Source organism: Arthrobacter zhangbolii (assembly GCF_022869865.1).
Classification (GTDB): Bacteria; Actinomycetota; Actinomycetes; order Actinomycetales; family Micrococcaceae; genus Arthrobacter_B; species Arthrobacter_B zhangbolii.
Map to the genome: position 1 here is coordinate 1,776,580 of NZ_CP094984.1, position 57,671 is coordinate 1,834,250.

Below are 57,671 nucleotides of genomic sequence, written 5' to 3' on the forward strand. Positions count from 1 at the left end.
GGACGCAGGGCCGTGCCCGCGTCATCATCAACGGCCAGCAGGCACGCGGCATGGAACCGGGGATTTCAGCACTGGGGCTGGATGTGAAGGACCCGCAGGCGGCGGCATCGCGGGCGCTGCAGCTGCGTGCACGTCCGGTGAACCGGCGCAGCCAGGCTGACGAGCAGGTCCTGCAGGCAGTGTTCGCCCCGGATTCCACCGAAGTCTTCCTCTGCGAAGCGACGGCCGACGGCACCGCCGCGTGGGCCGGAGAGTTCAGCCGGCCGGCGGGTACCGGCGGGCCGGAAGGGGCGCCGGACGCACCGGACGGCGACGGTTTGGCCGAGCCCCTGATCTCTGCCATCGACCACATCAACCTGTCCCAGCCGTGGCAGCACTTCGACGAAGCGGTACTGTTTTACGAATCCACGCTGTCCCTGGCCCCCATTGCCTCACAGGAGGTTCCCAGCCCCATGGGCCTGGTCCGCAGCCAGGTCATGCGCAGTGTGGACGGCGGGGTGCGGCTGGCGCTGAACATTGCCCCGCTCATTGTGGAATCCGGCCCGGAAAGCGGGGAGTACCCCCAGCACGTCGCCTTTGCCTCCACCGACCTGATCGCCACAGCCCGGCGGGCGGCCGAGCGCGGCCTGCGGTTCCTGCCGGTACCGGCAAACTACTATGAGGATCTTGCCGCCAGGTTCCGCCTCGACCCGGCGTTCCTGTCCGAGCTGCAGGAACTGAACCTGCTATATGACCGGGATGCGGACGGGGAGTTCCTGCACTTCTACACCGCAACCGTGGGCAACGTGTTCTTCGAAGTGGTGGAACGGCGTGGCAGCTATGACGGCTACGGCGCCCCCAACGCCCCGGTTCGGCTGGCGTCCCAGTACCTGGCATCGAGGAATGATTCCCGGCGCGGAGAGGGATGACCGTGGACGAGGGCTACTACGTTAAATCCGTGGAGAAGGCCTTCGCAATCCTCGGCGCGTTCACGCCGGACGTTCCGGAACACACGGTCAGTACGGCCGCGGCCGCGGCGGGGACCAGCCGCGCCGCCGCCCGCCGGTTCCTGCTCACCCTGCGGGACCTGGGCTATCTGGGCTTTGACGGCACCGCCTTCCGACTGGCACCGCGGACCCTGGACGTCGCCGCCGCGTACCTGGCACACCTCTCCCTGCCGCAGGTGGCCGAACAGCACCTGAAGCAGCTCTCTGCCGAGCTGGGGGAGACGACGTCGCTGTGCATCCTGGACGGAACCGACGTCGTCTACGTTTCCCGGATCACGTCGCTGCGGCTCCTGCGGGTGGCAGTGAACGTGGGGACCCGTTTCCCGGCCTGGGCCACCTCCATGGGGCGGGTCCTGCTGGCTCAGCTGCCGGCCGAAGAGCTGGAAACCTACTTCGCGGACGTCCGGCTGCAGCAGTACACGCGCAGCACCGTATCCTCAGTGGCGGAGTTGCGGGAGGAAGTCCTGCTTGCCGGCATCCGCGGCTGGTCAAAGGTGACGGATGAGCTGGAAGACGGACTGCGCGGTGTTGCCGTGCCGGTCCGGGGTGCGGACGGCACAGTGGTTGCAGCCGCCAACGTGTCCCTGCAGCTGCACAGTTCGGACGGCGTGGAGACAACGGTTCTTCCGCTGCTGCGGGCCGCCGCGGACCGGATCTCCAGGGATCTCGGCAGCCGCGGCGGCCCGGCCTAATCAGCAGTTACTCGCTGTATTCGCTGGCCTTGTAAATGCTCAGCCCCAATGACCTGGCCACCTGCGCCACGGCATGCTGGGCCTTGACGCTGTTGCCGGCGGGGTCCAGGGGAGGCGCGAAGCCGGCGATGGCCAGCTTGCCGGGCATCACGGCCAAGATTCCGCCGCCCACCCCGCTTTTGCCCGGCAGTCCAACCTGGTAGGCCCAGTCACCGGACGCGGTGTATAACCCCTCCATGGTCATCTCCGCCAACATGGCCGGCACATGCGCAGCCTGAACCACGCGGTCGCCGGTCAGCGGATTTACCCCGCGGTTTGCAATGGTGGCACCCATAGCGGCCAGGTCCCGGGCCGTAACCAGGGTCGAGCACTGCCGGGTATACACATCGCAGGCTTCCATCGGATCGGAATACATGGTGCCGCCCGAGTACAGCAGCCAGGCAATGGCCCGGTTGTGGAAGTTGGTGGACTGCTCCGATTCGTTCACCTCATCGCTAAGCCTGATTTTCCGCCCGGCGAAGGCGCTCTGGACCTGCAGGATGGCTTCCCACCGGTCCTCTGCTGTGTCGCCCGGGATCAGCGAGACGGTGGACATGGCCCCGGCGTTGACCAGGGGTGACACGGGTGCGTCGCCGTGCAGGGCGACGGAGATGACCGAGTTGAACGGTTCACCCGTTGGATCGGCGCCCACTTTCTGCTGGAAGGTTTCCAGCCCCACCTTTTCCATGGCCCAGGCCATGGAAAAGACCTTGGAAATGGATTCCAGCGCAAATTCGAAGCCGGTGTCACCCATTTCGAACAACTGGCCGTCGGCAGTCATGACGCAGACGCCAAACAACGCCGGGTCCACCGATGCCAGGTACGGGATGTAGCTGGCGTTCTCGCCGCCGGTGTCATCCTTATGGTCCGCGTAGGCGGTTTTCACGGCATTCTCAATGGATGCCTGGTCGAGTTTCATACTGCTGTGCTCCCGCCTGTGCCTGTGCTGCCGCCACTACCGCGCGGCCGGGTAGAACCGGGCGCCGGAGCGGCGCCCGTAGTAGCCGCGTGCTCGCCCTCATGCCCGGACGGCTGCACGTGGGCGGGCGGATGCGCAGCCTTGGCGTGCTCTCCGTGTCCGCTGTCCTGCGAATAGGTCAGCGGTGACCCCGAAGCCTCTGCCTCCCGGGTCAGCTGCTGCGTCGAAACACTGGACTCCGTCACCGTGCCCGGATTCGAGTGCTCAATCTGCCAGGTAAACGGCACGAACGGGCTGGAGGGGTCACGCCAGTGCGGCTTGCGGAAGGCGTAAATGATGAACGGCAGGATCACCATAATGGCTGCACCGGCTACCAGAATGCCCACATAGACGGCGGGGGAACCGACGGCGATCTGGGCGGGCGGGATGAAGCTGAAGGAGAAGGCCATCAGCGCGCCCAGGAAGCCGACTCCGGCGACAATCCACATGCCCACGTCTCCGCCGGGCACCCGGTAGGGCCGGGGGCGGTTCGGCTGGCTGTAGCGCAGGTAGATGGCCGACGCGAACATCAGCATGTACATGATCAGGTACAGGATCACGGTCAGCTGGCTCAGGATCTGGTAGGCAGCCTGCACGGACGGCAGGACCACATAGATGAATCCCAGGCCGGTCACCACAAATGCCTGGAAGAAGAGGATGTGCGTGCCCATGCCGTGCTTGTTGGTGTGTTGCCAGAAGCGCGGCAGGTAGCCGGCCTTGGCAACGGCCAGCATGCCGCTGGAGGGACCGGCCACCCAGGTCACCACGCCGGCCAGGACCCCCAGCAGGAGCATGGCCGCAACAATCGGTCCGGCCCAGCCGATACCGGCCCACTCGAACATGTCGTTATAGGAGGTCAGCAGGGACTGGGTCAGGTTGATATCCGCCTGCGGCACCACAAAGGCAATGGCCAGGGTGCCGAGGACGAAGATGACCACTGTGCCGGCTGCGGCAATCAGCACCGCAATCGGATAGTCGCGCGTCGGGTTCTTCACTTCCTTCACGTGGATGGCGTTCATTTCCATGCCGGCATAAAAAAGGAAAATCGACGCGGCGAGCACCACGTTGGAGAAATTGCCGAAGTCCGGCAGAAGTTCACCCCAGCCCATCTGGATCTGCGGGGTGTTTCCGGCAAAGAAATAGGAAAATCCAAGCACGATCAGGATGATGGCCGGAATGATGGTGCCGATGATCCCGCCCCACTGGCTCACTCGTGAGAAGGCCTTCGCTCCGCGGAACGCGATGAAGGTAGCCAGCCAGTAGACCACCAGGACCACTGCCAGGACGAACAGTTTGTTGCCTGCCAGCTGTGAGTCCAGGTTTTGATCTGTTCCCGTATAGGCCAGCGACACCGCACCGAAGGTCAGTACCGTGGGAAACCAGATAGTGACTTCGATGAAAAGCATAAACATGGCCAGGAAGGCCCAGCGGGGCCCGAAGGCCTCACCGACCCAACGGAAAACGCCGCCCGTTTCCGGCCAGCCCGTGGCCAGTTCCGCTGCGACGATGGATACCGGGATCAGGAAGACAATCGCGGCAAATACGTAATAGAAAACGGAACTCAAACCATATTCCGCCTCCGAGGGAAGTCCGCGGAGGCTGACCACCGCCACAATGTTCATCACGGCCAGGGCACCGATGGTGATTTGCGCTTTCTGCTTCGCCGAAAGCCCCTGCTGATCGTTCGTGGATGCAGTTGAAGCGCTTGCCTTCGAATCGCTCATTCAACTCACCTCCTGGGATTAGTGGTGGAACCCGGGGTGCTCCGACTCGCGGGGCATGGGCGCACTCAGTTGTTCCAGGTACGCGGTTTCCCGGCGGATGTCCGTGAGCAGATTGTCCGCCAGGTCCATGCTCAAACCGTTGCGGACCACAATCCGTTCAACTGTCAGGTTCGCCAGGTCATCCGGCATGGGATAGGCGGGAACCAGCCACCCCTTGGTGCGCAGTCGCTCCGCCAGATCGTAGAGATTCCACTTATCGGTATGCCCCTCCTTCAGCCGCCACGCGAAGACCGGGATGTCGGAGCCGTCATTCCACAGCTCGAAGGGACCGATCTCCGCAATGTTGCTGGACAGGTAAAGCGCCACGTCCTGGGAGGCCTGCTGCACTTTGGCATAACCGTCCCTGCCCAGCCGGAGGAACAGATAGAACTGCAGCACTACCTGCGCCCCGGGCCGGGAGAAGTTCAGCGCGAAGGTGGGCATGTCCCCGCCGAGGTAGCTGACGTAGAAAATGAGGTCTTCCGGCAGCCACTGGCGTTCACGCCAGACCACCCAGCCGAGGCCGGGATAAACCAGCCCGTACTTATGTCCGGACGTGCTGATCGAGTGGACCCGTTCCAAGCGGAAGTCCCATTCCAGGTCCTGCTGGATAAACGGGGCAATCATCCCGCCGGACGCGGCGTCCACGTGGATGGCGATGTCCAGGCCGGTGGAGGACTGGATCTCGTCCAGCTTGGCGGCAATCTGCTTCACGGGTTCGTACATGCCGGTATAGGTCACACCCATAATGGCGACCACGCCGATGGTGTTCTCATCAACGTACTTTTCCAGTTCAAAACCGTCCAGGCACTTATGCTCCTCGCTGATGGGAACAAGCCGGGCTTCAATGTCGAAGTAGTTGCAGAACTTTTCCCAGCACACCTGCACAGCCGAGCTCATCACCAGGTTCGGTTTATCCACGGACTTTCCCTCGCTGCGGCGCTTGTGCTGCCACAGCCGCTTTAACGCCAGCCCGCCCAGCATGCAGGCCTCGGAGGAGCCCACCGTGGACGTGCCGATAGTGCCCTCCGGATTGGGGGAGTGCCACAGATCCGCGAGGATGCGCCAGCAGTTCTGTTCAATCTGCGCTGTCTGCGGGTATTCGTCCTTATCGATCATGTTCTTGTCGAACGTCTCGCTGTAGAGCCGGTTGGCGTAGTCGTCCATCCAGGTGCTCACGAAGGTCGCCAGGTTCAGGCGGGCGTTGCCGTCGAGCATGGTCTCGTCATGCACAATCTGGTACGCGGTCTCGGGCAGCATCTGCCCGTCATTCAGTTTGAACTTCGGGGCTGACGTTTCCTCGCCCGGACGGGCGAATATGGGATTGACGGTCACTGAATCAGGTTTTTTCTGCGCCATTTTGGAACCCTCTCGTCGACGGAATGCCTACCGGCAAGGCCGCAGTGAACGGCGGTCATATCCCCACAGGGCAGCGCGCACGAAAAACTATACGCGGGGCGAAAATCCATTACTAGGCTCCCGCTCCGCACTGCCGGCACGGCCGCCAAAGCCCTGCCAAAGCAGGTGCTGCCCGCCTGGTTTCGCCTGCCCCGCATTGAGCCCGCCGGTAGCCGGGCATAACCTTGCTGGAACCGAGATTCACCACCGTCCCCGCCGTCCGGGCTCCGCGCAGCACCGGAGTCCGCCCTGCCGGGACCATAGCAACAGGAGAATCGCATGGCCTCACTTGCACGCCGGGAACGTTTCGAGCTGCCGGAACCGGTACGGAAATTCTTCGAAGGTGACTGGGATGTACCGGCCTTCCCCGTGGAGGAATACCGGGACGGCTCCACCATGGTGGTCCGCGCCGAACTTCCCGACATTGACCCCGATACCGGACTGGACGTCACCGTAAGCGACGGTGTCCTGCAGATAAAAGGCGAGCGGCGCCAGGAGACGGAGCACAAGGACCGGCACGGATACCGCTCGGAGTTCCGCTACGGCTCCTTTTCGCGGGAGATTCCACTGCCCACAGGCAGCGACCAGGACGGGGTGAGTGCCACCTACAACGACGGCGTTCTGGAGGTCCGCATACCGGTGCCGGAGCCCGGAGCCTCGTCAACGAAGATTCCGATCTCGCGGGGCTGAACCGAAGGCAGGTATGAGCACGCCACCGGTGGCACGGCGTAAACGGGTCTACCCGGACTGGCTGGTCATTGCGACGCTGGCATGCGGCGGCATTGTCGTCTCGCTGGAAAAGACGGCAGTGGTTCCGCTTCTGCCGGAGTACCCCCGCATTTTCGGGGTAACCAGCGATGACGTGTCCTGGATGGTCACCGTAACGCTCCTCTGCGCCGCGGTGGCAACGCCCATCGTCTCGCGCCTGGCGGACATGTTCGGCAAGCGTCGAATGCTGCTGCTCGCCATGGCCATGATGGTCGCCGGCGCCTTTGCCGCATCTCTCGGCGGTACGTTCACCTGGGCCCTGATCGGCCGGGGCCTCCAGGGCTTTGCCGGAGCCGTAATCCCGGTGGGCATCAGCATCCTGCGCGACGCGCTTCCACAAAAGAAAATCGCCGGCGCGGTCTCCATGATGAGCGCGAGCTTCGGCATTGGCAGCGCTTTGGGTCTGCCGCTGTCCGGGCTGATCTATGAGCGGCTGGGCTGGGAAGCCACTTTCTGGGTGGTCGGCGTGATTGCCGCCGTCCTTATGCTGGGCGTTTTTGTTTTCGTCCCCGAGTCCGACGTGCGGGCCCCCGGCCGCTTCGACTACACCGGGGCCCTGCTGCTTTCAGCCGGAATGACCGCCCTGCTGCTGGCCATCAGCAAGGGCGGCGTGTGGGGCTGGACAAGCTACCCGATCATCGGCCTCTTTACCGCAACCGCCGTCTTTTTTGCCCTCTGGTTTCCGGCCGAGCTGCGCAGCGGAGCGCCTCTGGTGGACCTGCGTACCTCTGCCAGGCGGCCGGTGCTGCTCACCAACGCCGCAGCCGTACTGGTCGGGTTCTCGATGTACGCCAACATGCTGGTCACCACCCAGCAGCTGCAGCTCTCACCGGTCACAGGTTTCGGGTTCGGCCTGAGCGTGCTGGGGGCCGGACTGACCATGATTCCATCAGGGCTCGCGATGGTGGCGGCGGCCCCTGTCTCCGCCCGGCTGACCAACGCCTTTGGAGCCAGGACCACCCTGGTCTCCGGCTGCGCCGTGATGGCCGCAGGCTACGCCTCCAGAGTGCTCCTTGTTCATTCCGTCACCCAGATCATCATCGGGGCAGTGATCGTATCGGTGGGTACGGCCATGGCCATGGCCGCCATGCCGACCATCATTATGAGCAACGTGCCGCTGACGGACACCGCCGCCGCCAACGGCGTCAACACGCTGCTGCGCTCGGTTGGAACATCCACGTGCAGTGCCGCCGTAGCCACCATACTCACGTCACTGACCCTGCGCGTGGACGGTACGGTCTACCCCGGTCTGGATGCCTTCCGCACCATCTTCGTCTTCGCCGGACTGGCGGCGCTCCTGGCCACGGGGGTCTCCTGCCTGGTGCCCCGTTCACAGCGGCGCGAGGCAACCCATCCGCAGCTGCATCCCGCCCCGGGGCAGGAACAGCCGAAACCGGCGGATGAAAAGCAGGAGATCATGCTCCGCGGCAGGATGCTCTCCGACAGCGGTCCGGTGCCCGGCGGAACGGTGACCGCCCTGGATGCCGCGGGAAACCGGGTGGATTGGGCCCGTGCAGACGATGCCGGCCGGTACAGCGTGGTGCTTCCGGGCGATGGCCACTACGCAGTGGTGGCCACACAGTCTGCCTGGCAGCCGGTCACCGAGGTGCTGGCCTTCCCCGGCGTCCAGCAGGAACACGACGTCCGCTTCCGGAACCGCCGGACCCTCTCCGGCACCGTGCGGCAGGAAGGACGTGCCGTCCCGGCGGCCCTGCTGATCCTGCTGCGGCCGGGAGGAGAGGCCTCCATTTCCACCCGGTCGGATGACGGCGGGAACTATGAGCTGCCGCTGCCGGGATCCGGTGTGTACATCCTCAGTGTCATTGAGCCGGACGGGTCCACCACCCACAGCAGGCGGCTGTCCTTCCCCCTGGCCAACAGCGTCGTCGACATCGAGCTGGACGGCAGCCGCGGGAACCGGACCGGAATACAGGTATGAGGGCAATGCTTCCTCCGGCCCGGAAGCCCCTCCCTGCACCACCCGGTCTCCGCCTGATCCGCGGTGCACGGTCCCGGAGGAGACCAAGCGCACATCCCCGGCTTTGGTACCCGCCCACCCAAGCGCATACGATCATTCAGGCGCGAAGCGGGCCCCGGCGGAAACAACGTGCCGAGGCAGTACCCGCAGCGCGGATTCCTTCAAACTGTCTTTAGTTAGGTATGTGGTGGACCTCACCCTTATGGTCGCGCTGGTGATCGCGCTAGCACTGTTCTTCGATTTCACCAATGGTTTCCATGACACCGCCAATGCGATGGCCACCCCCATCGCCACCGGTGCTATCAAGCCGAAAACCGCCGTGGCCCTGGCCGCAGTGCTGAACCTGGTCGGCGCCTTCCTCTCCACCGAAGTAGCCAAAACCATTTCCGGCGGCCTGATCCGCGAAGGCGACGGGGGCATACAGATTACCCCCGTCATGATTTTCGCGGGCCTGATGGGAGCGGTGATCTGGAACCTGATCACGTGGCTGAAAGGACTGCCCAGCAGCTCCTCCCACGCCCTGTTCGGCGGCCTCATCGGCGCCGCCGTGGTGGGTGCCGGCTTCGGCGCCGTGGATTTCTCGGTTCTGATGTCCAAGGTGATCCTGCCAGCGCTGATCGCACCCCTGATCGCCGGTTTCGTCGCCTACCTGGCCACCAAGCTCGCCTACCGCATCACCCGGCGCCATGATCCGGATTCCGGGAGCAAACTCCCGCGCCGGCGCGGCGGCTTCCGGTACGCCCAGATTTTCTCGTCCTCCCTGGTGGCCCTGGCTCACGGCACCAACGACGCGCAGAAGACCATGGGCGTGATCACCCTCGTCCTGATTGCCGGCGGACTCCAGACGGCCGGCACCGGCCCGGAGTTCTGGGTGGTAACCGCCTGCGCCGTCGCCATTGCCGCCGGTACCTACGCAGGTGGCTGGCGCATCATCCGCACCATGGGAACCGGACTCACCGAAGTGAAGCCGGCACAGGGATTCGCCGCTGAAACAAGCACCGCGGCCGCCATCCTGGCCTCCTCCCACCTGGGCTTCGCACTGTCCACCACGCAGGTAGCCTCCGGCTCGGTCATCGGGTCCGGCCTGGGCCGCAAGGGTGCCGAGGTGCGCTGGCGTACCGCCGGCCGGGTCGGCAGCGGCTGGCTGCTCACCCTCCCGGCTGCCGCCGCCATGGGCGCCGTTACCGCAATGATCGCCCAGCTGGGCATGGTCGGCGTGGTGGTGGACGCCGTCGTCGGCACTGCCGTCATCCTCGGTATTTTCCTCTGGTCCCGCCGCAACCGGGTTGGTCACGACAACGCCGTCACCAACATTGAGAGTGCCGGTGAGGTGGTCCGGATCAAGAAGAGCAGGGGCAAGTCCCGCGGGAAGAACCAGGGCGCCAGGAGCGGCCAGGGCAATACCGGAAGCAAGGGCGGCGGCAAGGCTGCCGGCAAGCTCAAGGAAGGTTCCAAATGAACATCCACTGGCTGGATTACCTCACGGTTTTCGGGGTTACCCTCCTCGCCGCGCTGACGGTTGTGGGTATCTACTCCTTCGGGGTCCGTCTCTACGCGGTCTCCCTCGATGAGGACACCGGCACCCCCGCAAGAACCCGTCCTGCCCTGGCCAAAGCCGGCGCTTTTGCCTGCTTTGCCCTCAGCGGCGCAGCAGTTCTGTACGGCATCTACCTGATCGTTCCGGCGCTGCACGGCTAACTGCGCGGCTTACGCTGCACAGAACAGGCAAAAAGGCCTGCAGGATCGTGATGATCCTGCAGGCCTTTTCCGTTGTCCGGGGGAGGAGCGCCGTCAGTTCCGAACGGCGGTGTCCGCGGCATGGTCCGGAACGTAGAACGGATAATCCGTATAGCCCTCGGCGCCGAAGGAGTAGAACGTGGTGGCGTCCGGAGTGTTCAGCGGCAGGTCTTCCTCCCAGCGCCGGGCGAGGTCCGGGTTGGCGATGGCAGGGCGTCCCACAACGACGGCGTCCGCCAGGCCGTCGGCCAGCATCGCCACGGCCTCGTCCCGGGTAGTGATGACGCCGAAGCCGGAGTTCAGGAATACCGGCCCGCCGAAACGGCTGCGCAGGGTCTGCACCAGCTCACCGGCGGGGTCCCGGTGCAGGAGGCTGAGGTAGGCAAGGCCCAGCGGGGCAATGGCATCCACCAGTGCGCCGTGGGTGGCCAGCACATCGGCCGGGTCCGTCTCGAGCGCGCCCTGGACGTTGTGTTCGGGGGACAGCCGCAGGCCAACCCTGTCGGCACCGATCTCCGCAGCGACGGCGCGCACGGTTTCGATGACAAAGCGCGCGCGGTTTTCCGGGCTGCCACCGTAGCCGTCCGTCCGCAGGTTGGCTGTGGGGGAGAGGAACTCGTGCAGCAGGTAGCCGTTGGCACCGTGCAGCTCCACGCCGTCGAACCCGGCATCCACCGCGTCCCGTGAGGCACGGACGAAGTCATCGATGACCCTGGCCAGTTCTTCGGTTTCCAATGCGCGCGGCACGGGATACTGCTGCTTGCCGTCATAGGTGTGGGAAAGCCCGTCCACTGCGATGGCGCTCGGCGCCACCAGTTCCAGTCCGCCCGTGGTGTTGGTGTGGGTCACCCGGCCTGCATGCATCACCTGTGCCACAATGCTGCCGCCGGCTTCGTGTACGGCGTCGGTAACCTTCCGCCATCCGTCCAGCTGCTCAGCATCAACCAGGCCGGGCTGGCCCGGGAACCCCTGCCCTTCGCGGGAGGGGTAGGTCCCTTCACTGACAATCAGCCCCAGGGACGCACGCTGACGGTAGTGCTCCACCATCAGGGGGCCTGGGATACCTTCCCGTCCGGCACGCTGACGCGTCAGCGGTGCCATTACCAGGCGGTTGGACAGCTTCAGGCTGCCCGCGGTCATGGGGGAAAACAAATTCACTAAGTAACTCTTCCTGTAGATCGCCGCCGTCCGCGCCCCCGTGGGACGCCGGCAGCGGCAGGTTCACTCCATAGGCGGACAACCCCGAGCCCCGCGGGTCTATTCCTCTCGGGCTCCGCCCGCCGCCCGCCGCCCGCCGCCCGGGACCCGGGGGCATCCGGCCGCGCACCTGCTTCCGGGCAGCTGTCCATCGCCGCCGTTTCTCGGGAACACGGTTTCGCGGCAACACCGTTTCCAGGGAACACCGTTTCCCGCGGAACCCGCGCTGGCTAGCATGGGCCCATGAGCCGGGCCGTGTATTACGCGTCAGCTTCGCTGGACGGATTTGATGCCGCCGGACTGGAGCCCTTAGGCAGCGAGGTGCCCGCTCCGGCAGGCGCCGTCGTTATGGGGGCAGGCACCTACGCGCGGCTCCGCAGGCAGGTGGAAGAGGAGGGAACGGGAGCCTGGGACTGTCCGCCGGCCCCTGTCTGGGTCTACACGCACCATGAGTTTCCCGGCGTTGAAGGGGCGGACATCATGTTTGTCCGGGGACCGGTGGCGGAGTTTGCAGCCGACATCGCGGCATCAGCCGACGGCGGGGACATCTGGCTGCGCGGAGCGGATCTGGCGGGGCAGTACCTCCGGCACGGACTGCTGGATGAGCTGCGCCTGACACTTCATCCGGTAGTGCTGGGCGCGGGACAACCGGTCCTGCCGTCGGCAGCCGGCCGGTCCGCACGGCTGCTGGCTGCGCGGCCGTCCGCCGACGGCAGTGTCCTGCTTAGCTACGGGTTCGGCTAGCGGGTTTCGCGGATCATGTTGGTGATCCGTGCGGTGGAGAGCCGGCGGCCCTGTTCATCGGTCATGACCACTTCGTGGGTGGTAAGGGTATTGCCAAGGTGCACGGCGGTGGCGGTTCCGGTCACCAGACCTGAGGAAACCGACCGGTGATGCGTGGCACCAATCTCAATGCCCACGGCGTGCCTGCCCGGTCCGGCGTGCATGCCGGCGCCGAAGGAACCGAGGGTTTCCGCCAGGACCAGGTGGGCGCCCCCGTGCAGGATTCCGGCCACCTGCTCGTTGCCCTCCACCGGCATGGTGGCCACAAGCCGGTCCGGTGACATCTCCAGGAAGCGGATGCCCAGTTTCACCACCAGGCGGCCGGGGCCGTGCGAGGAGAGCCACTCATGCATTTCCTCCGGAATGCCGGCCTCGATCAGGTCGCGCTTGTACGGGTTCGTGTCCGCCTCGGAACCGGCCTGGCCCGGCGTGAAAATCTCGCTCATGGCAACTAGGCTTGCATTTGTGAGTGAATCTACCAAACTGGCCGCAAAACCCCTTGAAGACAGCAACAGCGCAAGCCTCGAAACTCCCGGCGGGAGCGGCACCGGAACCGGCACGGTGAGCGCCGACGGAACTGCCGCCGCTGCTCCGGCTTCCCTGGGCAGCGTCAACGCCGGCGGCCATAACCGGCTCCTGGTTATTGACGGCCATTCCATGGCCTTCCGGGCTTTCTACGCCCTGCCGGCAGAGAATTTCTCTACGGACACCGGCCAGCACACCAACGCCGTCTATGGATTCACCTCCATGCTGATCAACCTGATCAAGGAAGAGAAGCCCACGCACGTGGCGGTGGCGTTCGACCTGGATACCCCCACGTTCCGTTCCGAGGAGTACACCGAGTACAAAGGCGGACGGAACAAGACGCCCGAGGAGTTCCACGGGCAGGTGGACCTGATCATCAAGGTCATGGAAGCCATGCGCATCCCCACCCTGTCCATGGACGGCTATGAAGCCGATGACATTCTTGCCACCCTGGCCGCCAAGGCCTCGGACCGCAACTGGGATGTCATGGTGGTCTCCGGTGACCGCGATGCGTTCCAGCTGGTGGATGACCACGTTACGGTTTTCTACCCCAAGAAGGGCGTCTCGGACCTGCCCCGGATGGACGCCGCCGCAGTCGAGGCGAAATACCTGGTTCCGCCGGACAAATACTCCGACTTGGCCGCGCTCGTAGGCGAGAGCGCCGACAACCTTCCCGGAGTTCCGGGCGTAGGGCCCAAGACGGCTGCTAAGTGGATCAAGCTCTACGGCGGGCTCGAAGGCATCCTGGAGAACCTGGACGCCATCAAGGGCAAAGTGGGGGATTCGCTGCGCGCCAATATTGAGGACGTCAAGCGTAACCGCAGGCTCAACCGGCTCCTGCGGGACCTTGACCTCCCGGTGGACCTGGACGCCATGGCCGCCCAGCGCCCGGACCGCGAAGCCATCGAGGAACTCTTCGATGCCCTGCAGTTCAACGCGCTGCGCAAGCGGCTCTTTGACGTCTACGGCGAGGAAGAAGGAGCCGCCGGCCCCGAACACGCCGAAGTGGCTGCCCCGGCCCACAGCATCATTACCGATGCCGCCGCGCTGGAGGCCTGGCTGCGTGCCACCAACCAGGCCCGGACCGCCGTCCAGCTGGTGACTGAAGGAACCGCCGCGTCCCGCGACGTCGTTGGCATCGCCCTGGTAACGGACGCCTCCGCCGCCTATGTGCCGCTGACCGAGCTCGACGCCGACGCGGAGCAGGTGCTCGCTGCCTGGCTCGCTGATCTGGACGCTCCGAAGGTGGTGCACGATTTCAAGGAAGCCTACAAGGCGCTGTCCGCCCGCGGCCTGCACCTCGCCGGCGAGGTGGATGACACTGCCATCTCCGGGTACCTGATCCAGCCGGACCGCCGCAGTTATGACCTCGCGGACCTGGCCCAGTACCACCTGCGCATGAACATTGTGCCGGCGGCGGCAGGCAGCAACCAGCTCGAGTTGTCCCTGGGTGACGAGGACGCCGCCACCCCCGCTGTGTCCAAGGCCTTTGCCGCCCTGCGCCTGAGCGAGCATTTTGCCGGTCAGCTGGTGGAGCGCGGCGCGAACCAGCTGCTGGGCGGGCTGGAGCTGCCGCTCTCGGAAGTCCTGGCCGAAATGGAACTTGCGGGCATCGCGGTCTCCGGAGAGAAGCTGGACCGGCTGCTCGATGACTTCAGCGCCACCATCACCCACGCCAGCGAGGAAGCCTTCCGGATCATCGGCAAGGAGATCAACCTCGGCTCCCCGAAGCAGCTGCAGGCTGTCCTCTTCGACGAACTCGGCCTGCCGAAGACAAAGAAAATCAAGACCGGCTACTCCACGGACGCCGATGCGCTGACAGACCTCATTGTGAAGACCGGGCATCCGTTCCTGGAGCAGCTGCTGGCCTTCCGCGACGCCTCCAAGCTGCGCTCCACCGTCGAAGGGCTGCGGAAGTCCGTAGCCGACGACGGCCGCATCCACACCACATACGCACAGACAGTGGCAGCCACCGGCCGGCTGTCCTCGGTCAACCCGAACCTGCAGAACATCCCCATCCGCTCCGAGGAAGGCCGCCGCATCCGTGAGGTGTTCGTGGTGGGCGAAGGGTACGAGGAACTCCTGACGGCCGACTACTCGCAGATTGAAATGCGCATCATGGCGCACCTCTCCGGCGACGAAGGGCTGATCTCGGCCTTCCGTGCCGGTGAGGACCTGCACCGCTTCGTCGGTTCGCATGTGTTCAACGTGGCGCCCGAAGAAGTCACCAGTGCCATGCGCTCCAAGGTCAAGGCCATGTCCTACGGCCTGGTCTACGGCCTGAGCTCCTTCGGCCTCTCGAAGCAGCTGGCCATCCCGGTGGACGAGGCCCGCACCCTGATCCGTGACTACTTCGAACGTTTCGGTGCCGTGCGTGACTACCTGCGCGGCGTCGTCGAGCAGGCCCGGAAGGACGGCTTCACCTCCACTATCGAGGGCCGCCGCCGGTACCTGCCGGATCTTTCCAGCGACAACCGCCAGCTGCGCGAAATGGCCGAGCGGGCCGCGCTGAATGCCCCCATCCAGGGCTCGGCAGCGGACATCATCAAGAAGGCCATGCTCGGCGTGGACACCGAAATCAAGGCGCAGGGCCTGAAGTCCCGGATGCTGCTGCAGGTCCATGACGAACTGGTGCTCGAAGTCGCTCCCGGCGAGCGGGATGCGGTTGAGAAGCTGGTCCGGGCGCAGATGGGCGCCGCGGCTGACCTCTCGGTGCCGCTGGACGTCTCCGTGGGCCAGGGCATCAGCTGGCACGAAGCAGGGCACTGACCCGCCTTCCCCGGTACGCTCCGGCATCCGGCCGCCTGCAACGGGCGGCCGGATGTTCTAGGCTGCAGGAAACAATGCGAGCTACGGGGGCAGGAATGACCGAGTCAGATAGCCGGAGTGCCGATGGACTGCGGTTCGTCTCCTTTCCCGCCGGGTACGACGCCGCAAATCCCGAGTCCGCCGACACACGGACGCTGAACTGGGTTGACGCTGTGAACCTGGGGTTCCATGAGGAGCGCCAGACGCCGTCGGACGTAGCGGCCATGGTGGATGCCTACCAGTGGGACCGCCGGATCCTGACCGGCGTCTATGACGACGCCGCGCCTGAATATGCCTGGGACCCGGCGGTGCCGGTGGCTACCTACGCCACTATGGTGAACCGACTGAATGTGGGTGGAGCCGACCTGCTCGCGGCCCATCTGATCACCATGGTGACCGTCCGGCCCACCCACCGGCGGCGGGGCATCCTGCGCCGGCTCATCACCGGCGACCTTGCCCGTGCGAAGAAGTCCGGCCTGGCGCTGGCCGCGCTGACCGCCTCCGAGGCCACCATTTACGGACGGTTCGGTTTCGGCGCCGCCAGCTCCGCCGCCACCGTCCAGCTGGATACCCGCGGGGGACTGGAGGTCAGCGCGCCGCCGGAAGGCAGCATTGCAGTGGCTGACGGCGGAAAGCTGCAGGCCCTCGCCCCGGAAATCTTCCGGGCGCACCTGGAACGGACCTTCGGTGCCCTGGGCAGGCAGCACAGCTACGCCTTGCGTGCCTCCGGAGCATGGAGTGACGGGACCACACAACCGGACAAGGCGCTGCGGGGCGTGATCAGGTACACCGCGGACGGCGTCCCGGACGGTTATGCCGCCTTTAAGTCGCTGGGATGGCGGAACGAACCCCACACCATGAAGGTCACTGACCTGGTGGCCGCCAGCGATGAGGCCTACCGCGAGCTCTGGCGATATCTCGGGTCCATTGACCTGGTGGACCGGCTGACCTTTGGTGCTGCCCCTGTCGCGGATCCGCTGCCGTGGATGCTCGCGGACCGGCGGCGTTACAAGGTCACCGAGGTGGAGGACGTGCTCTGGCTGCGGATCCTGGATACCAGGGCCGCGCTGGAAGCCCGCGGGTACTTCGGGGACGGTACGGTGTCCCTGGAGGTCAGCGACCCCCTGGGCTTCGCCGCCGGCACCTGGCTTCTTGAGGTCAGGGGCGGTGCCGGGACGGTCCGGGCGATCGCTCCCGGAACGGCAGCGCAGGCACCGCAGGCCACCGTGGACATCTCCGCGCTCGGCTCCCTGTATCTTGGTGATGTCACCGCCCGCACCCTTGCCGCAGCAGGCGGGGTGCGCGGTACACCGGAGGCCCTGGCCGTATTGGACGGGATGTTCAGCGCCGGCCCGGCACCGTACTGCAGTACCCATTTCTGACCACCTGAGTGCCCGCGTGATTTTTTCGGGCTCCGGATGACCGTCTCCCTTTGACCTGCGTTGGCGCGTCCGGCTAGACTGATCGGGCGCGTAATAGCGCGAGTTATTACCCATCCTGTCCATCTCCGGGCAAACAAGCTGTGTGTCAGAGGCGTTTTCGTGCCTAGGGCCTGCACTTGGGCAAGTATCTTGCTTGCGGCGGCCGCTAGGCCTGCTGCCGGTTAAGTGGAAACCAGCCCGGAATACAAAACAACTTCCACATCGGAGTCCCAACTACATGACCATCACCACCAACGAGAAGTCCGGTACCCCGCAGGTCGCCATCAACGACATCGGTACTGCCGAGGACTTCCTCGCCGCGATTGACGCAACGATCAAGTACTTCAACGACGGCGATCTCGTCGAAGGCACCGTTGTCAAGGTCGACCGCGACGAGGTCCTGCTCGACATCGGTTACAAGACCGAGGGTGTCATTCCTTCCCGCGAGCTTTCCATCAAGCACGACGTTGATCCCGGAGACGTTGTCTCCGTTGGCGATCAGGTCGAAGCCCTGGTGCTCACCAAGGAAGACAAAGAAGGCCGTCTGATCCTCTCCAAGAAGCGCGCACAGTACGAGCGTGCCTGGGGCGACATCGAGAAGGTCAAGGAAGAAGACGGCGTCGTTACCGGTACCGTCATCGAGGTTGTCAAGGGTGGTCTTATCCTCGACATCGGGCTGCGCGGCTTCCTGCCGGCATCCCTCGTGGAGATGCGTCGTGTCCGCGACCTGGCTCCGTACATCGGCCAGCAGATCGAAGCCAAGATCATCGAGCTGGACAAGAACCGCAACAACGTTGTTCTGTCCCGCCGTGCATGGCTCGAGCAGACCCAGTCCGAGGTTCGTTCCACGTTCCTCAACAAGCTGGAAAAGGGCCAGGTTCGTCCCGGCGTTGTGTCCTCCATCGTCAACTTCGGTGCATTCGTGGACCTTGGCGGCGTAGATGGCCTGGTTCACGTCTCCGAGCTGTCCTGGAAGCACATCGACCACCCCTCCGAGGTTGTCGAAGTTGGCCAGGAAGTCACCGTTGAGGTTCTGGAAGTTGACCTCGACCGCGAGCGTGTCTCCCTGTCGCTGAAGGCTACGCAGGAAGATCCGTGGCAGACCTTCGCCCGCACCCACGCCCTCGGCCAGGTTGTTCCGGGTAAGGTCACCAAGCTGGTTCCGTTCGGTGCGTTCGTTCGCGTCGAAGACGGCATCGAAGGCCTGGTCCACATCTCCGAGCTGGCTGTCCGCCACGTGGAGCTCGCCGAGCAGGTTGTCTCCGTTGGCGACGAACTGTTCGTCAAGGTCATCGACATCGATCTCGAGCGTCGCCGCATCTCGCTGTCCCTCAAGCAGGCCAACGAGGGTGTCGATCCCGAGGGCACCGAGTTCGATCCGGCTCTGTACGGCATGGCCGCAGAGTACGACGAAGCCGGCAACTACAAGTACCCGGAGGGCTTCGACCCCGAGTCCAACGAATGGCTCGAAGGTTACGAGACCCAGCGTGCCGCTTGGGAGCAGCAGTACGCTGACGCCCAGGCCCGTTGGGAAGCCCACAAGAAGCAGGTTGCTCAGCACAACTCCGAGGATGTTGCAGCTGCATCGGAATCCAACGATTCCGGCACCACCAGCTACTCCTCCGAGCCGGCTGTTGCTGAGACGGGTGCCGGCACGCTGGCTTCCGACGAAGCACTGGCGGCACTGCGCGAGAAGCTCACGGGCAACTAATTCCGGTTTAGTCGCCTCGGCGACCCGGTTGCAGTAACCACATAAAAGCGGACCCCCACGAAAGTGGGGGTCCGCTTTTTGGTTTAGCCACAGGTAGTCCGAGTGGTTGGTTCGCGCTGTGACGCTTGCGGAAGTACGGCGGTGGATCTAGGTTGAGTCGCCACGGGGGATTGGCGGCTTGCCGATCCCCACGCCGATCATGAGGACGAGGGAGTCCGCGGATGTTCGCTCAACCCACAAAGAGGGCCCTGTCCGCCGGAGCGCTGGCACTCGCCGGCGCCCTTGCCTTCGGCGTTGCCGGATGCTCGGGATCGTCGGATTCGGGCGGCTCCGATGAACAGATAAAAGTCGGCCTGGTCACCAAAACGGATTCCAATCCCTTCTTCGTGAAACTCCGCGAGGCCGCACAGGCCCAGGCCGACGCATCGGGTGCTGAACTCATTTCCCTGGCCGGAGCTTTCGACGGTGACAACGAAGGACAGGTCGCCGCCATTGAAAACCTCGTCAGCCAAGGTGTCCAAGGCATCCTGATTACTCCGAATTCCTCGTCCGGGATACTCAATGCGATCAAGTCCGCACGCGACGCCGGCGTCATCGTCATCGCTTTGGATACAGCCACCGAACCTGAAGATGCCGTGGACGCAACCTTCGCGACCGACAACTTGGCGGCAGGGGTGTCGCAGGGCGAGTGGGTGAAGGCGACCCTTGGGGATACAGCTCCGCAGATCGTCATGCTGGACGGGACGCCGGGAGGAACTGTGGACACGTTCCGGCACGACGGTTTCCTCCAGGGTTTCGGTGTGGAAGAGGGCGCCGCCGAAATTGTGGGGCAGGAGAACACCAACGGTGACCAGACCAAGGCCCAGACAGCCATGGAGAACCTGCTGCAGAGGGCTCCCGGGGTCAACGCCCTCTACACCATCAACGAGCCCGCGGCTGCGGGAGCCTACGAGGCCATCAAAGGTGCAGGCCTTACCGATCAGGTGGTAATTGGCTCCGTTGACGGCAGCTGCACCGGAGTCGAAAACGTAAAGAACGGCGTCATTGGTGCCACCGTGATGCAGTTTCCGGCCAAAATGGCGGAGCAGGGCGTAGACGCCGTGGTGAAGTACGTTCAGGACGGCACAAAGCCGAGCGGCTTTACCGATACCGGCTCACAGCTTATTACTGATACACCGGTGGACGGCCTCGACTCGAAGGACACCTCATGGGGTGCCGAAAACTGCTGGGGCTGATCCCGGACGCCCCGCAGCTGCCGGTCCCGCCAGCTGTCTGCGGGGCACCGTTCGGTGAACGCCGGCAGGCGGGCCTCCCATGAGTTCCGAAGCTGTCCTCCAGGGGCGGTCATCCCGCGGAATTATCCGGCAGATCCTTCGCGAGCCGCTGCTTGGCCCGCTGCTGGCCCTGGTGCTGGCCGTCATCATTTTCAGCCTGGTCTCCGAAACTTTCCTGGCCCCGTACAACCTTTCGCTGATCCTGCAACAGTCCGTAGTCGTAGGAATCCTCGCTGTTGGCCAGACCCTCATCATCCTGACTGCAGGCATTGATCTCTCCATTGGCGCGGTAGCAGTCCTGGGAACGATTGTGATGGCTCAGGCGGCAGGCGCCGGTGGTCCCCTGGTGGCGCTGGCCGCCACCTTTCTCGTCTGTGTGGCGCTTGGCGCCGTCAACGGGGGATTGGTGACCGTGTTGCGGCTTCCCCCGTTCATTGTCACGTTGGGGACATTTACGGCCATTCAGGCGGCGACTCGGCTGCTGGCTGGCTCGCAGACCTATCAGGTGCCGCAGGGTCCGCTAACGTTCCTCGGCACCAGCTTTTCCATCGGGAGGTTCAACACCACCTACGGAGTGGTGGCCATGCTGCTGGTGTATCTGTTCGTCTGGTACGCACTCTCCCAGACAGCCTGGGGCAGGCACGTCTATGCAGTGGGCGGGAACATCAACGCGGCCAGGATGTCCGGTATCAAGTCCGGACGGAACCTGTTCTCCGTTTACCTGGCGACAGGCGTGATAGCAGCCATTGCTGCCTGGGCCGCCCTGGGCAGGATCCCCAACGCCGACCCCAATGCGTACCAGAACGCCAACCTCGAATCCATCACTGCCGTGGTCATTGGCGGCACCAGCCTTTTCGGCGGCCGCGGCGGCGTTGTAGGGACACTGATTGGAACCCTGATCGTGGGCGTGCTGCGCAATGGACTCACGCTCGCCGGCGTTGACAGCCTGTACCAGAACATTGCCACGGGGATTCTGGTCATTGTGGCGGTTGCCGTGGACCAGTTCGCCAGAAGGAGGTCCCTGTGACAAGGGCAGAGGAGGTCCCTCCGGTGCTGCAGGCCCGGGGACTGGTCAAGAAGTACGGCAACGTGACAGCAATCAACAGCGCGGACTTCGACCTGCGGGCCGGTGAAGTGCTCGCCGTGGTCGGCGACAACGGCGCCGGGAAGTCCAGCCTCATCAAAGCCCTTGCCGGCGCCCTGGTTCCGGACGCTGGCGAGATCCTCATGGGCGGCACAAAGGTGCATTTCCGCAACACCCGCGATGCCAGGGCCATGGGGATTGAAACGGTGTACCAGGACCTGGCCGTGGTGCCTGCCCTCGACATCGCCACCAACGTTTTCCTGGGCCGGGAAGTCCGGCGCAGGGGACTGATGGGTACACTCTTCCGGCGGCTGGACATGCCCAGAATGCGCACGGAATCCTCGGGGCACCTGTCCGACCTGAAGATTGGAATCAAGTCGGTCAGCCAGTCAGTGGAAACACTGTCCGGCGGCCAACGCCAGGGTGTTGCCGTGGTCCGCGCCGGGGCCTTCGGCAAAGGGGTCATCATCATGGACGAACCGACGGCCGCGCTGGGGGTAAGGGAATCGGGGCAGGTCATCGACCTGATCCATTCCATCCGCGAGCGGGGAATACCGGTGGTGCTGATCAGCCACGACATACCGCACGTTTTCGAAGTGTCTGATCGCATTCATGTTCACCGGCTCGGGATGCGGGCCGCCGTCGTCAGCCCCAAAATCCGGTCCATGTCCGAGGTAGTGGCCTTGATGACCGGCGCGGAACAACCGACCGACGGCGAGCGGGCAGGCGGTGGCTGACCAGCCGCTGGGCGTCTTCGCCGGACTGGCCACGCTGGACGTTATCCATCATGTTTCGGCTGTTCCCCGGGCCAACGAAAAGGTCACCGGAACGGCCCAGTTCGTGGCAGCGGGCGGCCCCGCAGCCAATGCCGCAGTGACGTTCGCGGGACTCGGCGGGCGTGCGGTTTTGCTCACCGTTTTGGGCCGGGGACCGGTGGCAGGGCTGATCCGTGCGGACCTGGGCGCATGGGGCGTCGAAGTGGTGGACATTGACCCGGAACGCACCAGCGGGGCACCGGTGTCCAGCATCGCCGTAACCGCGGCGTCCGGGGAACGGTCAGTGGTGTCTGCCGATGCCGTAAGCGACGGCGCCGAGGCACCTGCGGATTTGGCGGACCTGCTCATTGGTGCCGGCACCCTGTTGGTGGACGGGCACTATCCGCTCCTGGCGGTGGCCGCCGCCCGTGCCGCACGGGACCGCGGCATACCCGTGGTGGTCGATGCCGGGCGCTGGAAGTCCGTGATGGCTGACCTGCTGCCGCTCGCCGATGCCATGGTGTGTTCGGATGATTTCCGCTACCCGGGGACGGCCACCTCAGCGCACACCGCGGGTATCCTGGTGGCGCGCGGCGTACCCGGGGTAGTGACCACCCATGGCAGTGAACCGGTCCTGTGGTGGCGGCAGGGCGAGCACGGCGCCGTAGACGTGCCGGCGGTGGAGGTCCGCGACACTTTGGGAGCCGGGGACGTCTTTCACGGCGCCTACTGCTATTTCAGCTCCAGTTCCGGCCGCGGGATTGCCGGGGACCTGGAATCCGCCGCCGGGATCGCCGCACTGCGGTGCACGGTTCCAGGGCCCCGGGCCTGGCTCGGCCTTCTTGATTCGCCCCCGTCCATGCCGTAAGGCGAAAAAGCGGCCCTTAGGCCGATTCCCGCTCCACAAGCGAGGTCGGCAGGCGAGTGATCCGCTCAGCCGGCCGGCCCTCAATGAGGTCCACCAGTACCTCGGCCATCTTCTCGCCCAGCAGGGAGATCGGATGGTGGATAGTAGTCAGCGCTGGTGTGAGACTGGTGGCGTAATAGTCGTCGTCGAAACCGACGACGGCGATGTCCTCGGGGATGCGCAGGCCGCGCTCCCTGATGACCGAGTACGCGCCGGCGGCCATCTGGTCGTTGGCGGCGAACACGCCGTCCAGGGGTGCCCCGCGGTCCAGCAGCCGCCGCATGGCTGCTGCACCGGAGGCGACCGTGAAGTCGCCGATTTCCACCAGCGCGTCTGTCAGCCCGGCGCGGAGAACCTCGCCCCGCCAGCCCGCGAGACGGTCCACGCCCGGGTGCATGTCCTGCGGACCGGCAATGGTGGCGATGTTTGTCCGTCCCGATCCGGTCAGCCGGGCGGTGCCAGTGGCGGCGCCCTTTTCATTGTCGACCTCCACGAAGTACGCATCCGCGGAGTTCAGGAGCGGCCGCCCGGCGAAGACCAGGGGCAGGGAACCGTCCAGATGGGCCCAGGAGTGGTCGCCGGTATGGTGGGAGACCACCAGGACGCCGTCCACGTTGCCGCCCAACAGGTAGCGCCGGGTTTTCTCCGGATTCGATTCCGAGGACGTCACCATGTTGAGCATGTACTCAGTGGTGTTCAGGTACCGCGCAACGCCCTCAACGACGGCGGCGAAGAACGGATCCGCAAAGACCTTCGAGGTGGATTCCGGGACCAGGAGGGTGACCGTGAAAGTACGCCGGCTCGCCAGTGTCCGCGCCGCCCGGTTAGGTACATAGTTCAGGGCCTGCACGGCCTTCTGCACCGAGGCGGTGAGTCCCGGATCAACGGACGATGCGCCGTTGACTACCCGGGACACCGTTGCCCGGGACACCCCGGCCAGGGCCGCGACCATTTCCAGGGTCGGGGCAGGACGGACCTGGCCGGGCTCAGCGTTCACCATGTTCTCCCTCGGGACCGGGGCCGGGACATTCGGCCGATGCCCAGCTTACGGGACCTCACACCGCTGGGGCCGCCGCGGCCGTGCTCCTGCCCGCGGCGATGAGCTGCCGGTAGGCATGGCCGCTGTCCTTCACCGTCCGTTCCTGCGTTTCGTAATCCACCCGCACAATGCCGAAACGCTTGCTGTATCCCCAGGACCATTCGAAATTATCCAGCAGGGACCACACAAAGTAGCCCCTGACATCGGCTCCCGCAGAGATGGCCTCCGAGACCGCCCGGATGTGGTCGAGGATGAACCGGGTGCGTTCGGTGTCCGGGACGCTCCCGTCTTCGAGCACCTCGTCGTCGTAGGCAGCCCCGTTCTCGGTGATGTAGAGCGGCGGCAGCTGCGGATACTCCTCGCCCAGCCGCAGCAGCAGCGTGCGCAAGCCGCCGGGGTTCACCTCCCAGTCCATCCCCGTGCGGGGCAGGCCGCGGCTGGGGAAGGTGATGTGCTCCGCCCCGATCCATGGTGAGGCCGTGGGCCGCCCGGCACCGCCGCCGTGCCCATCCGAGCCGGAGGTGTCCGGATGCCCGCTGATCTGGTCATCGTGATAGTGGTTGACGCCCAGGAAATCGATAGGCGCCCCAATGGTTTCCATGTCACCGGGCAGGATCAGTTCGTGCAGGCCGTACGGTTCGAGGTCGCGAAGCGAGTCCTCCGGATAGGCGCCGCGGAGGATCGGGTCCAGGAAAATCCGGTTCTGCAGGGAATCGAACAACCGGGCGGCCTCCACATCCACCGGGTCCGCCGCGTCGCGGGGGATCGAGTTGCTCAGGTTGAGGGTGATGCCCAGTTCCCTGGCTCCAAGTCCGCGCAGCTCGGTGACTGCCATGCCATGGGCGAGATGCTGGTGATGGACGGCGGCAATTGCTGCGCGGGGGTCCTGCCGGCCGGGCGCGTGTGCACCCGAACCATAGCCGAGCAGCGAGGAGCAGAAGGGCTCGTTGAAGGTCGTCCAGTGGGCCACCCTGTCGCCCAGGGCCGAATAGACGTCCTGGGCGTACTCCACGAACCGGAACGCGGTGTCCCGGTTTGTCCAGCCGCCTGCCTCCTCCAGTGCCTGCGGAAGGTCCCAGTGGTACAGGGTTAGCCAGGGGAGGATGCCGGCTTCAAGGAGTTCATCAACGAGGCGGGAGTAGAAGTCCAGGCCCTTCCGGTTGAGGTCCCGGCCGCCTGGCCGCACCCGTGCCCAGCTGGTTGAGAACCGGTAGGAGTCCAGTCCCAGGTCCTTCATCAGCGCCACATCCTGGGGCATCCGGTGATAATGGTCCACGGCCACCGCGGGGGTGTCGCCGTTCCGGACGTTGCCGGGGACGGCCGCGAAGGCATCCCACACGGACTCTTCCTTCCCGTCCTCGGCGGCGGCGCCCTCAACCTGGGCAGCCGCCGTCGCGGAGCCCCAGATAAAGCCGGCCGGGAAGTTGTTCCATTCCGGGGTGTTGTTTGTCATTAGCCCTTCACTGCTCCCTGCATAATTCCGGATATAAGTTGTTTGCCTGCCAGCACAAAGAGCACAAGCAGGGGGATGGTGGCCAGTACTGCGCCGGTCAGGACCACCGAGTAGTCCACGTACCGGGAGGACTGAAGCTGGCTGAGTGCCGTCTGGAGGGTCGGGTTTCCGGCGTCGAGCACCAGCAGCGGCCAAAGGAAGTCAGTCCAGGCCGACATAAAGGTGAACAGGCTGAGAATGGCCATAGCCGGCCTGGCGGCGGGCAGGGCCACATGCCAGAACGTCCGGATCATGTTGGCCCCGTCCATGCGGGCGGACTCAATCAGCTCGTCCGGGATCACGTCCACCAGGTACTGGCGCATAAAGAAGACACCAAATGCCGTCACGAGCGTCGGTACGATCACCGCGCCGATTTCGCCCGTCCACCCGAGGGTCCGCATCACCATGAACAGCGGAATGATGCCCAGCTGGGTGGGTATGGCCATGGTGGCCACCACCGCAACCATCAGCACCCCGTTGCCGCGGAACCGCAGTTTGGCGAAGGCATACCCCGCCAGCGTGGAGAAGATGACGACTGACACCGTGATGATGCTGGAGATCAGGACGCTGTTCCACAGTGCGGTCCAGAACGGGATGGTGTCCATCACCTCGCCGACGTTGGTCCAGAAGTTGCCGCCCGGCAGCAGCGGGGGATAGGTCAGGCCCAGTGCCTCGTTGGACCGGCTGCCCACTATCGCCGACCACCACAGCGGGTAGGCGGAACCGATAAAGAAGGCCAGCAGCAGACCGTACGTCAGGAATCCGGGGCGAAGCCCGTTTCCGAAGGCCCGGTTTCGCAGACTCGGCCCTCTGCGGGGCGGTACCGGTTCCCGTCCGGGCGCGGCCTTGCGCTCTATGACACTCACTTTTTCTTCCCTTTCACGGCGGTGCGGCCGCGGGACGGGCCGCCGGAGGCAATCCGCCTGGACAGGGCCAGGTTGATGATCCCGACAACGATGATCAGGAGGAACAGCAGCCACGCGATGGCAGAGGCCTCGCCGAAGTCCTTGCGCTGGAACCCCATTTCCCAGAGGTACAGAACCGTTGTCTGGAACTGCCGCTGGGAGCCGCCGGCTTCCGTCGGGTCCAGGAGGCGCGGTTCGGTGAAGATCTGCAGTCCGCCGATGGTGGAGGTGATCACCACGAAAATCATGGTGGGCCGGATGCTCGGCAGGGTGATGCTGAAGAAGCGCCGGAAGGCACCGGCACCGTCCAGGGCTGCGGATTCGTAGATTTCCCGCGGCACTGACTGCATGGCGGCGAGCAGGATCAGGGCGTTGTACCCGGTCCAGCGCCAGTTGACCATGCTGGCCACGGCCACATGGCTGGGGAAGGTCTCGGTCCGCCACATGATGGGATCAATTCCGAAGTTCCCCAGGATGCTGTTGATGAGTCCGTAGTCTTCGCCGAACATATTCGTGAAGATCAGTGCCACGGCCACGGGGGTGACCACGTAGGGGACCAGGACACTCATGCGCCAGAAGGTTTTGGCCCGGATGTTCTGGTCCAGCACGGCGGCAATCAGCAGGGCGCCGGCCAGCTGCGGAATGGCTGAAAGCAGGAAGATGCTCATGGTGTTGAAGAGCGAGTTCCAGAAGAAGCGGTCCGCGAGCACATTGGCAAAATTGCCCAGTCCGACAAATTCGCCCTGGCCCTTGAGCAGGTGCCAGTCGTAGAGGGACACGTAGAACGTGTAGATGAGCGGGAAAAGGCCCACCAGTGCGAAAAGGAGAAAGAACGGGGAGATGTAGAGGTACGGCGACGCCTTGAAATCCCAGACGTTAAGGCGCTGCCGGAAAGAGGGTTTGGGCTTGTGCGCCGGCGCCGGGGGCGCGGACGGCTTGAGGGTTACGGTCATTTCGATTCTCACAGTCCATGAGGGGCCCCCGGTTTCCCGGAGGCCCCGACGGGGAGCTAGTCCTGTTCGACCTGCTCGTTCAGCAGTTTGATCGCCTCGTTCCAGGCACCTTCGCCGTCCAGGCTGCCCGCATCAAGCTGCGTCAGGGCGGCTCCGAAGACCTTCTCCTGGATCACCGAGTCATCCGGGCCCTTGAACTGCGCCTTCACGCCCTCCGCGCGGGAGGCGAGGATCGCCCCGGTAGGAGCGTCGTTGAAGACCTTATTGGGCGTTGCATCCTCGGCGAGCTGTTGCTGTGCTTCCAGGGTGCTGGGGAAGTTGTTGGCCGCTGCGGACTGCTTGACCTGCTGTTCCGGGGCGGTGAGCCAGGCGGCCAGCTTTGCTGCTTCCTCCTTGTGCTCGGACTCTTCCGATACGGAGAGGAAGGCGCCGCCCCAGTTGGATGCCCCACCGGGGAACACATCGGCGAAGTCCCAGCCGGAGTCTTCGGCACCGCCGGCAGATTCCAGCTGTTCCTGAATGGTGCCGAGCATCCAGCCCGGGCACACGAAGGTGGCGAAGGAACCGTCGGTGAAGGCGCGGCCCTTGCCCCAGTCCCACTTCTTCTCGTTGCCGGACAGGCCGGCCTCGGTTCCGGCAGCGAGCTGCATGAACTGTTCCTTCATGGCGGCGTTGTCCTCAATGTTCAGGTCGCCGTCGGCAGTGTAGTAGCCCTCTTCCATCTGGTTCACCATGGAGTTCCAGACAAATCCTGACTGGTCATACCAGCCCAGCCCGGTCTTCTCGTGGTATTCGTTGCCCAGTTCGAAGTAGCGGTCCCAGGTGGCGTCATCCCCGCCGAAGAGTTCCGCCACTGCCTCGCGGTCGCTGGGCAGGCCGGCGGCTTCGAAGAGCTTTCCGTTGTAGCACAGGCCCTGCGGCCCGATGTCCGTGCCGTAACCGATAACGCGGCCCTCCGCGTCGGTGCCCTGCTGGTATTTCCAGTCGACCCAGTTGTCCTTGATGTCCTCAGCGCCGTAGTCATTCAGGTCCACGAATTCGTCGGAGACCTCCATGACGGCGCCGAGCCAGCCTTCTTCGATGGCGACGACGTCGCTGACGCCGGAGCCGGCGGCCAGTTTCGTGAAGAGGTCAGTCTGCGCGTTGGCTCCGCGGTCGATGTTGTTGTGCCGGATCTTGATGCCCGGGTTCGCTTCTTCGTACTCGGCGTAGAGATCGTCGTAGCCGAAGGTGCCGAAGGTGGTGATGGAGATTTCCAGGGGATCCTCCGCGGTGCCGGCCTGGCTGTCTCCGCCGCCGCAGCCGGCGGCGAGCAATGCGAGGGCTGCGGCGCCTGCCACTGCCCCTGCCCGGTGCTTAAAGTTCTTCACGGTCACTCCTTTGTGTGTGGGTCTAGCCGGTGGTGATAACTGTTTGGACCGTGCCGGGACAGCAACCGGGCCTGATCCGCCGGGGGCGGGACTGAAGCTGGATACAAAAGAGAGCCGGTCCGCAAACTTCCGCCGGACTGAGAGAGCGCTCTCTGATCTTCGTGTGAGCCTAAGTGTGACAACGGTCACTGTCAAGAGAGCGCTCTCTCAGATTGGTTGTGGCATGCGGGTGCGGGATTATGCGCTGGGGGGAAGAGGGGTGTCCCGCCCGGCGTGCCGGGGCTACTGTCCGCTTAGGCGCGTGTGCTGACCGTGATCGTGAATTTGGGGTTGCGGGCTACTTCACGGGTGGGGCCGACCAACCGGGTCAGGGCCGGCTTGTAGGCCAGATGGCTGTTCCAGACGGTCCAGAGTTCCCCGCCGGGCACCAGGACACGGCCGGCGTCGGCAAACAGCTTCAGCGCAATACCGGCGTGCACGCTGGCACCGATATGGAACGGCGGGTTCAGCACCACCAGTTCGGCTGAACGCTCCGGAAGACCGGCCAGTGCGTCATCCCGCCGGACCCGCACCTGCTCCGCCACGCCGTTGGCTGCCATGGTTGCGGAGGCGGAGGCCACGGCGGCAGCTGACTGGTCTGTGGCCAGCACCTGCAGATCCGGGCGGGTCAGTGCCAGATATGCGGCAATGGCCCCGGTACCGCAGCCCAGATCGATGGCGGACGCCGCCTGCCGTGCTTGCGCCAGGTACGGCAGCAGGAACCGGGTGCCGATGTCCAGGGATGCCCCGGCAAATGCGGCACCGTAGCCCCGCAGTTCCAGCGGTGCGGTGAGTCCGACATCGTGCTTCTGGGCGAGCGGAAACCGGTCCTCAGGCAGCCGCTCAGCGGGCAGCGGACCGGCCGCGGTCAGGATCCGGGATTTCTGCCGGGCCAGGCCGGCGGAGACGGAGCCGAACCACCGCCCCAGGACGGCGTTCATGGCGGTGGTCATGTGCTTGACCCTGCCGCCGGCATAAACCACCACACCGGGATCGGCATGCCGTGCGATCAGGGCGGCTATTTCCTCGAGCGCGTCAAGGGACCGCGGCAGCCGCAGCAGCACCGTGCGGGCTCCGTGCACCAGTGCCGGATCCAGCGGCAGCGAGCTGTACACCCCGGCCAGCCCGGCGGCGTCGGCGTTGCGTGCCAGTGCCAGCTCACCGGAATACGGATCCTGATGGACCCGCAGGTCCCGCACACCGTGCAGCGCGGCCGCTCCGAGAGTCAGCGCACCATAGGCGTCCCCAATGACGACGACGCCGCCTGCGTCCGCGCGCAGGCGGTCTGCGGCGGTATCCAGCAGCAGCCGGTCCGCAGCATCGTGGGCCTGCAGGTTCTCTGCCTCGACATCGGGGCGGCGGCTGAGGTTCTCAAAGGAAAACCCGGGTGTCACGGCGGGGTCTTGCGTCACAGGTCGATCCATTCTGTTCCAAGCGGTTCCGGGGTGCTGACCCCGGCGGTGAAGGCTGCCAGCCGGTCATGAAAATGCTCAGCACTGCCCGGGATGTCCGGCAGTGCCACGGTGATACTGGCCCCGGCCGCTCCGTAGTCGGTGCCGGTGACGCTGAGGCCGGCATTGCGCAGGTCGTTTTCCAGCCGTCCAGCCTCGGCGTGGCCGGCCGGCACCGCGTAAAGCAGCATCCGACGCCGTTGCAGCAGGGGAGCGGTGGACAGGGCAGTGGAGACGGATTCCGAGTAGGCCCGCACCAGTCCGCCGGCACCCAGCAGAATGCCGCCGAAGTAGCGTACGGTGACCGCCGTGATGTCGCTCAGGTCCGTAGCGCCGCCGGCGGTTTCACGTTTGGTCAGTGCCTCCAGCATGGGGATGCCGGCGGTTCCTGAGGGTTCGCCGTCGTCGTTTGAGCGCTGGACCTCGCGTCCCGGGCCCAGGACGAAGGCGCTGCAGTGGTGCCGGGCGTCGTGGAATTCGCGGCGCAGTTCTGCGACCAGCGCCCGTGCCTGGTCTTCGGTTTCGGTGCGGCGCAGCACCGTGATGAAGCGTGAGCGTTTGATCTCCAGTTCGGAGCGGTGCTCCCCGGCAACGGTGGTGTAGCGCCCCGCCGCCGCGTCGATGTCACTCACCCCTTTAGTCTAGTGGTCCGGCGTCGCGACTGCCCGGGGGCCCGGGGCTTCGGCGGTAGGCTGGGCTGCATGCTCAAGGTTGGACTCACCGGCGGGATCGCCGCCGGAAAATCCCTGGTTGCCCGGACCCTCGTGGAATGCGGCGCCGTTTTGATTGATGCCGATGCCCTGGCCCGCGAGGTGGTGGAACCGGGAACTGACGGTCTCGCCGCCGTCGTGGAGGCGTTCGGTCCTTCCGTTCTCGCGCAGGACGGCAGTTTGGACCGTGCCGCGCTGGCGGCAGTGGTGTTCGGCGACGATGAGCGCCGGGCGGTCCTTAACGGCATCATTCATCCGCTGGTCCGTGCCCGCGCCGCAGCGCTGGCGGCTGAAGCTCCGCAGGATGGAATCCTGGTGCAGGATATTCCGCTGCTGGTGGAGACCGGACAGGCCGGAAACTTTGACTTTGTGCTCGTGGTGGAGGCTCCCGAAGAGGAACGCCTGGTCCGGATGGTCCGGGACCGCGGGATGGATCCCGACGCCGCACGGGCGCGGATCGCGGCGCAGGCCACCGCCGCTGAGCGCGCGGAGGCCGCCGACGTCGTCCTGCACAACACCGGTACTCCCGAAGACCTGGCGGCCGCTGTGCGGGCGCTGTGGGAACAGAGACTGGTGCCGATGAACCGGCGCAGGCCGGACGCCGAAGGGACCGGATAATTTCCGTTCAGCCCCTAGCAAAGCGGACCACGGCTGACCGCATGGCGGAGTAGTTTTGTAGACATGAGTCTTGCGCAGGACATCAAGAGAGTAGTGGCGCCCTTCGAGGTCGTCAGCGATTACCGGCCGGCCGGCGACCAGCCCACCGCCATCAAGGAACTGGCCGAACGGATCAATGCCGGCGAGAAGGACATAGTCCTCCTCGGAGCCACCGGTACCGGCAAAAGTGCCACCGCGGCATGGCTGGTGGAACAGGTTCAACGGCCCACCCTGGTCATGGTGCAAAACAAGACCCTCGCCGCCCAGCTGGCCAACGAATTCCGTGAGCTGCTGCCGAACAACGCCGTGGAATATTTCGTTTCCTACTACGACTACTACCAGCCGGAAGCCTACGTCCCGCAGACGGACACCTTCATCGAGAAGGACTCCTCCATCAACGAGGAAGTTGAACGGCTGCGGCACTCCGCCACCAACGCCCTGCTGACCCGCCGCGATGTCATTGTCGTGGCCACCGTTTCCTGCATCTACGGTCTGGGCACCCCGGAAGAGTACATCGAGCAGATGGTGACCCTGCGCCGCGGGCAGCAGATGAACCGAGATGACCTGCTGCGCAAGTTCGTGGCCATGCAGTACGTGCGCAATGACATGGACTTCCACCGCGGCACTTTCCGGGTGCGGGGCGACACGGTGGAGATCATCCCGATGTACGAGGAAAACGCCATCCGCGTCGAGTTCTTCGGCGACGAGATCGAGAACATCTATACCCTGCATCCGCTGACGGGCGACGTCATCCATGAAGAAACCGAGATGTACGTTTTCCCGGCGTCGCACTACGTCGCCGGTGAGGACCGGATGCAGCGGGCCATCCGCAACATCGAGGATGAACTGCAGGTGCGGCTGGCGGAACTTGAATCCCAGAACAAGCTGGTCGAAGCCCAGCGGCTGCGGATGCGCACCACCTATGACCTGGAAATGATGCAGCAGATGGGGTTCTGCAACGGCATCGAGAACTACTCCCGGCATATTGACGGCCGCGGCCCGGGGACCGCCCCGCACTGCCTGCTGGACTACTTCCCGGACGATTTCCTGCTCGTGGTGGACGAGTCACACGTGACCATTCCGCAGATCGGCGCCATGTATGAAGGCGACATGTCCCGTAAGCGGACCCTGGTGGACCACGGCTTCCGGCTGCCCTCGGCCATGGACAACCGGCCGCTGAAGTGGGACGAATTCCTCGAGCGGATCGGCCAGACCGTGTACATGTCCGCCACCCCGGGCAAATACGAACTGTCCAAGTCGGACGGCTACGTGGAGCAGATCATCCGGCCCACCGGGCTGGTGGACCCGCAGGTGGTGGTCAAGCCCAGCAAGGGCCAGATCGATGACCTGCTCGGCGAGATCCGCACCCGCACGGAACGGGACGAGCGCGTGCTGGTGACCACCCTGACCAAGCGCATGGCCGAGGACCTGACCGGGTACCTCCTCGAGCACGGGGTGAAGGTGGAGTACCTGCACTCCGACGTCGACACCCTGCGGCGCGTGGAGCTGCTGCGCGAGCTGCGGATGGGCACGTTCGACGTGCTGGTGGGCATTAACCTGCTCCGTGAGGGCCTGGACCTGCCCGAGGTGTCGCTGGTGAGCATCCTCGATGCCGACAAGGAAGGCTTCCTGCGTTCCTCCACGTCGCTGATCCAGACCATTGGCCGCGCCGCGCGTAACGTCTCCGGCGAGGTCCACATGTACGCGGACCGGATCACCGACTCCATGGCGCATGCCATCGACGAAACCAACCGTCGCCGGGACATCCAGATCGCCTATAACAAAAAGCACGGCGTGGACCCGCAGCCGCTGCGCAAGAAGATCGCCGACATCACCGATCAGCTGGCCCGCGAGGACGCCGACACCAAGGCACTCCTGGAGGAAGCGGCCAGGAACAAGAAGGCCAAGGGCAAGGGCAAGGCTGTCCGTAAGGACGGACTTGCCGCCGCCCCGGCGGAGGACCTGACCGAGCTGATTGCCTCCATGACCGAGCAGATGCATGCGGCCGCGGCCGAGCTGCAGTTCGAACTGGCAGCCCGCCTGCGCGACGAGGTGGGAGACCTGAAAAAGGAACTGCGGCAGATGCAGTCTGCCGGGCACGCCTAGGGTTGCGGAGCAGGTCTCGAGCTACCCGAAAACGACGGCTGGAGACCTGCTGGCTGCTACCTGGTCAGGGCGGAAAAAGCCTTGCGCCGCAGGGAATGCAGCGCGGGACGCCTTTCAGCTGGCCTGCCTGCCGGATATAGCTGCCCAGCCTCCGCGCGCTTCTGTTCCACGCGGTTGGCCAAGGTGAGCTGGAGGGATCCCGCGGCCTCCGGCATCGCCAGCCGGCCGCCCGCACGGCCGCTGTCTACCGCCCAGCCGCTGCCTATCGCAGCCAGGGAACCATGCTTGATGTCGTAGTAGCCCGCCTTAACGCTGAGGGCGACACCGCGCGCCCCGGCGGCGGCAGCAAGCAGATGGAAGTGGAAGCGTGTGGTGATCCACTGCTGGCGCGGGCCGATGGGAAGCCCCTCCTGCCACACCTGTGCAAACGGCAGGAAATTTTCTTGGGGAATCAAGTCCGCCAGAAGGGCGTATGCCGGGTGATCGGCACCCGGGATGGCCTCCACGTAATAAACGGGCGTTTCGTCATCCGCGAGCTCTTCAATCAGGCTTCGGGCTGAAGCCACTACTTCCTGGAAGCGCCCCTCGTCATTCATGTCCGCCTGGATGCAGACGAAAATACCTTCCCGGCCCGCTGACCGGGCAACTTCAGCCCCAACTCCCAGGAAGGCGTCGTCCAGGCCGAGCTTTGCCGAAAGAGCCACGGCGCTCTCCTCGTCGCGCACACTGACATAGTCAAAACCTTCAAACAGCCGGGAAGCACGTTCCGCAGGGACAGCGAACGGCATCAGGCCCTGCCCGGTGGCGTACAAGCGTGCCCCGGTGAGGGACTGGACCGCCCGCATCCCGGCGATCAGCCCGGTATGGTGCGGCCAGACAGCGTTCACGTAGCCGCCGCCGAGCAGGTGAAGCGAGCGGGCCTCCCGTAGTTTGACGAGGCCGAGGTCATAAGCCGGCGATCCGAGATTCGTGACAAGGTCAGCAACCCGCTGCCCGACATCCTCCGCGGGAAGCTCCGCAGCTGCCTCGCTGACCGCGCGCCACAGGGTATTGGTGATGCGTAGCTTGGGATGGAGACCTTCAAACAGCAGGGCGGCAGTGCCCGGCTGCGGGCAATCCACCCACACCGCGGTCTCCGGGAATCTCTCAGCCAAATACCTCAGCCAGCAAGCAGTAATGAATTCATCGCCGTAATTGGGGTTCCCCGCTGTGGCGACCAAGTAATAAGGCCGATTATCCATGTACACACCCTAACGCAGCCAACCACGCTGAAACGTATGTATCGGAGCCGTACCACGCCAACCATCCGGCGCCGGGATAGGCTTCCTTCATGGTTTCGCGTTTCATTCTCCCGACGCCGGCGCCTGCCGTCTCGGAGCCCGCAGCCGCCGTCGGCACGCCCTGGTGGGAGGTGCTGGGAGCCCTGGGGCCGTTAGCGGTGCTCGCCGCGGCCACCCTGACGTTTATCATCGGGTGGAAGACCCTCGAACAGCGCCGGAAGGCGGATCAACGCTCTGAATGGTGGGCACGTGCCGAGTGGGCCATCGAGGCCTCGCTGTCGGACGATCCCAGGCGGCAGGAAACCGGATTGGGGGTGCTGGATCTGCTGGCCCAGAGTGATCTTGCCGGGGCCGAAGAAGCGGCCATTATCAGCATTGCCTGGGCGCGCCCACTGACGGCGATAGTGGACTCGAACGGCGGGATGGGCCAGAATGAAGACACCACGAGCGTACCCGGAGCGGAGGAGGTCGACGATGACAACAGCAGCACTGCCGCTGGCACACGGAGATAGAACCCCGCGTCCCGCCGACCAGCCCGTACCTGACCGGGACCGTGAGCGGGTGCAGATCCGGGCAGCACGCCTCCGCCTCACCACTGATCGCAAGCTCGGCAAGCCCACCCCGGACTGGGTCCGGGAGCTTGCAAAGAAGCCCCTCTAACCGTCGAAGCTCCGCAGCGGAGTCTCCACAAACGCTTCAGGTCCCCGGCTATCCGCCGGGGACCTGCTTTTTATGCGTCGCCGCCGCGCACCATGCCCAGCAGGCGGTTGAAGATTGCCTCGCCGTCGTCGGCAATGCCGTCGTGGTGGAAGTCGCCGCTTTCCCAGACCTGCAGTCCCTTCACGGCAGCAGCGGTTTCCAGCGAGAGGTCCCGGTCCACATAGATGTCATCGGTGTACACCGCGGCCGCCACCGGCACGGTGTTCCGTGCCAGCCGGGCAGTGTCATAGAGCGGACCCCAGTCTGTCTTCTTCGCCAGCAGTTCCGCGGTCTCCTTCAAGGGCACCAACGCCGGGTCCTCGTCGAAGTACCACGGATAGACCATCTCGCCGGTGAACAGCGGCTCAGCGGCCGCGGGCTCGAATTCGGGATGGGACTGCAGCACCCGCCAGGCCGCCCAGTTCGTGGCTTCGCCCTGCCCGTAGATGGACTCGTGCATCAGGGCGTAGAGCGGGTTTGATGCCCGGCTGACCAGTCCGTGCGTGGTCTCCAGGAAGGTATCCGAAAGCCGGTCGCCGTCGGGGGTGGGAACAAAGGCTTCCTGCAGGAAGTAGTGCAGGCCGTCCACCCGGGTGTTTCCACCCAGGTACGAGCCGGCCATCTGGAAGCGCCGGACGGAGAGCCGTTCGCCGGACGGCAGGTATTCGGGAACGCTGTCCAGATGCCGGGCTATGCGGGTGACGATGTCCCGGTCTTCGGGGTAGCGGGCAAAGTATTCGGCGTTGCGTGCGGCCACCCGCCCGAAGGTGGCCTCATACACCCGGTCAGCGGGACCGGTCAGCGGCGCCAGGCCGCCGGTAATCAGGCTCCCGCGCAGACCTTCCGGCGCGTAGGAGAGGTATGTGAGGGTACAGAAACCGCCGTAGCTCTGCCCGTAAGTGGTCCACGGCCCGGAGCCCAGGGCCCGGCGGATCAGCTCGGCGTCCGCAACAATGGAGTCCGCCCGGAAATGGGTCAGGTAGTCCGCCTGGGCGGCGGAGTCACCGCGCAGGGCCAGGGTCTGCCGGTCCGCAGGGGTGGACAGCCCGGTGCCGCGCTGGTCCAGCATCAGGATGCGGAAGTGCTTCGAGGCGGCCTTGGTCCAGCCGCCGAACTGCAGCAGCCGGCTGCCCTTGCCTCCGGGTCCGCCCTGCAGGTACAGCAGCCACGGCAGTTCCCGCACCCGGGCAGCAGGGAGGGCAGCATCGGAGTACTCACGGGCGAAGACGGTGATGCTTTCCCCGTCCGGTGCCGCGTGGTCGAGGGGAACAGTGAACCGGTGGTCGGTGACGTTCATGCCGCGCACCGTGTAGGGGGCCGACGCAGTGTGGGGAACGGGGATACGCGGGACCGGGGCGCTCATGCTGCCCCTCCTGAAACCACGGGGCTGCCGAAGGAGGACAGCGCGTCGCCGGTCAGCCGGAACGTGGTCCACTCATCCTGCGGAACCGCACCCAGGGACTTGTAGAACCGGATGGAGGGTTCGTTCCAGTTCAGCACGCACCATTCCACCCGGGCGTAGCCGCGCTCGACGGCGATCCCGGCCAGGGTGCGCAGCAGCGCCTTGCCCATGCCCTTGCCCCGCGCTTCGGGCCGGACGTACAGGTCCTCGAGGTAGATGCCGTGCACACCTTCCCAGGTGGAGTAGTTCAGGAACCACAGGGCGAAGCCCTGGACCTGTCCCTGCTCCACTGCCACATGCGCGAAAATGGCCGGATGCGGGCCGAAGAGGTTCTCCTCGAGGGCCTCCACCGTGTTCTTCACGGCGTGCGGCTCCTTTTCGTAGATCGCCAGATCATGGATGAGTTCCAGGATGACGGGGACATCTTCTTTGCGCGCGGGACGGATCTGCATGGGATCCAGCCTAATCCAGCCGTCCGGCGGTGATCACCTTGATGACGGGGCTGCCGGCTTCGTCTGAGGCGGCCAGGTCCACTTCCGCGGTGATGCCCCAGTCCAGGTGGTTGGCAGGATCCTTAAAGATCTGCCGGACCTCCCACTTGCCGGGCACTTCCTTGATGATCAGCAGGTTCGGGCCGCGGCCGTCGGGGCCGTCATCGATGTCCTCGTGTTCCTCGAAGTAGGCGTCCAGCACGTCCGCCCAGCGGTCGGCGTCCCAGCCGGCGTCGCCGTCGAGCTCGCCCAGCGCGCGGTCATCCTCGTCCGCGAAAAGCTTGACGCGGGAGAACATCTCGTTGCGCACCATCACCCGGAAGGCCCGGACGTTGGCGGTCAGCCGGTCCGGCACGGGCGGAAGCACGGGTTCGCTGCTGGCGTCGGGGTTGACTCCGGAGGTGAGTTCCTCCCATTCGTCCAGCAGCGACGAGTCGGTCTGGCGGACCAGCTCGCCGAGCCACTCGATGATGTCTTCCAGGTCCTCGCGGAGCCGCTCCGGGGGCACCGTGTGCAGCAGCGCCTTGTAGGTGTCGGAGAGGTAGCGCAGCAGCACGCCCTCCGAGCGCGCGAGCGAGTAGAACTGCACGTACTCGCCGAAGCTCATGGCCCGCTCATACATGTCCCGGACAATCGACTTGGGGCTGAGCTCGAACTCGCCCAGCCAGGGAGCACCGGAGCGGTATACCTCGAAGGACTGCTCCAGGAGTTCCGCCAGCGGCTGGGGATAGGTGACCTCTTCGAGCAGCGCCATCCGCTCGTCATACTCGATGCCCTGGGACTTCATGGCCGCGATCGCTTCGCCGCGGGCCTTTTTCTCCTGGGCGGAGAGCACCTGGCGCGGCTTTTCCATAATCGCCTCGATCACCGAGACCACATCCAGGGCGTAGGACGGGCTCTCCGGATCCAGGATTTCCAGTGATGCCATGGCAAACGGGGACAGCGGCTGGTTCAGGGCAAAGTTGGGCTGCAGGTGCACCTTCAGCCGGACGGTGCGGCCGTCGGCGTCAGGTTCGGGCAGCACCTCCACAATGCCCGCGGTTTTCAGTTCGCGGTAGATGCTCAGGGCCTTCTTCATCAGCGCCAGCTGGGAGGACCGCGTCTCGTGGTTGTTGGTGAGCAGTTTCTTGGCTGCGGTGAACGGGTCACCCGGGCGCTCCAGCAGGTTCAGCAGCATGGAGTGGGTGATGTTAAAGCTGGAGGTGAGCGGCTCCGGGGTGCCGTCCACGAGCTTCTCGAAGCTGGGTTTGCCCCAGGACACAAAACCGGCCTGCGGTTTCTTCTTCACCACCTGGCGCAGCTTCTTCTGGTCGTCACCGAACTTCGCCTGCGCCTTGGCCATGGCCTTGGCGTTTTCGATCACGTGTTCCGGTGCCTGCACCACCACGGTGCCGGCGGTGTCATAACCCGCCCGGCCGGCGCGTCCGGCAATCTGGTGGAATTCGCGGACCTTCAGCGGCCGGGTGCGGGTGCCGTCGTACTTGGACAGGGCAGTGATCAGCACCGTGCGGATGGGCACGTTAATCCCCACGCCCAGGGTGTCGGTGCCGCAGATGACCTTCAGCAGTCCGGCCTGGGCCAGCTGCTCCACCAGGCGGCGGTACTTGGGCAGCATGCCGGCGTGGTGTACGCCGATGCCGTGGCGGACCAGCCGGTTGAGGGTCTTGCCGAAGCCGGGGGCGAACCGGAACCCGGCGATCAGCTCGGCTATGCGGTCTTTCTCCTCGCGGGTGCAGACGTTGATGCTCATCAGCGCCTGGGCCCGGTCAATGGCTTCGATCTGGGAGAAGTGCACCACGTAGACGGGGACCTGTTTGGTGGCCAGCAGTTCCTCCAGGGATTCCTGGATGGGGGTTTCCACGTAGTAGTAGTGCAGCGGGATGGGCCGCTGCACGGAGGAGACCGTGACGGTGTCCCGGTTGGTGAGCTCGCTGAGTTCGTTGGCGATCCGGGTCATGTCGCCCAGAGTGGCGGACATCAGCAGGAACTGCGCCTGCGGCAGCTCCAGCAGCGGCACCTGCCAGGCCCAGCCGCGCTGCGGATCGGAGTAGAAATGGAACTCGTCCATGATGACCGTGCCCAGATCCGCGTCCGGCCCTTCACGCAGGGCAATGTTGGCCAGGATCTCCGCGGTGCAGCAGATGATCGGTGCGTCCTTGTTCACCGAGGAGTCCCCGGTGACCATGCCCACGTTCTCAGCACCGAAAATCTCGCACAGGGCGAAGAACTTCTCGGACACCAGTGCCTTGATGGGAGCGGTGTAGTAGCTGCGCTCGTCGTGGGCCATGGCGTGGAAGTGCGCGGCAATGGCCACCATGGACTTACCGGATCCGGTGGGCGTGGCCAGGATGACGTTGTTACCCGTCACCAGTTCCATCACTGCCTCGTCCTGCGCCGGGTACAGCGACATACCGCGGCTCTCAACCCATTCCAGGAAGGAGGTGTAGGTCTCGTCGGGGTCAATGGTTGCGGTGGCGGAGGGACCGGAGGGCAGCTGCTCAAGAAGTTTCATGTCTCTACCAGACTAACGGGGCCGCGCCTGTCGCGTTTTTCCTCCCTTTCCGGCGGTAGGCTCGGCCGCATGAAATGGGATCCGGAAAAGTACACACAGTTCTCCTCGCACCGCGACAGGCCCTTCTTCGACCTCACCGCCCGGATAGCGGCGTCCTCGCCCGGGCGGGTGGTGGACCTGGGCTGCGGCACCGGGGCACTGACCGCTGCGCTCGCCGCCCGCTGGCCCGGTGCGCAGGTGACCGGGGTGGATTCCTCCGCCGACATGATTGAGCAGGCCGGGGCGTTGGAGTGTGCACCTCCGAATCTGGAGTTCATCCGGTCCCGGATCGAGGACTGGGAACCGGACGCCGGTACGGACGTGGTGGTCTCCAACGCTGCCCTGCAGTGGGTTCCCGGCCACCGGGACCTGTTGCGGAAGTGGGCCAAACGGCTCGACGCCGGCGCGTGGCTGGCAGTGCAGGTGCCGGGCAACTTCACTGCCCCGTCGCATGTGCTCATGCGTGACCTGGCGGCGAGCGCCCGCTGGGCACCGAAGCTGGAGGGGGTGCTGCGCCATGCGGACGCCGTCGCCGCGCCCGACGAGTATCTGGCTCTCCTGGTTGAAGCGGGGATGGACGCCGATGTCTGGGAGACCAGTTACCAGCAGGTTCTCCCCGGGGAGGACCCGGTACTTGAATGGGTTCGCGGCACGGCGCTGCGCCCGGTGATTGCTGCCCTGACGGCAGAGGAGCTCTCCCGGTTTGAGGCCGAATACGCGGCTCTGCTGCGCAGTGCCTACCCGCAGCACGGCTGGGGAACCGTCTTTCCGTTCCGCCGCATTTTTATGGTGGCAAGGAAAACGGCGTAGGTCAGGCTTCGGGCGGCAGGCGCCGGCGCGGCCCGGAGGGATCCGCGCTGTTTGCGATGGTCCCGGTGCGTGCGGCTTTCATCAGCGGGGTGTTCAGCGTATCGATCTGGGCGCTCGCATGCGCCCGGGTTCCTGCGCCGCCGCGTTCGTACAGCCGGGCGAAGTACAGGGCGGCACCGAAACCGGTCAGGAAGAAGCCGGCCACAATTGCTTCCGGGTTCAGTGACGGCAGCTGGCCGGCCGCGGCCAGCACGGCCAGGATGGGAATCACCGGCCCAAGCGGCAACCGTGCGCCCTCGCCCGGCCATTTGCGGAATCCCAGCACGGCCGCCGCAACGCTCACCACAATCATGGCGATAATCGCCGCCACGTTGGCAACGGAGACTACAAACGCGGTGTCCCGCAGCACCACCAGGAGAACGGTAATGATTCCCAGCAGCAGCACGCTTATGTAGGGGTGGCCGTTGCGTGTGTGCCGGCCCAGTGCCGGGGGAACATCCCGCGGGCCACCATGCGCAGCATGATCTCCGAGGCGCCCAGCACATTGGCGTTGGCTCCCGAGAACGTGGACAGGCAGGCCGCAAACGCCACCAGGACGCCACCCCAGGCCCCCATGACCGTCTCGGCAGCCTGGGATACGCCGGTGGCGGTGAACCTGGTGATCCCGCTGGCTGTCATGGCCAGGACGGTGCCGAGGTAGACGAGACCGGAGACCAGGATGGTCAGCATGATGGCGCGCGGAACTGTTTTGCGCGGATTCTTCACCGATCCGGCCATGTTGGTGATGACGTTGAAGCCGGTGTAGGCAGTGAACAGCAGTGCGGCGGCGGAGAAGATCCCCCCGGTGCCGGAAGGCAGCGGCCGGTCAAGGTCATCGGGCCGGAGTTCGGTGAGGCCCCAGACGGAGAACAGCACCAGCAGGCCCAGTTTGATGCCAACGATCCAGGTCTCCGCCCGGGCGACGAGCGACGTCGGGCCGAGGTTCAGTGCGGTGACCAGTACGGTGGTGGCGAGCGCCACCGCCAGGGTGCCGGCCGCGGGCAGGAAGTATTCGCTGAAGTAGTCGCCGAAGGAGGCCACCAGGTAGGCGATGATGGTGGCCCCGTTGAGGTAAAAGGCCCACATCACAATGAACCGCCAGAAGGGGCCGAGGATGGTGCCCACGGGGGCGTAGCCGGATTCGCCGTCGCCGGCCCTGGTGGAAACCACGATGAAGGACAGTGCACACAGGAACATCACGATGCCCGCGAGGATGTAGCTGACGGCGGCGGCGGGTCCGGCCAGGTTGACCGCCGTGCCGGAAAGGGTGAATACCCCTCCGCCCACCGTGGTGCCAACCCCGAACGCTACGCAGGCTACGAGGCCGATCTGCCCCGGGGCCCGGGGCGTCCGGGACTTTGGCGACGCTGGTTCGGCCACGGCTGCGCTCCCTCACTCGGTCCGGCAGGCCTCTTTGGAGCGTACGGCCGGCCGCGAAGCAGGGTCAACGGGGAGCGTGGGTTGTGCGCCTTTACCAGCCGCGTTCCTTCCATTCGGCCAGGTGCGGCCGTTCGGCCCCCAGAGTGGTGCCGGCGCCGTGGCCGGGGTGCACCACGGTGTCATCCGGAAGGTATTCGAATATACGTTCGAATACGTCGCGGTACAGGGACGCGAAGCGTTCCGGGTCCTTCTGCGTGTTGCCCAGGCCGCCGGGGAACAGGGAGTCACCGGTAAAGAGGTGGGCCGGCGCGTCCGGCTCCCGGTAGAGCAGGGCCACGGATCCGGGGGTATGCCCGCGCAGCTTGAGTGCTTCAAGTTCGGCGCCGCCAAAGGGCACCCTGTCGCCGTGTTCAAGTGCCAGGACGGTGGGTACTTCGATGTCCCCGATGTCCTCCGTCCCGGCGGCGGTACGCGCTCCGGTGGCAGCCGCCGTTTCGGCGAGCGCACGGACATGGTCCCAGTGGCTGTGCGTAGTGATCACCAGTTCAAGCTTCGCCGGCACCCGGGCATCGGCGGCCCCTTCGGCCAGCAGGCGCTGGATGGCGGCGAAATCATCAGCGGCATCAATAAGGACCTGGGCGCCGGTGTCCTTGTCGGTGAGCACATAAACGTTGTTGTCCATGGTGCCCACGGACGCGCTCCGGATGGTGATGTTCTGCAGATTCTCCATCGGCCCAGTCTAGCGAGGCCGTTCCCGCACGTGCTTGCGCAGGGCTATTGTCTGCACCCGCAGACGGGCGTAGGTTGCAAGGATGCTCCTGAGGCTGGTCCGGCAGTACCTCGCTCCCTACAAAGGCACCGTAGCCGCCGTCGTTGCGCTGCAGCTGCTGCAGACTGTGGCAACGCTGTACCTGCCTACCCTGAACGCCGACATCATTGACCGCGGCGTCGTCACCGGGGATACCGGCGTCATCATGGAGGTGGGCGGCTGGATGCTCGCCGTCACGGCGGGCCAGATTCTCTGTTCCATCGCTGCCACGTTCCTCGCCGCGCGGGTGGCGATGAGCACGGGCCGCAATATCCGTTCCGAGCTGTTCACCAACGTGGAAACCTTTTCCTCCCGCGAAGTGGGCCTGTTCGGGCCGCCGTCACTGATTACCCGGACCACCAATGACGTGCAGCAGGTCCAGATGACGCTGCTGATGACGTTCACCATGATGGTCTCGGCGCCCATCATGGGCATTGGCGGGGTGCTGCTGGCCCTGAACCAGGACATACCGCTCTCCGGGATCCTGCTGCTGATCCTGCCGGTGCTGTTCGTTGTGATCGGTTTGGTCCTGCGGCGCCTGATCCCGCTTTTCCGGCGGGCGCAGCGGCAGATCGACCGGGTGAACTCCGTATTGCGGGAGCAGATCATGGGGATCGCCGTTATCCGGGCCTTCATCCGCGAGCGCTCAGAGGAACAGCGGTTCGATTCGGCCAACGCCGACCTGACCGGCACCCAGTTGCGGATCAGCCAGCTGCTGGCGCTGCTGTTCCCGGCAGCCATGTTGGTGGCCAACCTCGCCACCGTTGCCGTGATCTGGTTCGGCGCGTTCCGGATTGAGGCCGGGCAAATGCAGATCGGCGCCCTGACGGCCTTTATCGCCTACATCATCCAAATCCTCATGGCCGTGATGATGTCCATGTTCCTGATCATGATGCTGCCCCGCGCTGCAGTCTGTGCCGAGCGCATTTACGAGGTGCTGGATACCCGCACCAGCGTCACGGACACCCCGGACGCGGCGGAACTGGAGTACGACGGCGGCCGGCTCACCTTCACCGACGTCGGCTACAGCTATCCGGGGGCGGAGGACCCGGTGCTGCACAGCATCAGCTTCGAGGCGCTGCCGGGGGAGACCACAGCCATCATCGGCTCCACCGGGGCCGGGAAAACCACCCTGCTGAATCTGGTGCCGCGCCTGCTTGATGCAACTTCCGGCACCGTCAGCGTGGACGGCCAGGATATTGCCGGTGTCACCCTCGCCTCCCTGCGGCACGGGATCGGCCTGGTGCCGCAGCGGGCCTACCTGTTCAGCGGCACCATTGCCTCCAACCTGCGCTTCGGACGTCCGGAGGCAACGGACGCGGAACTGTGGGAAGCGCTGGAGACCGCCCAGGCCGCAGACTTCGTCCGGGCCGGGGACGGCGGGCTGGACCATCCGGTGGAACAGGGCGGTGCCAATTTCTCCGGGGGACAGCGCCAGCGCCTGGCCATTGCCCGTGCCCTGGTGGTGCGGCCCTCGATCTACCTCTTCGATGACAGTTTCTCCGCCCTGGACTTTGCCACCGACGCGCGGCTGCGCAGCGCCCTGAAACCGCAGACCCGGAACGCCACCGTGGTGGTGGTGGCCCAGCGGGTCAACACCATCACCGACGCTGCCCGGATAGTGGTCCTGGAGGAGGGACGGGTCGTAGGGCAGGGAACCCACACCGAGCTGATGGAGTCCTCCCCGACGTACCGGGAAATCGTCGCCTCCCAGCTCACGGCCGAGGAGGTCGCGTGAGCGGGCACGGGGCGGGCATGCGAGGACGCCCGGGAGCCCCGGCAACGGCGAAACCCGAGAACTTTGCCGCCAGTGTCCGGCGCATCCTGGTCCTGATGGCACCGGACCGGCTCCGCGTGGCCGCCGTGATGCTGGCCGCCGTCGTCTCGGTGGCGCTCGCGGTCAGTGCCCCGCGAATCCTGGGGGAAGCCACCAACGTCATCTTCGACGGCTTCATCGGGAACAGCCTGCCGGCGGGAATGTCCAAGGATGCCCAGGTGGAGGCCCTGCGGGCCTCGGGGGAGCGGGAACTGGCTGACATGCTCGCCGCCATGGACGTGGTGCCCGGGCAGGGGCTGGACTTCGGCCGGCTGGGCGGGATCCTGCTGGGCGTCCTGGCGATCTACCTGGCGGCCTTCGTCTTCGGCTGGTTCCAGGCCCGGCTCACGGCCCGTATTGTCCAGAACGCCATGTACCGGCTGCGGCGCGACGTGGACGGCAAGCTGTTCCGCCTGCCCATGTCCCACTTCCAGCAGCAGTCGCGCGGAGATGTCCTGAGCCGGGTCACCAATGACATCGACAACCTGGCCCAGACCCTCTCGCAGAGCCTCACCCAGATAGTCACTTCCGTGCTGACCATCATTGGTGTCCTGGCGATGATGCTCTCCATTTCCCCGCTGCTGGCGCTGATCGCCGTGGTCACGGTTCCGGTCTCCGCCCTGGTGACGGTACTCATTGCCCGGCGCTCGCAGGCGGAGTTCAAAACGCAGTGGAAATCCACCGGTGAGGTGAACGGCTATATCGAGGAAATGTTCACCGGCCAGGACGTGGTGAAGGCCTTCGGGCAACAGGAACGGGTGATTGAAGGATTCGCGCCGGCCAATGACCGTCTGTTCCGGTCAGCATTTCGGGCACAGTTCGTTTCCGGCATCATCATGCCGGCGATGATGTTCATCTCGAACCTGAACTACGTGGCAGTGGCCGTGGTGGGCGGGCTGCAGGTGGCCGGCGGGCAGCTGTCCATCGGCGGGGTCCAGGCCTTTGTGCAGTACAGCCGGCAGTTCAGCCAGCCCCTTGGCCAGCTGGGCGGGCTGATCAACATGCTCCAGTCCGGCGTCGCCTCGGCCGAACGCGTGTTCGCGCTGCTGGATGCGCGGGAACAGGAACCGGATCCGGCGCACCCGGAACATCTGGACAAGGTGCGCGGACGGGTGGCCTTCGAAGACGTGTCCTTCAGCTACAGTCCTGAAGCGCCGCTCATCAAGGATCTTTCCTTTGTCGCCGAACCGGGGCAGACGGTGGCGATTGTCGGTCCTACCGGTGCCGGCAAAACCACCCTCGTGAACCTGCTGATGCGCTTCTATGACGTTGATGCCGGACGCATCACCATTGACGGCGTGGACATTGCCCGGCTGAGCCGCGAAGAGCTGCGCAGCCGGATCGGCATGGTGCTGCAGGACGCCTGGCTCTTTGAGGGCACCGTCCGCGAAAACCTGGCCTACGGCGCCCCCGGGGCCACGGACGAGCAGATCCATGCCGCTGCACTGGCTACGCACGTGGACCACTTTGTCCGCTCCCTGCCGGAAGGCTATGACACCGTGCTGGGCTATGACGGCGGATCCCTGAGCCAGGGCCAGCGGCAGCTGCTGACAATCGCCCGCGCCTGGCTCTCCGACCCGGCCATCCTGGTGCTGGATGAGGCAACCAGCTCCGTGGACACCCGCACCGAGGTGGCCATCCGGATGGCAATGAATGCCCTCCGTCAGGACCGGACCAGCTTCGTGATTGCGCACCGGCTCTCCACCATCCGCGACGCGGACGTCATCCTGGTGGTGCGCAACGGAGAGATTGTGGAGCAGGGTGTCCATGACGCGCTGCTCGCTGCCGAGGGCTTCTATGCCGAGCTGTACCGCTCCCAGTTCGCCGGACCTGCAGTGGAATCGGCCGGGGGTGCTGAGGCGGCCGCTGCGCCGTCCACACCGGACGGGCACTAGCATGGCATCATGACTCCCGCGCCCGGCACCGGCCCTGAATCGCCCTCCACCGTCACCGATCCCGGTGTCCTGCCCTGGGTTCGGATCGACGCTGCAAGCTCGGTCCCCCCGTACGAGCAGTTGCGCCTGCAGATCCTGGACGCCGTTAACGAGGGCCGGCTCGCCGTGGGCACCCGGCTGCCGCCGGTCCGCGCGCTGGCAGGCCACCTTGGGCTTGCGGTCAACACGGTGGCGCGGGCCTACCGGGAGCTGGAACAGGCCCAGGTGGTCACCACCCGCTCCCGGGCGGGAACAGTGGTGGCCGCCGCCGGTGACGCCGGCCGCAGCCGGGTAGCCGAGGCCGCCCGGGTGTTTGCCGACGCGGCCCGCGCCAACGGCATTCCCGCGGACGACGCCGTCGCGCTGGTGCGCGCCGCCCTGCAGTAAGGCTGCTGCTCTTCGCCCGCGGCGAAACTCGGCTGCTCGAATACGTTTTCGAATCGGTGTTTGAACTAGAGTGGAAAACGTGCCTAAATCGACTCTCACGACGGCGGACACTGTGTTTGCGCCGCATACTGCCAATGATCTGTCCCGACTGGTAGTGAAGGGGGCGCGCGAGCACAACCTCCGGAACGTTGACCTGGATCTGCCCCGGGACGCCATGATCGTGTTCACCGGCCTGTCCGGCTCCGGAAAGTCGTCGCTGGCCTTCGACACCATCTTTGCGGAAGGACAGCGCCGCTACGTCGAATCGCTTTCCGCCTACGCCCGCATGTTCCTGGGCCAGGTGGACAAGCCCGACGTCGACTTCATCGAAGGCCTCTCGCCTGCGGTCTCGATTGACCAGAAGTCCACATCGAAGAACCCGCGTTCCACCGTGGGTACCATCACCGAGATCCATGACTACATGCGCCTGCTCTGGGCACGCGTGGGACGCCCGTTCTGCCCCGTCTGCGGCGAGCCGGTCAGCCGGCAGACCCCGCAGGCCATTGTGGACCAGCTCCTGGAGCTTGAAGAAGGTACCCGCTACCAGGTCCTCGCCCCGGTGGTCCGCGGCCGCAAGGGCGAATTTGTGGACCTGTTCAAGGAACTTGCCGCCAAGGGCTACTCCCGTGCCCGGGTGGACGGCAAGCAGATCCAGCTCTCCGACCCGCCCAAGCTCGGCAAGCAGATCAAGCACAACATCGAAGTGGTGGTGGACCGCCTCGTAGCCAAGGACGGCATCCGGCAGCGGCTCACCGACTCGGTGGAAACCGGCCTGGCCCTGGCCGATGGCCGGATAGTGGTCGACTTCGTGGACCTGCCCGAGGACAGTGAGGACCGCACCCGGGCCTTCTCCGAAAACCTGGCCTGCCCGAACGAGCACCCGCTGGCCATTGACGAGATTGAGCCGCGCTCCTTCTCCTTCAACAACCCCTTCGGTGCCTGCCCGGTCTGCACCGGCATCGGCTCCAAGCTGGAGGTGGATGAGGACCTGATCATTCCGGACCCGTCCAAGTCCCTGGCCGAAGGCGCCATCGCTCCCTGGTCACTGGGCGCCGCCACCACCGAATACTGGAACCGGCTGCTTGAAGGCCTGGCCAAGGACATGGGCTTTTCCATGGACACCCCGTGGAAGAAGCTGTCCGCCAAGGCGCGCGAGGCAGTCCTCAACGGCAAGGACCACAAGGTGGTGGTCCAGTACCGGAACCGCTTCGGCCGCGAACGCAAGTACAGCACCGGCTTCGAAGGCGTCATCCAGTACATCCACCGCAAGCACCTGGAAACCGAATCGGACCATGCCCGGGACCGGTACGAGGAGTACATGCGCGAAATCGCCTGCCCCGAGTGCGGGGGAGCGCGGCTGAACCCTGCCTCCCTCTCCGTGCTGATCAACGGCCGCAACATTGCCGAGATCAGCGCCCTACCGCTCCGTGAGGCCGCCGAGTTCCTGGGCAGCCTGACCCTCACCGGACGGGAAGCACAGATCGCCAGCAACGTACTCAAGGAGATCCAGGCGCGGCTGACGTTCCTGCTCGACGTCGGACTCGAATACCTGAGCCTGAACCGGCCGGCGGCCACCCTCTCCGGCGGCGAGGCACAGCGCATCCGCCTGGCCACCCAGATCGGTTCCGGCCTGGTGGGCGTGCTGTACGTGCTCGACGAGCCGTCCATCGGCCTGCACCAGAAGGACAACCGGCGGCTGATCGAAACCCTGACCCGGCTGCGCAGCCTGGGCAACACCCTGATTGTGGTGGAGCACGACGAAGACACCATCCATGAAGCGGACTGGATTGTTGACGTCGGACCCGGTGCCGGTGAGCGCGGCGGCGAGATTGTGCACTCCGGTCCGTTGGCTGAGCTGCTCACCAACGAACGCTCCATTACCGGTGCCTACCTTTCCGGCCGGAAGAAGATTGAGATCCCGGCCAAACGGCGCAAGGTGGACAAGTCCCGCCAGCTGAAGATCGTGGGCGCGCGGGAAAACAACCTGCAGAACCTGAACGTGGACATTCCGCTGGGCGTGTTCACGGCGGTGACCGGTGTCAGCGGCTCGGGCAAGTCCACGCTGATCAACGACATCCTCTACAAGACCATGGCGAACAAGCTCAACGGCGCCAAGCATGTGGCCGGCCGGCACACCCGGGTGGAGGGCCTGGAGCAGCTGGACAAGGTCATCCACGTGGACCAGAGCCCCATCGGCCGCACGCCGCGTTCCAACCCGGCCACCTACACCGGCGTCTGGGACCACATCCGCAAGCTTTTCGCGGAGACCAATGAGGCGAAGGTGCGCGGCTACCTGCCGGGCCGGTTCTCCTTCAACGTCAAGGGCGGGCGCTGCGAAGCCTGCCACGGCGACGGCACGCTCAAGATCGAGATGAACTTCCTGCCGGACGTGTACGTGCCCTGCGAGGTGTGCCACGGCGCCCGGTTCAACCGGGAAACCATGGAAGTCCACTACAAGGGCAAGAACATTGCCGAGGTGCTGGACATGCCGATCGAGGAAGCAGCGGAGTTCTTCGCAGCGTTCGGTCCCATCTCCCGGCACCTGAACACGCTGGTGGACGTGGGCCTGGGCTACGTCCGGCTCGGCCAGCCGGCCACCACGCTCTCCGGCGGCGAGGCGCAGCGCGTGAAACTGGCGAGCGAGCTGCAGAAGCGCTCCAACGGCCGCAGCATCTACGTCCTGGACGAGCCGACCACCGGCCTGCACTTCGAGGACGTCCGCAAGCTGCTGGAAGTGCTGCAGGGTCTGGTGGACAAGGGCAACACCGTGATCACCATTGAGCACAACCTCGACGTGATCAAGAGCGCGGACTGGATCATTGACCTGGGTCCCGACGGCGGCAACGGCGGCGGCAGGGTCGTGGCCTCCGGCACCCCGGAGAAGGTGGCCAAGGTGGAGGGCAGCCACACGGCCACGTTCCTCGCGGAGATCCTCAACCCGTAGCCGTTCTGCGGCAGGGCGCCATGATGCCCCCGGGCGGTCCGTTTCGGCGGACTGTCCGGGGGCATTCCCGTCTTCCGGACCGCGTGATGTTTGGCCCGGCCATGCCGTGTTGCCCGGGCACGGCGCGACGCTGCCACAGACACTTCTGCGGAATATAACCGCCGCCGACATATTCCATTATTGGTATACCTTTTTCCCTTAGTCCTTCCCTGTATGCCAAACTTGGGCCGTGACTTCTCCCCGGCTCTTGGTGCTCTTTGATCTCGATGGAACGCTGGTTGACCCCAACGGCGCCATCACCGGCGGTATCAGTGCCGCCCTGTCCGCCTGCGGCCTTCCGGTTCCGGCTGACGCGGACCTGCAGCGGATGGTGGGCCCCGCCCTCGTGACCTCCCTGCGGGATATCGCAGGCGTACCGGAAAGCCGGGTCGAAGAGGTTATCCGGCAATACCGCACCGGCTACCGGTCCGCCGGGATGGCACAGAGCCGTCCCTACCCGGGGATCCGCGACGCCGTCGAGCGGCTGGGCGCCCTGCACACGGTGGCCGTTGCCACCCAGAAGCCGGAGGCCCTGGCCGTGGAACTCCTCGGAGTGCAGGAGATGGGTGGACTCTTCGCCTCCGTGCACGGCTCACCGGCGGATGAACAGGCCGCCGCCGCACTGGACGGCAAGCGCAGCATTATCCGTGCGGCCCTGGAACGGCACGCCGGGAGCTACGACGCAGCCGTGATGATCGGCGACAGGCGCCACGACGTCGAGGGTGCACACGCCAACGGACTGGACTGCATCGGTGTGTCCTGGGGCTTCGCAGCCCCGGGCGAACTGGACGGAGCCGGCGCCGCCGTTGTGGTGGATACCGCCGCGGAACTGGTGGATGCGGTACTGCGCTCCGCTGAGAACGGACCGGCGCTCCATGGCGCTCTATAACCTCACGCGGACCAGTATCCGCGGCCTTGTGGGCGGCCTGTGCCGGCCCACCATCACCGGACTGGAGAACGTACCGTCCAGCGGACCCTTCATTGTGGCCTGCAACCATCTCTCCTTCCTGGACAGCGTCCTGGTGCAGGCGCTGCTGCCGCGGCGGGTCGGGTTCTTCGCGAAGGCCGAGTACTTCACCGGCACGGGCCTCAAGGGCTACGCCATGAAGAGCTTCTTTGAAGGCGTGGGGTCCATCCCGGTGCAGCGTGACCAGCAGGCCGCCAGTGTGGCAGCCCTCCGGACCCTGCTGGACATCCTCGAGGACGGCGGAGGGGTAGGCATCTACCCCGAGGGCACCCGCTCACGGGACGGGCTGCTCTACCGCGGCCGGACCGGCGTCGGCTGGCTGGCACTGACCTCCGGTGCCCCCGTGGTTCCGGTGGGCCTGATCGGCACGGAGAACCTGCAGCCGGCGGGCAAAAAGACCGTGAAGCCGGGGCACTTCACCCTGAGGGTCGGTGCGCCGCTGTACTTCCAGAAGACCGGACCCGAACATGCCCTTCCGGCGCGCCGGCAGGCCACGGACCGGGTCATGGACGCCATCGCCGAACTCACCGGCCAGGAGCGCGCGGAGAGTTACAACCGCAACCGGCCCGAGGGGTAGCCCGCGGGGTTCAGCGTCCCGCGAAACGCCGGCCGTAGGTCAGGGACGCCGCGGAGGCGAACGTAGGATGGAACAGTGGCAGATCCAGCAACCTACCGGCCAAAAACAGGGGAGATCCCCACGGCCCCGGGCGTTTACCGTTTCCGGGATGAACACGGCCGGATCATCTACGTGGGCAAGGCCAAGAACCTCCGCTCCCGACTGAACTCCTACTTCGCCAATCCGCGCGGCCTGATGCCCAAAACCAGGGCCATGGTGCACACTGCCGCCGGCGTGGAGTGGACCGTGGTGGGAACCGAGCTGGAAGCACTGCAGCTTGAATACACGTGGATCAAGGAATTCAATCCGCGGTTCAACATCATGTTCCGGGACGACAAGTCCTACCCCTACCTGGCCGTGACCATGGGGGAGAAGTACCCCCGCGCCCAGGTGATGCGCGGCGACCGGCGCAAGGACACCCGCTATTTCGGGCCCTTCTACCCGGCCAAAGCCATCCGGGAAACCCTGGACACGCTGCTCCGCGTCTTTCCGGTGCGCACCTGCAGCAGCGGCGTTTTCAAGCGCGCCGAACGCACCGGCCGGCCCTGCCTGCTCGGCTACATCGACAAGTGCGCCGCCCCCTGCGTGGGGAGGATCAGCCCCGAAGACCACCGCCAGCTCGCCGCCGAGCTGTGCGATTTCATGGCAGGGGAGGGCAAACGGTTCATCTCCAGCCTGGAAAAGGAGATGCAGGCCGCGGTGTCCGAACTGGACTATGAGACCGCGGCCCGTCTCCGCGACGACATTTCGGCACTGCGCAAAGTGTTCGAGCGCAACAACGTAGTGCTCAGCGAAGACACCGACGCGGACATTTTCGCCCTCGAAGAGGATGAGCTGGAGGCCTCAGCCCAGGTCTTCCACGTCCGCGGCGGGCGCATCCGCGGACAGCGCGGCTGGGTGGTGGAAAAGGTGGAGGACAACGACACCGCGGATCTGGTGGAGCACCTGATCCAGCAGGTCTACGGCGAGGCGAATTCCACGGACCGCATTCCGCGCCAGGTCCTGGTCCCGGTGCTTCCCCCCAATGCCGAGGAACTGGCCGAGTGGCTGCACGGCCTGCGGGGCGCGCGGGTGGACATCCGGGTGCCCATGCGCGGCGACAAAAAAGCGCTCATGGAAACCGTGGCCCGTAACGCCTCCGATGCCCTCCGGCTGCACAAGAGCCGCCGGGCGGGCGACATCACCACGCGCTCTGCCGCCCTGCAGGAGCTCCAGGAGGCCCTGGACCTGGACGCGGCTCCGCTGCGGATCGAATGCTATGACATCTCCCACGTCTCCGGCACCAATGTAGTGGCCTCCATGGTGGTGGCCGAAGACGGCCTGCCCAAGAAATCCGACTATCGGAAGTTCTCCATCACCGGAGAAGCCGCACGTGATGACACTGCCTCCATGTATGACGTCATTTCGCGGCGCTTCCGCAACTACCTGGCTGAAAACGCGGATCCGGCAGCTGATCCGGATGCCCCGCAGGAACTGCCGGCAGAGCGCCTCGACGACGGCGCAACCGACGTGCAGCCGCTCACGGATACCCTGACCCCGGCGCCGCGCACCAAGTTCGCCTATCCGCCGAACCTGGTGGTGGTCGACGGCGGCCAGCCCCAGGTTGCCGCGGCCTCCAGGGCACTGGCGGACCTGGGCATCACCGACGTGCAGGTGGTGGGTCTGGCGAAACGCCTCGAGGAGGTCTGGGTCCCGGACAGCGATTTCCCGGTGATCCTGCCCCGCGCCTCCGAAGCACTGTTCCTGCTGCAGCGTATCCGCGACGAGGCGCACCGGTTTGCCATCACCTTCCACCGCCAGAAGCGCGGCAAGTCCATGACCGCTTCGCTCCTGGACGAGGTCCCGGGCCTGGGCCCCGCCAAGCGGCAGGCCCTGCTCAAGCACTTTGGCTCAGTGAAGAAACTCCGGGCTGCCTCCGAGGAGGAACTGCAGCAGGTTCCCGGCATCGGACCGGCCATGGCTGCTAACCTCCGCAGCCGTCTGGCCGATAGTTCCAAGGCGGAGGCGGCACCGGCAGTGAACATGTCCACCGGCGAAATCCTGGAAACTTAGCTACGCTGGGAAACCGGCGTGTCGCGGGAACGGATGATGCCTTTCCGGGCAGGGCCAGGCAGTGCAACAGGATGGGATCACACCACATGACGCAAGAGGACGGCTTGTCCATAGTCAAGCCCGAGGAATCCGAGCTGCTCGTTGTCACGGGCATGTCCGGCGCCGGACGCAGCACGGCTGCGAACGCGCTCGAGGACCACGGCTGGTACGTGGTCGAGAACCTCCCGCCGCTGATGCTGGGCACCCTCACCGAACTGGTGTCCAGGATGCCGCAGTCCATCCCCAAGCTGGCCGTAGTCATCGATGTCCGCAGCAAGGAGCTCTTCCGGGACATCCAGGAAGCCCTGCGGAACCTGCGTGCCGCGGGCGTCGCCTACCGGGTGCTCTTCCTCGACGCCGACGACGCAACCCTGGTCCGCCGGTTTGAACAGGGCCGGCGCCCGCACCCCCTTCAGGGGGACGGCAGCATCCTGGATGGCATCGCCTCCGAACGCGAGGTGCTTGCCGAGCTGCGGGACAGCTCCGACGTCGTGGTGGATACCTCCAAGCTGAACGTGCACGCGCTGGCCACCACCGTCACCGAGCTGTTTACCGAGTCCGGTCCCATTGTGCTGCGCCTGAACGTGATGAGCTTCGGCTTCAAATACGGACTGCCCGTGGACGCGAACTACGTGGCGGATGTCCGCTTCATCCCCAACCCGCACTGGGTCCCGCAGCTGCGCCCGCACACCGGGCTGGACGAGAATGTCCGGGACTATGTCCTGCAGGCCAAGGGAACCGCCGAGTTCCTGGACCGCTACGTGGAAGCCCTGGAGCCGGTCATCGACGGCTACCGCCGGGAGAACAAGCACTACGCCACCATTGCCGTGGGCTGCACCGGCGGCAAGCACCGCTCCGTAGCGGTTACCGAAGAGCTGGCCAAGCGCCTGGCCCAGCTTCCACGCGTCACCGTCAGCTCCCACCACCGGGATCTGGGGCGCGAATAATGTCCTTTCTCACCGGACCGCTGCCCCTGATACCGGAGGCGAAGGGACGGGAGGAACCCGGTAAGGCCGGATCCGTTGTCGCCCTGGGCGGCGGCCACGGCCTCTCTGCGTCCCTGTCTGCCCTGCGGCTGCTCACCACCGACCTCACCGCCGTCGTCACCGTGGCCGACGACGGCGGGTCCTCGGGCCGCCTGCGCCGGGAGCTCGGTGTCCTGCCGCCCGGCGACCTCCGAATGGCGCTGGCCGCGCTCTGCGACGACACCGACTGGGGCAGGACCTGGCGTGACGTGATGCAGCACCGCTTCCGCTCCCGTCCGGGCGTGGACGGTTCACTGGATGACCATGCCCTGGGCAACCTGCTGATTGTCACCCTCTGGGAGCTGCTGGGGGATCCGGTAGCCGGACTGCAGTGGGCCGGTGCGCTGCTCGGTGCCCGCGGCCAGGTACTGCCGATGTCCACCCTGCCGCTGACCATTGAAGGCGACGTGATCCGCCGGACCGCTGCCGGCACCCGGATCGAAACGGTAACCGGGCAGGCCCGCCTGGCCGCCGCCGGAACCCGCAGCAATGTCCATGAGGTCAGGCTGCTGCCGGCTGACGCACCGGCCTGCCCGGCTGCCCTGGAGGCAATCGACCTTGCCGACTGGGTCATCCTTGGCCCAGGGTCCTGGTACACCTCGGTGCTTCCGCACCTGATGCTGCCGCAGCTGCGGGATGCGCTCTGCGCCACCTCCGCCAAGCGTTGCCTGACGATGAACCTGAGCAACGAAACCACGGAAACCGCGGGCATGAGCGCCGTGGACCACCTGGCTGTGATCCGGCGTTACGCCCCGGAGTTCAAGGTGGATGCCGTCCTGGTGGATCCGTCAGTGGTAGGGGACCGGGAAGCGTTCGAAGAGGCCGTCGCCGAACTGGGCGGCCGCGCGGTCTTCGGTAAGGTGGGGGCAGCGTCGGGGCGTCCGATCCATGATCCGCTCCGCCTCGCGACCGCCTTCCACGATATGTTTGGGGAGATTTAGGAGTGTTTTTGTGGCGCTGACCGCAGCAGTAAAAGAGGAACTTTCGCGCCTCGAGGTGAAAAAATCCTCAGTCCGCAAGGCTGAAGTATCGGCGATGCTGCGTTTTGCCGGGGGGCTTCACATCATCTCCGGACGCATAGTCATCGAAGCCGAAGTGGACCTTGCTTCCACCGCCCGCCGGCTCCGCTCGGCCATCGCGGAGGTCTACGGGCATGCCAGCGACATCATTGTGGTCTCCGGCGGCGGCCTGCGCCGCGGAAACCGCTACGTGGTGCGCGTAGTCAAGGACGGCGAATCCCTGGCCCGGCAGACCGGGCTGCTCGACTCCCGCGGCCGTCCCGTCCGCGGCCTGCCCTCAGTGGTGGTCAACGGCTCCGCAGCCGACGCCGAAGCCGTCTGGCGGGGCGCCTTCCTGGCACACGGGTCCCTCACCGAGCCCGGCCGTTCCTCCTCCCTGGAAGTTACCTGCCCGGGACCCGAGGCCGCCCTCGCCCTGGTCGGTTCCGCCCGCCGGATCGGCATTTCCGCCAAGGCACGCGAGGTCCGCGGAGTGGACCGCGTGGTGATCCGCGACGGCGACACCATCGCCGCCCTGCTTACCCGGATGGGCGCCCACGATGCGCTGATGGTGTGGGAGGAACGGCGGATGCGCAAGGAAGTGCGGGCCACCGCAAACCGGCTCGCCAATTTCGACGACGCGAATCTGCGCCGTTCGGCCCAGGCCGCCGTCGCTGCCGGCGCCCGTGTGGAGCGTGCCCTGGAAATCCTGGGCGAGGACGTGCCCGAGCACCTGCGCTACGCGGGGGAGCTGCGCGTGGCACACAAGCAGGCCAGCCTCGACGAACTGGGCCACCTGGCCGAACCGCCCATGACCAAGGACGCCATCGCCGGCCGGATCCGGCGGCTGCTTGCCATGGCCGACAAGAGGGCAGCTGAACTGGGGATTCCGGGTACTGAGTCCAGTGTCACGCCGGAAATGTTGGATGAATAGCGATATTGCATAGGATGGACTAAGCATGCTGCCTTTTGGCGGCACCATGAGTTTCCGGACGGGCATTCCGTCCGGATCATCGATCCGACATATCAACGGAGGATTTTCGTGAACGAATACACACTGCCGGAACTGCCGTACGACTACGCAGCCCTGGAACCCCACATCTCCGCGCGCATCATGGAACTGCACCATGACAAGCACCACGCCACTTATGTAGCAGGCGCCAACACGGCACTGGCACAGATGGCCGAAGCCCGCGAAAAGGGCGAGTTCGGCACCATGACGAAGCTCTCCAAGGATCTGGCCTTCCACCTGGGCGGCCACACCAACCACAGCATCTTCTGGAACAACATGTCCCCGGACGGCGGCGACAAGCCCGAAGGCGAACTCGCAGCGGCCATCGACGAGTTCTTCGGATCCTTCGACAAGTTCCGTGGCCAGTTCACCGCTGTGGCCAACTCCATCCAGGGCTCCGGCTGGGCCATCCTGGCCTACGAACCGCTGGGCAAGAACCTGGTCATCGAGCAGCTCTACGATCAGCAGGGCAACGTCCCCGTAGGCACCATTCCGCTGCTGATGCTGGACATGTGGGAGCACGCCTTCTACCTGGACTACGTCAACGTCAAGGCTGACTACGTCAAGGCCTTCTGGAACATTGTCAACTGGGCCGATGTCGCAGCACGCTTCGACGCTGCCCGCACCGGTGCCAAGGGCCTGATCGTCCCGGCCTAGTCCGTACCCAAAGAGCACCAATGTGCTCCCGTCCCGGTCCCTACGGAGACTGTGACGCGTAAGATATTCCGTAGGTCACCGTCCTGCCCGATGCTCCGGCATCCGGGCAGGACGGAGACACGGCGCCGCGGCCGGATGTGTTCCCCAAGCGGAGGTTGTCAGGCCGCAGTCAGTCCGGTG

Annotated in this window: 49 protein-coding genes (1 of these 49 running past the window's edge); 30 read left to right on the top strand and 19 right to left on the bottom strand. The window is 65.4% G+C overall.

All coding sequences use genetic code 11. From position 1 onward, the window contains the following. A protein-coding gene (locus tag MUK71_RS08245; RefSeq protein WP_227927847.1) for a bifunctional sugar phosphate isomerase/epimerase/4-hydroxyphenylpyruvate dioxygenase family protein crosses the window boundary here: on the top strand, window positions 1–908 show its final stretch. 997 nt of this gene lie to the left of the window's left edge; only the last 908 of its 1,905 coding nucleotides appear in the window; its start codon lies off the left edge, out of view; its stop codon occupies window positions 906–908. Beyond that, window positions 905–1,678 (top strand): IclR family transcriptional regulator domain-containing protein, encoded by a 774-nt coding sequence (locus tag MUK71_RS08250; protein WP_227901961.1) that lies wholly within the window; start codon window positions 905–907, stop codon window positions 1,676–1,678. Before MUK71_RS08245 ends, MUK71_RS08250 begins: the two co-directional genes overlap by 4 nt. A gap of 7 nt (window positions 1,679–1,685) precedes the next feature. Here MUK71_RS08250 and glsA read toward each other — a convergent pair whose 3' ends face one another. Genes glsA through gad form a run of 3 tightly spaced genes read right to left on the bottom strand, consistent with a single transcriptional unit; the run spans window position 1,686 to window position 5,797 of the window. Further along, window positions 1,686–2,636: a glutaminase A gene (glsA, locus tag MUK71_RS08255; RefSeq protein WP_227927846.1), complete on the bottom strand. Its 951-nt coding sequence runs from the start codon at window positions 2,634–2,636 to the stop codon at window positions 1,686–1,688. Next, window positions 2,633–4,399, bottom strand: coding sequence for a glutamine/gamma-aminobutyrate antiporter GadC (gadC, locus tag MUK71_RS08260; protein WP_227927845.1), 1,767 nt, complete (start codon window positions 4,397–4,399; stop codon window positions 2,633–2,635). Before gadC ends, glsA begins: the two co-directional genes overlap by 4 nt. A gap of 18 nt (window positions 4,400–4,417) precedes the next feature. Further along, entirely contained in the window at window positions 4,418–5,797 is a 1,380-nt protein-coding gene (gene gad, locus MUK71_RS08265) for a glutamate decarboxylase (protein ID WP_227901958.1), read from the bottom strand. A gap of 318 nt (window positions 5,798–6,115) precedes the next feature. On the opposite strand from gad, the gene MUK71_RS08270 reads away from it, so the two are divergent. The 4 genes from MUK71_RS08270 (at window position 6,116) to MUK71_RS08285 (ending at window position 10,280) form a co-directional block, all read left to right on the top strand. Continuing rightward, the gene (locus MUK71_RS08270; protein ID WP_227901957.1) at window positions 6,116–6,526 is read left to right on the top strand and encodes an Hsp20/alpha crystallin family protein; all 411 of its coding nucleotides are present in this window, start codon (window positions 6,116–6,118) and stop codon (window positions 6,524–6,526) included. 13 nt (window positions 6,527–6,539) lie between these two features. Continuing rightward, window positions 6,540–8,543 (top strand): MFS transporter, encoded by a 2,004-nt coding sequence (locus MUK71_RS08275; RefSeq protein ID WP_227927844.1) that lies wholly within the window; start codon window positions 6,540–6,542, stop codon window positions 8,541–8,543. A gap of 226 nt (window positions 8,544–8,769) precedes the next feature. Then, window positions 8,770–10,041: an inorganic phosphate transporter gene (locus MUK71_RS08280; RefSeq protein ID WP_279326958.1), complete on the top strand. Its 1,272-nt coding sequence runs from the start codon at window positions 8,770–8,772 to the stop codon at window positions 10,039–10,041. Next, complete coding sequence (locus MUK71_RS08285; protein WP_231709669.1) at window positions 10,038–10,280, top strand: hypothetical protein; 243 nt, start codon at window positions 10,038–10,040, stop codon at window positions 10,278–10,280. Before MUK71_RS08280 ends, MUK71_RS08285 begins: the two co-directional genes overlap by 4 nt. 93 nt (window positions 10,281–10,373) lie before the next feature. Here the strand turns inward: MUK71_RS08285 and MUK71_RS08290 are convergent, their stop codons facing one another. Beyond that, the gene (locus MUK71_RS08290; protein ID WP_227928080.1) at window positions 10,374–11,459 is read right to left on the bottom strand and encodes an alkene reductase; all 1,086 of its coding nucleotides are present in this window, start codon (window positions 11,457–11,459) and stop codon (window positions 10,374–10,376) included. A gap of 300 nt (window positions 11,460–11,759) precedes the next feature. Here MUK71_RS08290 and MUK71_RS08295 point away from each other — a divergent pair, with 300 nt between their 5' ends. Next, window positions 11,760–12,260, top strand: a complete 501-nt coding sequence (locus tag MUK71_RS08295) for a dihydrofolate reductase family protein (protein WP_227927842.1) — start codon at window positions 11,760–11,762, stop codon at window positions 12,258–12,260. On the opposite strand, the gene MUK71_RS08300 is transcribed toward MUK71_RS08295, so the two are convergent. Continuing rightward, window positions 12,257–12,745, bottom strand: a complete 489-nt coding sequence (locus MUK71_RS08300; RefSeq protein WP_227901953.1) for a PaaI family thioesterase — start codon at window positions 12,743–12,745, stop codon at window positions 12,257–12,259. The two genes, MUK71_RS08295 and MUK71_RS08300, sit on opposite strands and share 4 nt — an antisense overlap. Before the next feature lie 19 nt (window positions 12,746–12,764). Between MUK71_RS08300 and polA the strand changes: the two genes are divergently transcribed. The 7 genes from polA (at window position 12,765) to MUK71_RS08335 (ending at window position 22,745) form a co-directional block, all read left to right on the top strand. After that, on the top strand, window positions 12,765–15,593 hold the full coding sequence (polA, locus tag MUK71_RS08305; RefSeq protein WP_423723363.1) for a DNA polymerase I: 2,829 nt from the start codon (window positions 12,765–12,767) through the stop codon (window positions 15,591–15,593). Between the two features lie 95 nt (window positions 15,594–15,688). After that, window positions 15,689–17,014, top strand: coding sequence for a GNAT family N-acetyltransferase (locus tag MUK71_RS08310; RefSeq protein ID WP_227927841.1), 1,326 nt, complete (start codon window positions 15,689–15,691; stop codon window positions 17,012–17,014). A gap of 277 nt (window positions 17,015–17,291) precedes the next feature. Beyond that, window positions 17,292–18,764 (top strand): 30S ribosomal protein S1, encoded by a 1,473-nt coding sequence (gene rpsA / locus MUK71_RS08315; RefSeq protein WP_227901950.1) that lies wholly within the window; start codon window positions 17,292–17,294, stop codon window positions 18,762–18,764. Between the two features lie 221 nt (window positions 18,765–18,985). Next, complete coding sequence (locus MUK71_RS08320) at window positions 18,986–19,999, top strand: substrate-binding domain-containing protein (RefSeq protein WP_227927840.1); 1,014 nt, start codon at window positions 18,986–18,988, stop codon at window positions 19,997–19,999. Between the two features lie 79 nt (window positions 20,000–20,078). After that, on the top strand, window positions 20,079–21,065 hold the full coding sequence (locus MUK71_RS08325; protein WP_227901948.1) for an ABC transporter permease: 987 nt from the start codon (window positions 20,079–20,081) through the stop codon (window positions 21,063–21,065). Next, a complete protein-coding gene (locus MUK71_RS08330; RefSeq protein WP_227927839.1) occupies window positions 21,062–21,859 on the top strand; it encodes an ATP-binding cassette domain-containing protein in 798 nt (265 codons plus the stop codon). Before MUK71_RS08325 ends, MUK71_RS08330 begins: the two co-directional genes overlap by 4 nt. Then, on the top strand, window positions 21,852–22,745 hold the full coding sequence (locus MUK71_RS08335; RefSeq protein ID WP_227901946.1) for a PfkB family carbohydrate kinase: 894 nt from the start codon (window positions 21,852–21,854) through the stop codon (window positions 22,743–22,745). The genes MUK71_RS08330 and MUK71_RS08335 overlap by 8 nt, the downstream gene beginning before the upstream one ends. A gap of 16 nt (window positions 22,746–22,761) precedes the next feature. Here the strand turns inward: MUK71_RS08335 and MUK71_RS08340 are convergent, their stop codons facing one another. The 7 genes from MUK71_RS08340 to MUK71_RS08370 form a co-directional block, all read right to left on the bottom strand. After that, entirely contained in the window at window positions 22,762–23,784 is a 1,023-nt protein-coding gene (locus MUK71_RS08340; protein WP_227927838.1) for a LacI family DNA-binding transcriptional regulator, read from the bottom strand. 55 nt (window positions 23,785–23,839) lie between these two features. After that, window positions 23,840–25,276 carry a GH1 family beta-glucosidase gene (locus MUK71_RS08345; RefSeq protein ID WP_227901944.1) on the bottom strand — a complete coding sequence of 479 codons (1,437 nt, stop codon included), beginning with the start codon at window positions 25,274–25,276 and terminating at the stop codon, window positions 23,840–23,842. Next, window positions 25,276–26,115 (bottom strand): carbohydrate ABC transporter permease, encoded by an 840-nt coding sequence (locus MUK71_RS08350; protein WP_227901986.1) that lies wholly within the window; start codon window positions 26,113–26,115, stop codon window positions 25,276–25,278. Before MUK71_RS08350 ends, MUK71_RS08345 begins: the two co-directional genes overlap by 1 nt. Window positions 26,116–26,177: 62 nt before the next feature. Further along, window positions 26,178–27,173: a carbohydrate ABC transporter permease gene (locus tag MUK71_RS08355; RefSeq protein ID WP_227901943.1), complete on the bottom strand. Its 996-nt coding sequence runs from the start codon at window positions 27,171–27,173 to the stop codon at window positions 26,178–26,180. 56 nt (window positions 27,174–27,229) lie between these two features. Beyond that, window positions 27,230–28,543, bottom strand: a complete 1,314-nt coding sequence (locus MUK71_RS08360) for an ABC transporter substrate-binding protein (RefSeq protein ID WP_227927837.1) — start codon at window positions 28,541–28,543, stop codon at window positions 27,230–27,232. 293 nt (window positions 28,544–28,836) lie between these two features. Beyond that, window positions 28,837–30,006: a class I SAM-dependent methyltransferase gene (locus MUK71_RS08365; protein ID WP_423724591.1), complete on the bottom strand. Its 1,170-nt coding sequence runs from the start codon at window positions 30,004–30,006 to the stop codon at window positions 28,837–28,839. Beyond that, window positions 29,991–30,665, bottom strand: coding sequence for an IMPACT family protein (locus tag MUK71_RS08370; RefSeq protein WP_227927835.1), 675 nt, complete (start codon window positions 30,663–30,665; stop codon window positions 29,991–29,993). Before MUK71_RS08370 ends, MUK71_RS08365 begins: the two co-directional genes overlap by 16 nt. Before the next feature lie 69 nt (window positions 30,666–30,734). Here MUK71_RS08370 and coaE point away from each other — a divergent pair, with 69 nt between their 5' ends. Both coaE and uvrB read left to right on the top strand, forming a co-directional pair. Further along, window positions 30,735–31,361 (top strand): dephospho-CoA kinase, encoded by a 627-nt coding sequence (gene coaE / locus MUK71_RS08375; protein WP_227927834.1) that lies wholly within the window; start codon window positions 30,735–30,737, stop codon window positions 31,359–31,361. Window positions 31,362–31,424: 63 nt separating this feature from the next. After that, window positions 31,425–33,506, top strand: a complete 2,082-nt coding sequence (gene uvrB, locus MUK71_RS08380) for an excinuclease ABC subunit UvrB (RefSeq protein WP_227927833.1) — start codon at window positions 31,425–31,427, stop codon at window positions 33,504–33,506. Between the two features lie 56 nt (window positions 33,507–33,562). On the opposite strand, the gene MUK71_RS08385 is transcribed toward uvrB, so the two are convergent. Beyond that, a complete protein-coding gene (locus MUK71_RS08385) occupies window positions 33,563–34,747 on the bottom strand; it encodes a polysaccharide pyruvyl transferase family protein (protein ID WP_227927832.1) in 1,185 nt (394 codons plus the stop codon). Window positions 34,748–34,836: 89 nt separating this feature from the next. Here MUK71_RS08385 and MUK71_RS08390 point away from each other — a divergent pair, with 89 nt between their 5' ends. Together MUK71_RS08390 and MUK71_RS08395 are read left to right on the top strand one after the other, a co-directional pair. After that, window positions 34,837–35,298: a hypothetical protein gene (locus tag MUK71_RS08390; protein ID WP_227927831.1), complete on the top strand. Its 462-nt coding sequence runs from the start codon at window positions 34,837–34,839 to the stop codon at window positions 35,296–35,298. After that, complete coding sequence (locus MUK71_RS08395) at window positions 35,261–35,446, top strand: hypothetical protein (protein ID WP_227927830.1); 186 nt, start codon at window positions 35,261–35,263, stop codon at window positions 35,444–35,446. The genes MUK71_RS08390 and MUK71_RS08395 overlap by 38 nt, the downstream gene beginning before the upstream one ends. A gap of 70 nt (window positions 35,447–35,516) precedes the next feature. Here the strand turns inward: MUK71_RS08395 and MUK71_RS08400 are convergent, their stop codons facing one another. Genes MUK71_RS08400 through MUK71_RS08410 form a run of 3 tightly spaced genes read right to left on the bottom strand, consistent with a single transcriptional unit; the run spans window position 35,517 to window position 39,890 of the window. Beyond that, window positions 35,517–36,848 (bottom strand): alpha/beta fold hydrolase, encoded by a 1,332-nt coding sequence (locus tag MUK71_RS08400; protein ID WP_227927829.1) that lies wholly within the window; start codon window positions 36,846–36,848, stop codon window positions 35,517–35,519. After that, window positions 36,845–37,339 (bottom strand): GNAT family N-acetyltransferase, encoded by a 495-nt coding sequence (locus MUK71_RS08405; RefSeq protein WP_227901932.1) that lies wholly within the window; start codon window positions 37,337–37,339, stop codon window positions 36,845–36,847. Before MUK71_RS08405 ends, MUK71_RS08400 begins: the two co-directional genes overlap by 4 nt. Before the next feature lie 10 nt (window positions 37,340–37,349). Further along, window positions 37,350–39,890 carry a DEAD/DEAH box helicase gene (locus MUK71_RS08410; RefSeq protein WP_227901931.1) on the bottom strand — a complete coding sequence of 847 codons (2,541 nt, stop codon included), beginning with the start codon at window positions 39,888–39,890 and terminating at the stop codon, window positions 37,350–37,352. Between the two features lie 69 nt (window positions 39,891–39,959). Between MUK71_RS08410 and MUK71_RS08415 the strand changes: the two genes are divergently transcribed. Further along, complete coding sequence (locus MUK71_RS08415) at window positions 39,960–40,739, top strand: trans-aconitate 2-methyltransferase (protein ID WP_227927828.1); 780 nt, start codon at window positions 39,960–39,962, stop codon at window positions 40,737–40,739. A gap of 1 nt (window position 40,740) precedes the next feature. Here MUK71_RS08415 and MUK71_RS08420 read toward each other — a convergent pair whose 3' ends face one another. From MUK71_RS08420 to MUK71_RS08430, 3 genes are all read right to left on the bottom strand, one after another. Beyond that, window positions 40,741–41,184 (bottom strand): APC family permease, encoded by a 444-nt coding sequence (locus MUK71_RS08420; RefSeq protein WP_227927827.1) that lies wholly within the window; start codon window positions 41,182–41,184, stop codon window positions 40,741–40,743. A gap of 2 nt (window positions 41,185–41,186) precedes the next feature. Next, on the bottom strand, window positions 41,187–42,158 hold the full coding sequence (locus MUK71_RS08425; protein WP_227927826.1) for an APC family permease: 972 nt from the start codon (window positions 42,156–42,158) through the stop codon (window positions 41,187–41,189). 91 nt (window positions 42,159–42,249) lie between these two features. Beyond that, the gene (locus tag MUK71_RS08430) at window positions 42,250–42,888 is read right to left on the bottom strand and encodes an MBL fold metallo-hydrolase (protein WP_227901928.1); all 639 of its coding nucleotides are present in this window, start codon (window positions 42,886–42,888) and stop codon (window positions 42,250–42,252) included. 82 nt (window positions 42,889–42,970) lie between these two features. Between MUK71_RS08430 and MUK71_RS08435 the strand changes: the two genes are divergently transcribed. From MUK71_RS08435 to MUK71_RS08485, 11 genes are all read left to right on the top strand, one after another. After that, a complete protein-coding gene (locus tag MUK71_RS08435; RefSeq protein ID WP_227901927.1) occupies window positions 42,971–44,704 on the top strand; it encodes an ABC transporter ATP-binding protein in 1,734 nt (577 codons plus the stop codon). Between the two features lie 17 nt (window positions 44,705–44,721). Next, window positions 44,722–46,677, top strand: coding sequence for an ABC transporter ATP-binding protein (locus tag MUK71_RS08440; RefSeq protein WP_227928079.1), 1,956 nt, complete (start codon window positions 44,722–44,724; stop codon window positions 46,675–46,677). A 9-nt stretch (window positions 46,678–46,686) separates the two neighbouring features. Next, on the top strand, window positions 46,687–47,103 hold the full coding sequence (locus MUK71_RS08445) for a GntR family transcriptional regulator (RefSeq protein WP_227927825.1): 417 nt from the start codon (window positions 46,687–46,689) through the stop codon (window positions 47,101–47,103). Window positions 47,104–47,182: 79 nt separating this feature from the next. Continuing rightward, window positions 47,183–50,086 (top strand): excinuclease ABC subunit UvrA, encoded by a 2,904-nt coding sequence (uvrA, locus tag MUK71_RS08450; protein ID WP_227901925.1) that lies wholly within the window; start codon window positions 47,183–47,185, stop codon window positions 50,084–50,086. 229 nt (window positions 50,087–50,315) lie between these two features. After that, a complete protein-coding gene (locus MUK71_RS08455; protein ID WP_227927824.1) occupies window positions 50,316–51,014 on the top strand; it encodes an HAD hydrolase-like protein in 699 nt (232 codons plus the stop codon). After that, the gene (locus MUK71_RS08460; RefSeq protein WP_227927823.1) at window positions 51,001–51,669 is read left to right on the top strand and encodes a lysophospholipid acyltransferase family protein; all 669 of its coding nucleotides are present in this window, start codon (window positions 51,001–51,003) and stop codon (window positions 51,667–51,669) included. Before MUK71_RS08455 ends, MUK71_RS08460 begins: the two co-directional genes overlap by 14 nt. Window positions 51,670–51,744: 75 nt before the next feature. Next, a complete protein-coding gene (uvrC, locus tag MUK71_RS08465) occupies window positions 51,745–53,760 on the top strand; it encodes an excinuclease ABC subunit UvrC (protein WP_227927822.1) in 2,016 nt (671 codons plus the stop codon). Window positions 53,761–53,846: 86 nt separating this feature from the next. Next, window positions 53,847–54,746 carry an RNase adapter RapZ gene (rapZ, locus tag MUK71_RS08470; protein WP_227927821.1) on the top strand — a complete coding sequence of 300 codons (900 nt, stop codon included), beginning with the start codon at window positions 53,847–53,849 and terminating at the stop codon, window positions 54,744–54,746. After that, window positions 54,746–55,765 carry a gluconeogenesis factor YvcK family protein gene (locus tag MUK71_RS08475; RefSeq protein ID WP_227927820.1) on the top strand — a complete coding sequence of 340 codons (1,020 nt, stop codon included), beginning with the start codon at window positions 54,746–54,748 and terminating at the stop codon, window positions 55,763–55,765. The genes rapZ and MUK71_RS08475 overlap by 1 nt, the downstream gene beginning before the upstream one ends. A 10-nt stretch (window positions 55,766–55,775) precedes the next feature. After that, on the top strand, window positions 55,776–56,756 hold the full coding sequence (gene whiA / locus MUK71_RS08480) for a DNA-binding protein WhiA (RefSeq protein ID WP_227901919.1): 981 nt from the start codon (window positions 55,776–55,778) through the stop codon (window positions 56,754–56,756). Between the two features lie 108 nt (window positions 56,757–56,864). Further along, window positions 56,865–57,491, top strand: a complete 627-nt coding sequence (locus MUK71_RS08485; RefSeq protein WP_227901918.1) for a superoxide dismutase — start codon at window positions 56,865–56,867, stop codon at window positions 57,489–57,491. The last annotated feature ends 180 nt before the right edge of the window (window positions 57,492–57,671 follow it).

Bases quoted from the DNA above. Each gene is read 5' to 3' on its own strand.
- coaE (WP_227927834.1), top strand. From the start codon at position 30,735: ATGCTCAAGGTTGGACTCACCGGCGGGATCGCCGCCGGAAAATCCCTG.
- MUK71_RS08295 (WP_227927842.1), top strand. From the start codon at position 11,760: ATGAGCCGGGCCGTGTATTACGCGTCAGCTTCGCTGGACGGATTTGAT.
- MUK71_RS08460 (WP_227927823.1), top strand. From the start codon at position 51,001: ATGGCGCTCTATAACCTCACGCGGACCAGTATCCGCGGCCTTGTGGGC.
- MUK71_RS08300 (WP_227901953.1), bottom strand. From the start codon at position 12,745: ATGAGCGAGATTTTCACGCCGGGCCAGGCCGGTTCCGAGGCGGACACG.
- MUK71_RS08430 (WP_227901928.1), bottom strand. From the start codon at position 42,888: ATGGAGAATCTGCAGAACATCACCATCCGGAGCGCGTCCGTGGGCACC.
- MUK71_RS08395 (WP_227927830.1), top strand. From the start codon at position 35,261: ATGACAACAGCAGCACTGCCGCTGGCACACGGAGATAGAACCCCGCGT.
- MUK71_RS08435 (WP_227901927.1), top strand. From the start codon at position 42,971: ATGCTCCTGAGGCTGGTCCGGCAGTACCTCGCTCCCTACAAAGGCACC.
- MUK71_RS08270 (WP_227901957.1), top strand. From the start codon at position 6,116: ATGGCCTCACTTGCACGCCGGGAACGTTTCGAGCTGCCGGAACCGGTA.
- gad (WP_227901958.1), bottom strand. From the start codon at position 5,797: ATGGCGCAGAAAAAACCTGATTCAGTGACCGTCAATCCCATATTCGCC.
- MUK71_RS08340 (WP_227927838.1), bottom strand. From the start codon at position 23,784: ATGGTGAACGCTGAGCCCGGCCAGGTCCGTCCTGCCCCGACCCTGGAA.
- MUK71_RS08345 (WP_227901944.1), bottom strand. From the start codon at position 25,276: ATGACAAACAACACCCCGGAATGGAACAACTTCCCGGCCGGCTTTATC.
- MUK71_RS08290 (WP_227928080.1), bottom strand. From the start codon at position 11,459: ATGACCGCGGGCAGCCTGAAGCTGTCCAACCGCCTGGTAATGGCACCG.
- glsA (WP_227927846.1), bottom strand. From the start codon at position 2,636: ATGAAACTCGACCAGGCATCCATTGAGAATGCCGTGAAAACCGCCTAC.
- rapZ (WP_227927821.1), top strand. From the start codon at position 53,847: ATGACGCAAGAGGACGGCTTGTCCATAGTCAAGCCCGAGGAATCCGAG.
- MUK71_RS08440 (WP_227928079.1), top strand. From the start codon at position 44,722: ATGCGAGGACGCCCGGGAGCCCCGGCAACGGCGAAACCCGAGAACTTT.
- MUK71_RS08325 (WP_227901948.1), top strand. From the start codon at position 20,079: ATGAGTTCCGAAGCTGTCCTCCAGGGGCGGTCATCCCGCGGAATTATC.
- MUK71_RS08365 (WP_423724591.1), bottom strand. From the start codon at position 30,006: ATGGATCGACCTGTGACGCAAGACCCCGCCGTGACACCCGGGTTTTCC.
- MUK71_RS08310 (WP_227927841.1), top strand. From the start codon at position 15,689: ATGACCGAGTCAGATAGCCGGAGTGCCGATGGACTGCGGTTCGTCTCC.
- MUK71_RS08320 (WP_227927840.1), top strand. From the start codon at position 18,986: ATGTTCGCTCAACCCACAAAGAGGGCCCTGTCCGCCGGAGCGCTGGCA.
- MUK71_RS08475 (WP_227927820.1), top strand. From the start codon at position 54,746: ATGTCCTTTCTCACCGGACCGCTGCCCCTGATACCGGAGGCGAAGGGA.
- rpsA (WP_227901950.1), top strand. From the start codon at position 17,292: ATGACCATCACCACCAACGAGAAGTCCGGTACCCCGCAGGTCGCCATC.
- MUK71_RS08250 (WP_227901961.1), top strand. From the start codon at position 905: ATGACCGTGGACGAGGGCTACTACGTTAAATCCGTGGAGAAGGCCTTC.
- MUK71_RS08385 (WP_227927832.1), bottom strand. From the start codon at position 34,747: ATGGATAATCGGCCTTATTACTTGGTCGCCACAGCGGGGAACCCCAAT.
- MUK71_RS08400 (WP_227927829.1), bottom strand. From the start codon at position 36,848: ATGAGCGCCCCGGTCCCGCGTATCCCCGTTCCCCACACTGCGTCGGCC.
- MUK71_RS08390 (WP_227927831.1), top strand. From the start codon at position 34,837: ATGGTTTCGCGTTTCATTCTCCCGACGCCGGCGCCTGCCGTCTCGGAG.
- MUK71_RS08285 (WP_231709669.1), top strand. From the start codon at position 10,038: ATGAACATCCACTGGCTGGATTACCTCACGGTTTTCGGGGTTACCCTC.
- MUK71_RS08415 (WP_227927828.1), top strand. From the start codon at position 39,960: ATGAAATGGGATCCGGAAAAGTACACACAGTTCTCCTCGCACCGCGAC.
- MUK71_RS08275 (WP_227927844.1), top strand. From the start codon at position 6,540: ATGAGCACGCCACCGGTGGCACGGCGTAAACGGGTCTACCCGGACTGG.
- gadC (WP_227927845.1), bottom strand. From the start codon at position 4,399: ATGAGCGATTCGAAGGCAAGCGCTTCAACTGCATCCACGAACGATCAG.
- MUK71_RS08405 (WP_227901932.1), bottom strand. From the start codon at position 37,339: ATGCAGATCCGTCCCGCGCGCAAAGAAGATGTCCCCGTCATCCTGGAA.
- MUK71_RS08410 (WP_227901931.1), bottom strand. From the start codon at position 39,890: ATGAAACTTCTTGAGCAGCTGCCCTCCGGTCCCTCCGCCACCGCAACC.
- MUK71_RS08355 (WP_227901943.1), bottom strand. From the start codon at position 27,173: ATGACCGTAACCCTCAAGCCGTCCGCGCCCCCGGCGCCGGCGCACAAG.
- MUK71_RS08445 (WP_227927825.1), top strand. From the start codon at position 46,687: ATGACTCCCGCGCCCGGCACCGGCCCTGAATCGCCCTCCACCGTCACC.
- uvrB (WP_227927833.1), top strand. From the start codon at position 31,425: ATGAGTCTTGCGCAGGACATCAAGAGAGTAGTGGCGCCCTTCGAGGTC.